Below are 56,099 nucleotides of genomic sequence, written 5' to 3' on the forward strand. Positions count from 1 at the left end.
CTCTCGGCGATGGCAAGCTTAACGGTAAGCCCATCCACCAGGTCTTACATGTCATGCGTCGACACGACGAGAGCCAAGTGCAATCCATTGTCGCCGAGTTCAATGCGTATCTAGACGAGATCACGACCACACCCCAAGCCTCTCAACGCCGTTTGCTGCTCGGCGAGCTCCGCGGCGTGGTGGCCTCGAAGTACGGCTTCGTCGTCGCGCTGCGCCAAACGAAGCGCACATTCTTCGCCTCCACACCCGTTATCGAATCGGCCGCCGCGTCGTTCAGGTCCGCCTGGGCGATGACGGGTAACGCTAGCGCGCGCGTCGTGATTCTCGCCTTGGTCGAGCGGACAAGGGACGGAAATCTTCGGATCATCGACCTTGCGCTGCAACTGTGCAGCAGCAGTTTCGTTCCCTGCGATTCGAGCTATGAGGTGGAGATGGCCAACCGGCTCGTTGCCGAGCGCCGACGTTTCATCAAGCCTATGAGGCTCGAGGCCGGCGACGTCATGCTGCCCGACTTTCAACTGACCGATACCCGACAGCCGACGGCGATCGAAAATTATGGGATGCAAGGCAATGAGCAATACCTCGCCCGCAAGAAAGAGAAACAGGCGCTGTACGCGCGCGACGCAAAGCCGTGCGTTGAGTGGATGCCGCCGGCCGACCTCGCGTCAGTACGGCTTCCTAAGCCGTTGACTTGACGGTCGCTCCTTCTAGGATACTTTGAGCGCATCCGTAACTGCTGAGCAAATGATATGGCCTCGAACTCGTTCTTTCTGAATCGTGCGGTCGCGCGTAACGCCGACTGGCAAGTGAATTACCCCGCGCTCGCGATGGCAAGCACCATCGACGCGGTCGACGAACAACGCAAGCAGATCGTCGTTGCTGCTGCGGACGAAACGTCCCTGCGCGCGGTGTTCTTCAGTTCCCTAGGTGCAATCCTCGACTTCCACGCAACTTGGGACGAACTGGAGCGGTCAGGCAAGGGATGGCTCGCTTTCACCATACGCTGGAACCGGTGGTGGTTGCCCAACGTTGATCACGTTAAATGGCTAGAGCAGCACGCGTTCGCGCCAACCGACCTTCGCTTCGCGAATCGGGACCAGGGAGTCGCCGCCGGTGACACCGCGCCTTTTCGCGAATTCCTCGATGTCGTTGAACTCCACTATCGCCGCGACCCAGCCATCTCCAGCGTCCTGTTCGCGCCCAACGCCATTGCAGCCGTCGAGACTTCGCCAATCAATACGACCATGCGTCATTCATAAGACCGTCGATGCGCAAGGTCATTCCCTTCGGCAGGCGAGCCGTCGCTCCTGACACGCCCCGCGATGTTAAGGCCACGTGTGCACATCGAAATCTTCGGCTCGTCGAACAGAGCGATATCGTCATTTGCGCCGTTTGTCACGTCACGCTCAGTCCTATTTGGGCGCTGTCGATGCTGTGCGAGCAGTATGCATTTGCGATGGCTCACCTCGACCGGCTCAAATCTCGAATTGAGCTCGCCGACGCTCGGATCCTAGAGTAATCGCAGGAACTCGATGCTATGTTGCCGGGCGAAAAGAAGCCTGAATAAGTCGTCTACCGACACTTGACCAACCGTCGAACAGTGGTGCAATAGATCACCAACGACTCAGGAATGCACCATGAAACGAACCTTCGAATGCGGCCACAGCGGCAAGGGCAAATACTGCCACGCGTGCGCGGCTGCCGAGAAGCAGAAGGCCCAGCGTCGTCTCGACCTTGAGGAGAAGCGCATTGCGAAGCGAGTCGCGACTACCGACGATCCGATCGATCTGTCCATGGTGCGACACCTCTCGGCCGTACAACGAGAGGCAAGAGATCTCCTCGCAAAGGTCAGTAGCGGCGTGCATCCATTTTCACTCGACGGAAAGTTCATCAAGTCCTCGGCCGGCAAGCTGGTTTCCGTGCCGGTTGGCCGATCCTATCGCCTGCTCTTTGACGCGCCCTCACTCGCACCGCTACGCCTCGTCAGTCACGAAGACTACAATGGGATTGCGGCGAACCGCGTAGCGGCATGATGTCCCTCGACTCACGCTTCGCGCCGTTACCCTCTCAAGGAGGTGCTCGCGATGAAGGTCGGTCCGAATTTGGCGTTGAGAACCGCGATCAACGCATTACGCGACATCGTCGAATGCGCGCGGATGCCAAACGGCATCCCGCTAAGCGATGATGAACGCGAGCTGCATCGACTGTCTGCCGATGAACTCGAAATGCAACAGGTGGCACTGGAAAAATCTAGTTGGGCGGCTTGAAAGGTGACTTGCGGCGAGCGACCTCGGGCGCCCTCACGCGGGTAGCTATAATTCACGGCGGCTTACAAAACTAGAACCGCCGGCGAGCCGGCGACAGGACAGCGCCATGACTGACGAACTTTTTCCCTGCGATCATTGCGGCGGAAAGTGGTCTTTCGGATTCTCCCAGCGATTAGTCGGCCGTCCGTCGGCTCCTGAGCGTGACTTTGCTCGCCTCGGCAACAGCCTGGCGCCGCCCATGCAAGACGTGGAACCGCGCTCCCCGTATGACGTCCCTTACGAGAAGATCTGCTGCATTTTCTGCGAAGAATGCGGGATGCAGACCCCTTGGATCCCGATCGGCAACGACCGCTACGCGGCACTGGATAAGGCCGGCGAGATTTGGAATGCGCGGATGCAACGCCCGAAGGCCACCGAGGGCGATCTGCTACAGCTCGTTAGAAAAGAAATTAGCGCAGTTGACACCGCTTACCTGATCGATCTCGTCTCGCGGAATGAAGACGACTGGGAGAATCGCGGGCCCATCTTTCAAATGCTCGCCAAGAAAATCGTCGACAGCAAAATCACAATGAGCGAGTTCTGGCCAGTCGACACAGTCCTTCGCGACGCGGCTCGATATCGAAAGCTCCAGCAACTCGCGAAGCGCATATACATCGACGGGATCGCTTCGGTCCAATTTCCCCGGATACCCGCGACAGGCGGTGACGAGGGCAACTTTGAGAACAGCGTCAACGCGGCGGTCGACGACCTCCCCGACCGCAACCGCTGGTGACTTGACTTCATCTGGGGCCGATCATACTGAAGGGACCTACAAACTCGACACGGCAAACAAGGACCCAATATGTCGCCCATCCAGTACATCGTCGCCGCGTACCGGCTCCGCAGCAAACTCGCGCCGCAGCTTTTTACATTGCTCGCCCTCGGCGTGATCCTGACGTATCACGCGATGACCAGTCCGCAGTTGAGCTGGCTCTTGGACTGAAACGCGAAAGTGACGCTCTCCGGAGAGCGTCCCACTGCGTGCGGGCATTTCGTCAGTTCGTTGAATATAAACAAAAAAAGGCTTGTTACATAAGTTGCCGGATATTCACACCCCCCTTAGTCGGCACACTTTTCGCATTGTAAAATGCGGTATAGGGCAGTCCTGGATATCCCGAGCGCGCTCGCCGCTGCTTTCTTATTGCCATCGGTTGCAGCCAGTGCCTCCTGGACTTCTTCAATTGTCACCTTGGGCGCCTTCAGCTGCCTCTGGACGGAATAGCTGGACAGGTAAGCACCCGCCTTTTGCTGTTTGCTATGGCCGGCCGCCTCAACAACGGCTTGCATCGCTTCGCGATGGAGCGCCGGGTCGGCCCTCTCGTCGCTCCCTTTGATCGGCGCTGGAACGCCGGCGTACTTTTCAAACATTTGCTGCAAGAACTGATGCCTCAGGCCGTGGCACGTAACGCCCAAGCCAGACTTTGTCACACCATGACGTTTGAGAACCGTATAAAAGTGGTCCTTCCACTGAGTCTTGGTATAGCCGTCGGGGATAGTCGAGCCAGTAGACCGGTTTGTGTGTTGAGCAGCCTCAAGTAGGACATCCATCTTGAATTCCATCGGCACCACACGAGCGCGACCGCCTTTTGTGCCGTGGACCACGCTGAGCTTTCCGTCTTTACGGACTGCGTCTCTAGGCCTCAACAGAAGACTCTCTTCAACCCGTAGTCCGAAGGCCGCCTGCAGCTTCATTTGCACTGCGACCACGGGCTCCGTCTTCGCAATTTCTTCGATGATGGCTACCGCGTCGATTCCCTTGCCTTCCCATGACTTGTCCTCGGTCGCCACAGATGCGCGCCGGAAGTCGTTTGCGGCTGGATCAATGTACTCCGACATCTTTTTGACCAGGTTCCGCTTGTTGATCCAGTTCGAGAACGCGCGGAAGTACGTCAGCTTGTTCTCGATGGTCCCGGGACTCTGTCCGTCTTTGTGCCATAGGGCCACCAGCCCTTCGATGTGCTTTTCCTTGAGCGCATACGGTGTTTGTATCGCGTAGCCGATCTGGCGCAGCTCAACAAACGAGCGACAAAGCTTTTGTAGTCGGGGCTCCTGTGTCCCCACCGATATCGGCTTATTGCTAACACGGGTACGGCTGTGAACACGATTGACGTTCGGAGTGAAGATCTTCTCAAGTGCATCCCGGAACGCGGGGGGAAGTTCGGGATAGCCGGCAACGATGCCCTTCACATAGACGGTTACTGTCATTCGGATGCTCCTTCCTCGTTTGTTGATTGCCGCTTCTCAGCCACCGAGTACATTGCTCGGCCCCTCTCAAACGCCATTTCCAACTGGCATGACCGCGGAAACCCATGCGGGACTCCGCCACCCGCGCACGTGCCAGAAATCCATCCAGCTATCGCCGCATACCGGAGTGCTCTTCGCTTAGATCGCGTATCGTCGAAACCATATGTGATCGACAGCCGCCATAGAGACCAGGCAACTTGAGCCTCGAAGGCGTGATCTACCAGCGTAAAAACCCGACGTCGTTGGCTTTGCTTCGCGGCAGTTGAGAAATGCGGTGTCTGTGTCCCGTTCGCATCGCATTGGTCTTGGCAGCGCTTCGGTGCCACGGCGGCGACGCTCGATAACACTTCCGTCCTGGGCGTCCACTCACACAGCAATCGCGTCAGCGCGCCAGCGCCTGACGCGTTGACAATCTCAGCGCACATCGGCGCTCGCATTGGTGCGGTACTGGTCCAGCTCATACGACGCAATGGCTATGTATTGAGACGAGTTCTGCTTGAGAAACGTCATTTTTTAGCGGCTCCGGCAAGCGCGTTCTCCTTTATGCAGACGAGTCAGCAACCGTGCTCAGCTATGAGCGGTGGCCTTCCGTGCGACGGAGCCGCATACCTCAGGAGCCTATCCCCGGGTGTTGCCGCACAGCCGCTGCGTATCCCCGCCGGGTCCTGCCTTCCTGTCCTTTAGCGATTCCATTCGATAGCCCCGCACGTGGAAGAAACGTGCATCGACCTCCGTAGTGCTGCGTGCTGCCAGTCGCCACGCTTCGCGTGTTGACCGCCGCTGGTTTGCTGCTGGAGTACTTCCAACGCGGGCCCGCTTCGCGGAATCTCTCGTCGTTGTGTATTTCCTGCTGCTCCAGCAGTCGAACCGCGCACCGCTAACTGTGCGATTCGGCTATGCCACTGCCACGGCTACCGCGCCGGCCCTAGACGCGCTGTTTGCGCGCCGGTGTGCCCCGTCTTTACGACGGCACGACCTCGGCCAAGTGCTCGGTAATCTTTTTGCGCTGCTTTTTTCCGGGTGCGCCGCCCGTTCGTCTTTCGTACAGGGAGCAGCTCGCCGCGTCGGCCTAGCTGGTCCCCCATCCCAAAGCGCGTTCACTCGGTCGCAGTGTGTCGGACCTCATGCAACGTACCCAGCGTCGTGTGCTGTAAGGATGCGTCCATCCTCCTTGAGCTGGAGAAAGAGCAGCCACGAGCAAGTGTCCGCGTCTCCCAATCCGTCTCATCTCGGACACACGGGCAAAACCGCCCGCAAACCCAATGGATATCGCGTGTCCAGCGTCCTCACTTTGGGTCGCTTTGAACTTGATTAGATTAAGAAAAAAGCCGCTTCATTTTGCGGCCGAGACAGAGGGGTTTCGCTAGGCAAAGCGGTCCCCTCGATGGTCCATTTCAGGAGGGTCGATGCGCATGCGCGCGGTTGGTGATTAGAAGAATACCGGCGCCGTGACCATGCGAAGAGTTAAAAGCTGCCTAAATGTTGCGAGCTTTTGCTTCCGTGACATTGCGCGGCGATCTGTAGAGTTGGACAGGCGTAACGGGGACTTTTCCCACCAATTTCGTGTTGGTAACTGACAGATTCGCGCGCTTCACACGGTTAATTCGCCATCTAACCGTTCATGGGGAGCTAACTGACGGTTATCCGGACGTTTCGAGAAAAGCAGCCGGTGCGACCGCCCATCTACCACTTTTCTGTCAGAAATCTGGCAGATGGGTTGAATCTATTGAATTGCTCTGGAGAGAGAATGAACACGATGAAAGTACATGCGCCCGTCCTTGCTGTCGACGTCGGATATGGCAACACTAAGATTGCTTTCCGCAACGGCTCCGACGTTTCGACTTTTATGTTTCCGTCGCTGACACCTCCGTACAAGGCCCACACGATCGCGAAAGAGAGCGCCGGTTTGATCACGACGCCCAAGACTGTCGCGGTGGACATCGACGGTAAGCGCTATCAGGTCGGTCCCGGCGTGCTTTTGAGCTCGCGTAACGGCGACGCGGGAGCGACACTTAACGACGACTATTGCACGACTGCCAGCTATGCCGCGCTGCTCGCCGGTGCGTTTCACTTCGCAAACATCGCATCGGTCGACCGCCTAGTTCTCGGCTTGCCGATGAGGAACTTCCACACCCACGTTGCTCATTTGCGCAGTGCGTTCGCCGGTAACAATGCATACGGCGATGTCGAGTTCGATGTCGGCAGCGTCATCGTGCTTCCACAACCTCTCGGCGCGTTGGTCAACTTCTCGCGATACCACGAGTTCGACAAGGAAGATCCGCACCTCATTATTGACGTCGGCTACTTCACAACCGATTGGGTGGTGGCAACCGGGTTGACTATCGACGAAGAGCGCAGCGGAGGTCACCACAGCGGCGCGTCTCACTATTACGAAGCAATCGCCGCTGTCATCAAGGAGAAACTGCATATCGACACGCAGGGAATTGAGCGGATCGATAAGGCGCGGCGCACGGGATCGACTCTCTTGCTTAACGGGAAGGACTATCACCTGCAGGAGTTTCTGCCAGCGGCGCAGACGGTTATCGACGCCGCGGTTAAAGCTATTCAAGCGGGCGTAAAGAACACAGTGGACATTCGCTCGATCGTTCTCACTGGTGGCGGTGCGGCTCTCTACAGGTCCGAGATTCAGGCGCGGTTTCCCCATTTGAGGATCGACCATATGGCAGAACCATGCTTCACGAATGTCAGGGGGTTTCTCGCTGCTGGCGAAGCAACGCTGCTGCGCGACAAGAAGCGCAAGGAAGCGGTGCCCGCATGACAGGCGCTTTGGAGATCAAAGTAACAATCAGCGAAATCGCGACGCCAACGTTGTTTGATGCTCTAGTTGCGGTCTCCAATCCGAGGCAACGCGCAGCGCTGCTCAAGCGCTTAGCAGAAGATGCTTTGCGGGGCAGTGTCCAGGTTCCTCGTGCGGGAGTGACTAGCACGCCAACGTCAACCAACGCATCCGCAACAACGGAAGCTGCAACCGGTTCCGCGCGCAGCGAGATTCCCGTCGCTCCTAAGCAAATCGCGCCAGTGCGCGATGATCAGCCTGATTTCGACTACGCGTTCCTGGCCGAAAACTTGAACGTGGGGTGAGGCTGAGATAGCTCGAGCAGGCACGTGCCGCTTATCAGCGGCCCTTGCGCTGACAGATGCGCAGCGGCATGTGCACTCGCCTAAAGCTTGACATCGCCTAGTCGATGGCAAGATAGGGACGTATATGGTTCAATCTGCAAACGCAACGGAGCAATAATGAGCTTTATCGAAAACTTGGTGCAGCTTGACTGGACACGCGGCGTGCGCATTTGGATCTTCGTGGCCGCCGCGCTGGCTCTTTGCGAGGCAGCTTATCTATTTGACCGCGCTGTGTCCCGGTCAGCGAACGGAGCCGATGATGTACGCTAAGTTCAAGGCACTGCCCTTTTTTGCGCGACGCCTCATCATCGCCATGGCGTCTCTCTTTGTGATGTGGGTCTGTGCCTACCTGCCAAAGAGCGGGTTGACCCAAGTGCTGATCGGATCGGGCGCGTTCATCATCTTTTGGGCAACCGGCCTCCTCGTGCCGTTTCTCAAGGTCACGTTTTTCGTCCTGAGGTGGCGTTTGTGGTACGTCGTGCGCTACAAGTAGCCGCTGAATTGAGAACCACAAATAGAAAAGCCCCGACCAATGGTCGGGGCTTTTGTCTTCAGGGGGTACTCAATGCAGCAGAGATACACCTTGTGCGCTCGCCTGTCGGCGAATGCAGTAAAACCAGGCGGTGTCCAGTGTGACGCCTTGTTTCTCCAGTCGGGCATGACCGCCTCGCTTCCGGTCGATGACGTCATACGCTTCGGCCTGCGACTTCCCTACTCTGACCGAGCCGTTCTCAACGCCGGAAGTTGCCACGATCTCATACCGGCCGACAATCATGCTGAAGCTCATTTCCTTCTCTCCGTTGGAAAAGCCCGGGCGGATTGCGACCCCGGCGGGGACGAATCCCCACCGGGCAAAAAGTTACTGTTAGCGGCCAGACGGCCGCAACTCAAACAATCAAGCGTGCAGTGCTTCGCGCTCGTCGGGGCGCACCACCATTGCAACGGCAGGGCGATGCGCTGCCTGAGATGCACACCACTCGTCGGCAAAATCGGTTCCCCGCTTTTTAGGACGGTGGACCAGAGCCGTGTACCCTTCAGCTCGCAGCCGCTTCGCCAGCTTCAATGCGGCATCGACGCCCGGCGATTTGCCAGTGCGAGGATCGACCGCATCGAAGTCCGCGAAGATATGGACGATGCGGATGCCGAGGCCGTCCGGCACAACGAAATCAGCGAGAAGGATTCGATTAAGGCAGTACCAAGCCGGCACACCGAAGAGCATGTGCGCGGCATACGCCGTCTCGAGACCTTCAGCGACACCGATTTCGCCATCGACTGGATCCATCAGCCGTACTGCGCCGCCGTTCAGCTTATGAAGCGTCACGTCGTTCAGCTTGGCCGGAAGGATCTCGCCGTCGTTAGTGACGATCGACGCCTTCGCCGGTTTCGAGCGTTCAAGGAACGTGCGGTGCAGCGTTCCGAGACGGCCGTCCGGCAGCGTGAAGCGAGCGAGGATGCCCGGCCACTGACCGATCACTTTCTTCTCGTGGCGGTAATCGAGTATCGCCAAGCGCAGCGCCGCGGACGGCGCCACTGTCAGACCCGGCACCCGCTCTCGCAGGTACCGCGGAACGAGGCCATCGGAACCGACCAGCGTCGCTCGATCCCACATTGAGTCGAGGCGCTTGCGCGCCCACTCAGGATCGACCTTTCGGCCAGGCGCCGGGGCCGCCGGTTGCGCTCGGTTCTGCCGTGCATCGGCCAGACTGCCGCCTTCGAGTTCGATCATGAGTTCGCGGAAGGTCATTCCGGCGGACTTGCAAATGAGCTCGAAGCCGTCGCCGGCTTTTCGGTCGCCGTCGTTGCACTTGCGGCAGACCCAGTCGCCGCGGCCGCGGTTGTTGTCGTAGGTGAAGCGGTCGTTTCCGCCGCAGATGGGACAGGGTGCGCCCTTCCCGGTCAGTGAGCTTGCGGGCACTCCATACTTCTGGAGCAACGCAATCCACTGTTCCGGGGACAGCTTGATGTCCTTTACATTCATTGTCACTCCAGTTGTGGTGTGGTTGAGATCGATGCCTGAACAGGCGGTGAAACCGTGCTCAAAAAAGCCGTCCGCCTCGCGCGGGGCGAGCACGGCGGGCGGCTTTTTTCAGCAGGGGAAGCGAAAGACGGGTGTAGCGACGAACGGCCGTGTCGCGTAAGAAAGAAACGCTTCGCGGCTTCGTCGGCCGTTTCCGGTTCGACGAAGCAACGAAGGTGAGAAGAAACAGGAGGTGAGGTGAGCCGTTACGGGATCAGATCGCAGCCCACTCGCGTCGCGTTAGGTAAGCGTTGAAGGGGATGTCATCCATGTCATCAAACCCACCGCCACCACCATGCGACGTCGATTGCGGTTCGCGATTCGCCGGCGCAGAGTTGCTCGATCGCGGCGACTGCGAACGTTCTTGACGTGCAGGGCGCTGGCTTTCGACACCGTCATTGGATGAACGGTCACCGGTAGAGCGGCCGCCGAGCATTTGCATTTGGTCCGCTACGATTTCCGTCGAGTACCGCTCCTGCCCGGCCTGGTCCGTCCACTTGCGCGTGCGGATTCTGCCTTCGACGTACACCGACGATCCCTTTTTCAGGTACTCGTTGACGATCTCAGCCAGCCGACCGAAGAACGACACTCGATGCCACTCGGTCTGCTCCTTCATTTCGCCCGAGGCCTTGTCTTTATAGCGATCGGTCGTTGCGAGTCGGATATTCGCGACCGCATCGCCGCTCGGCAGGTAGCGCGTCTCAGGGTCCGCCCCGAGGTTGCCGACGAGGATGACCTTGTTTACTGATGCCATAACTAACTCCTTTAAGATTTTTTGGAAATCGACCAAAGCCACTTGTCCCACAGCACTTGCTCGCCGCTGGCATCTAGCTTAGGTCGCCCGCGTCCATCGACTGCTGGCACTTTGGTTTTGCCGATCCGCTTGACTTCAACGCGGTCACCGATGCGACAGGCCGACTCTGCGATTGCGTCACGGAGGCCCTCGCCTTGGAGAACGTGCGTCTCGCCGCGATGCTCGAGCGTCACGCAAAACGATTCGTACGTCTTGCCAGGGCGCTTGCCATCGGGGAATCGCTTCTCCCCCCACTCTCGCAACACCCCGGACCTCGCACGCTCAGTGCGTCGGTGTGACGACTCAGCAGATCGAGGGGGCGTTGACACGACTGCGTCCACAACTTCTGGCCGGAGTCGCGCGTCGCTGACATTGACTGGTCGAACGGGTTTGGCGTCGGGCGAAGGCTTGTCTTGCGCATGAGCGCCCTTAAGAGCAGCCGCAACGGCGTCGGTCAACGTGCCCTTGTACTCGTGCAGCACTTCCCAGTGCGGCGCGAGCGCCGGTATCAGCTTCATGCCGACAGCCGTTGGTCGCAGCTCGTAGTCGAACGCCGGACGAAACTGCACGACGACTCCACCTTCATCGCGGAACAGCATCGGTTGTCCTGCGATGGCGATGTGCCGTTCGTTGGCACCGCCCTTACCGACCTCAACCGGGGATGAATGGCTTGTGGGATTGTCGCTGCGACGCTGCGGCTGCGGCGTCACTCCGAAAAACGTCCCGATCAGCCGGCCGAATGTTGATGTGCTCATCGTCGGCCTCTTACACCAGCGTGCCGAAGCGCTCGCGACGCACTTCTTCCATGTCGCGCTTGAGCAGCGGGTTGCTCAGGATGACGTCTTGCAAGAACTCGGGATCGACGCCGTTGACCTGGCAGACGAACCGATACGGCAGCGCCCCGCTCCAGAACTCCATGACCCAGCCGAGCGTTGCTCGGTAGTCTTCGAGTTCCATCTTCTTTCTGTTTCTGAGTCGCTCACTGAACAGTACAGCGCAGTCCATCAACGACTCGGGCATGTTGTCGCCGCGTCTGCTGTCGGTCGCAAGACTGATCAACGCGTCGACCATTTTGTTTTTTACCGCCTCGCTCCAAAGATGCGGATCGGGCAGAGGATCAGGCTTGGCTCGGGCACGCGTGATCGGCGCTGGAGGAGCGTCGAACATGTCCAGTTGCCATGCTGCTACTTCTGCTTGCATGGGAATCTCCGATAAACGGGAACCCATGCCCGCAACGGGATGGTTTCCCGTTGGGGTGAGGGGTCAAGACCGCCCGCGCGGGCAGTCTTGACATTCAGGCGTAGCGACTAGTCGTCGGTGCCTGTTTTAAGTGGAACGACCACTGCGGACTTGGCGTACTGACGTTTGATGGGCGTGACGTTGGCCTCGGCGGGACCCGGAGCGACAACGGCGTGCGCTGGCGCCTTGGAATCCTCAGCATTCTCCTCTTTCAGCGCCGCCTTGATGGATCTCTTGATCCAAACAGCGACGGTGGCAGAAACAAACAGAAAGGCGAAGAACGAGTGCGCAGCAAGCCACAACGCAAAGCAAACAGCGACGAACCAGCCGGGCGATTTCATCGCCTTCATGACCAACTGCTTCGGCATGTTTCTCTCCAGAAAAAGACGCACTAGGGGATGTCCAGCCGGTACAGCGCTGGATGGTTTTCGATGCTCGGGTGAGCAGGGAAAAACGGGCGCGCGGAGAGACGCTTTCGTCACGGCTCGATGAAGGCGTGGCGGAAGCAGCTCACTGCGGATGGAAGAAGAGATCGCAAGCGCGCGCACTCATGCTCCGCGGCGGCTTGGGTCGATGCGTCGGTGACGCGGGGATAACAGGCAATTTACGCGTGGGCTGCGAGCGCGTGCGCGCGAAAGCTCCCAATTTCACACCGCCTTTCGATTTTCGGCTCGGAACGTGGCAGCGCCGCGGTGCTCCCTTGACTTCCATTTGTCCTTGGCATGCTAGTTACATGCTCAACAGGGAGGCAGCGAATGTTCTTCGAAATGCTTGTCGCAGTCGGCGGCTATCACGTATTCAAAGCCACCAAGCGGAGGAGCCGATCCGGTTCGCGCAGCGCCCATCGCGCAAAACGCTCGCCGGACGATATCGGTGCGGCCGGCGAGGCTCTGGCTCAAGCAAAGCTTCGAACAACCCTCAGGTGGCTGTGTGGCGATAATTTCTACCTACATGAAGGGACGCTAGTCATTGAACATGCTCCCGGGACAGCCTTCCCTACCGCAGAGATCGATCACCTCGCGATCACGCCGTTCGGCGTCTTCCTCTTTGAGACGAAGAATTGGGCCGGCCGCATCGCGCCGTCAAATTGTCCTGGGACCCTGACACGGACTGCGCCCAGCGGTCAGGCTGACGAGCGACGCTCGCCTATCGAACAGAACCGCAGCAAGATCCGTTTCCTCCGAGAGCAGCTTCCTGCGATGTGGCCGGTCGCTGGCGCGAGTCTCTTCGTGTCGCCAGACGTCGTCCTGCATCCGGAATTACCGGCCGATCTGTTGTCACTCGACGATCTTCCCCACTCGTTGCGTTCGAAGCGCGCGGAATACATTGGCAGGTCGGCCGTGGACGTCGCCCGGGCGCGAGCAGCGGTTCTCATGTATGCGGACACCTCCGCCGAAGGTTTCACCGCACACAAGGTTCGCGCAAAGCGCCATACCGGTCATCGCGGAATGTTTCAAGCGCTTCCGCTAGGTAATTACTTCCATACAAACACTCAGGAAACACTTAAGAGTTCCAGAAATTAACCGTTAATCGTTTGCGAAGGTGGACAAAAACTTAGCCTTCGCTTCGAGAAGGGGAAAGAGGGGATTAAAACGGTGTCTTTGACTGCCAGACCTGCCCGAAAGCGCCGTTACGATCGCTCACATCTGCGGGAAAAGAACGACTTCGGCCGGCAAAGATTGCATAGAAGGAGAAATTGCAACACTGGTTATACCCGAAGCGACTGGCTGTGTACTGACACCACTTTCTTATCCGCGAGCGATGCCCTCGCGGGGGTGTGACCGCAGCGCGCGGGGGCGCCTGCAAAATCTGGAGAGAAGTTATGTCCTCAAGTAGTGACGATTCTAAGAAGAACCTGCAATTGCGAAAAACGGAACTTTACGATCCGTTGGACGACATTTTTGACCCAGTTTCGGCCGGCGGTGCCGAACGCTCGAAGATCGAAACGGTTGCCCGGCAGCTTTTCGGAGACGGCCCCGAGTTCACCGATCTCATCGCTCAGCTCGTCGAGAACATGGTAACGATCGCGGAGGCGAGAGCGCGAGTTTCAACCGACCTTAAAACGATAGGCGGCCTGTTGATCAACTCCATGCACCTGATTAAAAACGCGCTGCTCACGACGTCAGGCAACAAGACAACTGCCCTGCGACGGGCTGCGACGTTGGGATATTCATTCTTCGACTTGGCTCTCGGCGTGAAGATGCCGGCGGCCCGCAAGTACATGCGTTGCTATGAGGCGTTCCTCGATAACACCGAGGCTATCCGGGTATTCAACGTCGGCGAACTGGACATCCTCGCTTCCGACCACGTGACCGACGAACAGGTTGCGGCCATTCTCGCGGCAAAGCAGGCCAACGAGCATATGACCCGCGAAGACATTCGCAAAATGCTGGCGACGCTGCAGAAGCAGGAAGAGGCACTGGCTGACCGAAAAGCAGAGCTAGACAACTACGAGGCGCTGCTCGAGGACAGCAAAACCGCTCAGCGGGTCGCGGAGGACGAAGCCAACCGGCTTCAGCAACAGCTCGACGCCACTGCGAAACTGATCGCCGAAAAAGAGGCCCAGCTACAGCGCATGGACAGCTATTACACCGGTCGGCAGGCGGGCCTAGCCAACCTTGAAAAGGACCTTGCGGACAAGGACAAGGAAATTGCAAGGCTGAACGAGGAAAGAAACGCGCTGCTCGACCGGAAGCCGGAAGTTCAGATCAAGGAAGTTGAGACGACCCCCGCTGGTTATAAAAGCATTTCCGAATCACTGGAAAAGCGCAACGCTGAACTCAAACAGCTAGAAGAGCAGCTGGTCGAGAGGCGCGCCGAGTTGGAACGACTTGAGGCCGACAGGAAGAAAGAGGCCGGCGCCATTGAGGCTGCTAACCGCGTTCAAGCAGCGATGCAAGAAGCGCTATCTGCATTTGAGCAATTCGCGGGCAAGCTCACGCTGGCTCAGGTGGCGGTTCAGGCTTCCGATGAACTTGGGCAGCACGAACCGTTGGTCCAAACGCTGGCCGCAATGATGCGCAAGCACCTCAGCGAGATTGAGACGGGTTTGCGAAAGCTGTAAGACGTACCTGCCATAACGATAAGGCGGACGCGATGGTGTCGCATCCGCCAGCAACAATATAAATAATATGTCGACCACCACGCTTGATGCCGTTGAGACCAACATTGCCCTTCGCCAGTATCTCGCTGAGAAGATACAAAGGACCAACTTCTCGCTGACCGCGGTTATCCATAAGGTACTCGCGCGGTACAGCGGCGCCGAAGCATTCTTTGGCGTCTCGTTCGACAATATGGAAACGTTCAAGGCGCACGCCGTACCGATGGCCAAGCTTATGAACATGCCGTTCCTGGCGCTGTCGCCGGCGCTGCAGGACCCTCGCGATTGGGCGACGTTTGTCGACGGGATCATGTTTTCGACTGCAGTGTCGAAGCTGTCCTCAGCGATGCCCTTCGTCGACGACGTGACGGCGCGCGATATTTTTCACTACAACTGCGCCTATGTCTCGCTGCTGAAAGACGTGCTGCACCAGAGCGTGCTCGCAGCGCCCCTCCTCGGTATCTCGTTCGAGTTAGCCGAGTACCTGATGGGCTTGCCGATTGGACGGCTGGAAGCAGCAATCGGTGGGATTCGCTTCCCACTGTATAGATGGCGGTTTGACGACGATCGCTTCTGGCGACAATACGGCGCAGATTCTCTTACCGAAGAGGCCGTCGCTCACTATGTCATGCGCACCTCGAACCTCAAGCCGAGCGGGCTGCCTTTCAAGAATGTGTGCTCCGACCTGCGGCTCGACCGCGCTAGACGTGAGATCTACGCAAGATTGTTGATGACCCAGGGTTGTCGCGCTTCCACCGCCACAAACCTGTTTGGCGTGACTTCGGCGATCACTCGGAATACTTATCGAGAGATCCACGGCGTAAGCTCGCCATGCGGAAATAGTGCAAGCTCGTTGACGTGGTACGTCGAGCGTCCCGTGCACCGACTCCAAGCGACCATGCTCGTATGGCTCTATCGGTGTGCTCTCAAAAGCGGAGCGAACATTCCGGAAGCGCTGATTGCATCCAACGACGTTCTCGACAAGATGTTCGGTAGTCGGCTCGCCGTTTCGGCTGACCGCGCGAACCATCTCACCCGCTCCATGGCGATCGATTCGAGGTTGAATGTCGCACCGTGCAGAACCTGCGCGACGGAGTACATCTTGGCCAACGACGAAGGGAAGATTGAATTGGCGAAGGACTTCGTATGTCCCGGGTGCACTGGCGACCTGAAGCCGCGCCTGACCGAGCCTAAGAGCAAAGGCCGCAAGACCAAAAAGTAGTCACAGACAAAGGAGTTGTTGATGCCGCATGAATTCAACGTCGAGGCCGGTCTGGTGGTCTTCTCCCGCGACGGCCGCTCTCAGTTCGGCTGGCTCGACTTAGTGACCGGCGATTACCACGCCGAGTCCGACGGACACTGCATCACCGATGCAATAGGTGCGATCGAGTTCCAATCAGACGTGATGCACTGACCCATGCAGGACTTCGCTTACCTCTTTCCAGACAGCGTCGCCGCGTGGCTCGAAGGCCGCGGCGACGCGCGATTCCAACGGTACGAGAGGCACTACCGCGCCGATCGGGCGACGGCACAACGAAACGAAGCATTCGACCTTGAGCGAAGCAATGTTCGTTTCGCCCAGCAGTTCGGTTCAGGCCGGCGGCAGTTCGCGGCTGTGTCGAAAAGCAAAGCATTCGGCGCGCTGGCTACCTTCCTTATTCTCCTTTGGGGCGGCACCCTGCTTCTCTCTTCAGTCGGCGCGACGCAGCCCGTCGTTGTCGCCGTGGTGCTCAGCGTCGTTTTCATCGCCTTGCGGGTGAAGCACTTCCGCGCCCGCGCGAACGACCGGTAGCAAACGGTTGCGCCCAAACAACGGTGCCGAATTTCGAACCCGCACCGGGTACCAAAATGCGTGCGCCGCCATTGGTCAACGGCGATTTAACAACGAGGAAAGCGGGTTCGAGGCGGACTTCCAAGTCGCCTTGACTTCGGACACCGCTCGATAAGATGAAAGTAAGCAGATCGCGGGGGCGACTGCAATAACTAGATCGGAAACAACAAATGACGATTCAGAAGAACCTCAAACTCTCGATGGCCGCGATCGCTGCATCGCTGCTGGTGGCTGCTTGCGGCGGTGGCGGCGGTAGCTCAAGCTCATCGGCTGCGCCCGCTACCGGCGCGAGCAGCCCTGCGAACACGGACACGACAAGCGGTGTTGCGCCGCAAACGTCGGCCAACACGCCCACCTACGTTGCCAACTCATTCCAGCTTGCAGCCTTCAATCAGGTGAACGCCTATCGCAATGCGATGGGTGTCGGCATGCTCAACCAAGATCCGATTCTGGACACCTCGGCGCAGGCTCACTCGCTGTACCTCTTTAGCAATCTCGCCGACGGCGTGCTCACGTCCTTGAGTCACGACGAAGTGGCAGGCAACGCCAACTATTATGGCGACACGCCACTGCTTCGCGCGCAGAAGGCCGGGGCACCGGCGATGGAGTGGATTGCGGAGAATATAGCAGCGGGCGTGCCGGGCGGGACGCCCGCTGCGGACGCCGCTGATTGCATCGGACAAGCACTTGCATCGGTCTACCACCTGGTCGGCCTCACAAACACGCAGCAGACGATCGGCATCGGCTACACGCCGGGAACCTCCACGTATCCGCTCTATGCATGTACGACCGACTTCGGCACGTCCACCGGTGTTTCGGGTCCGCCCCCCGGCTCGAACACTGCTTCGTCGGTCGGCGGCCAGCAAATCTCCGAGACAGCGGTCGTTCACTCGCCTTACAGCAATGAAACGGGCGTTGCCCTGGCGATGCGCGCCGAGGCTACTAATCCGGCCGCTGACCTGCCGGCGCCGGGACGCCCGATCTTGGTTCGTGTAAAGGCTGCAAATGGGATCGACACTTTGACGGTGAGCCAGTACACGCTGACCGATAACACCGGTGCGGCGGTTGCAGCCCGTGTGCTCGTCCGGTCGACGGCCGTGGCCGGATCAACGGCACCGACCGTGGCAGATCCGAACAATCTGCTGCCGAGCGGGACTGCAGTTCTCCTTCCGCTGACCGCTCTCAAGGCGAGCACCACCTATACGGTGACGTTCGCGGGCGCCCGCAACGGAACGCAGGTTTCGGCATCGTGGAGCTTCACGACGGCCGCCGCGCAACAACATCAACAATGAAACTAGGCTAGGGTCTGCTCTTGCCGATCTTAGCTGAGGTGAAGCAAACGCCCCGCTGAAACACGGGGCGTTTTTCACTGGCGAGTGCTGCATCCTTCTAAGACTTTACCCTCCGCAAGCTCCACCGCCGATCATGCAGTCCTGATTCATGAAAACAGCGTAGGGACCGGCGCCGCCGACAGACGCCCAGGCCCCTGTGTCATCCATCGTTGTGCACACGACCTCATAAACGTTACTCTGGGTACCGTCCGTCTTGGTCCAATACTTGGTCCCGATGGACGTGTTGTAATACCACTGCGAATATCCCCTCGATTGGTACTGGACCCGGCTCGTCAGCGGCCCCAGCGTGATGCCGTCCTGCAATGCGCGCGCAGCACAGTTGGCTTTCGCAGTCTCAACGGGGTTATCAATGCCCCCCTGCGGAGGCTGGATCACCGGCGGCGGCGGAGGCGGCGCATTGCATGAATAAATCCATCCGCTTCCATTCCATGCCGGGCCCGAAGCGAATCCATACTGGCACGATGGTGGCGGCGTGGCGCACTGATACCGAACGCCAAGCTTCTGCCACGAATACCCGGCGTTACAACCAGGGGCAACTGGCACGCCGATCGGCTGATAGACGTCAGCGGCGTCAGCCCCGTTCCCAACACTGACAGCGCACGCAACGGCAAGCATGACGCCTGCAATCCCGATTACTTTCATTTTTTTCCTTATTGATTGGGATACGAACAGCCGACGTCGATCTCAGCCTGAAGTCCCAACTGATCGGCTATCAGGCTGTTAGCGCCATCCGCAAGCACGTTGTAAATCTGGAGCACCCACTGGCTGCCATTCCAGCCCATCATGAAGCGAGCACCAGCAAGCGGGGGATTGTGGTTCGCGTAGTCGGTCGTGAGAGTCTGTGGAGTTATCCGATACCACGCGGTTCCCCCTGCTCCGCACGCGGGGGGATTGACACCCCACCCGTTGTAGTAGCCGCTGTAGTGCGCATCGCTGCTGTGATTGGTGACCAAGCTGCTCACCCCCACCCAATTGCCCCACTTGTTGCACACGTACATGAGGTTGTTGCGGATCGTCACGCCGTTCCATCCGCAATTGCTCGCGCTGTAATTAATATTTGCAACGTTACCGTTCACGGTGTTGCCGGAAACCGTCCCCGACGAACTGACGTCTCCAACGTTAAGACCAGCGGGCCCACTGCCTTGATAGTTCTGCACGTAGAGGTTGCCCTTGGTACGCACCGCGGCATTGACGCTATCGCCGTAGTACATCGCGCCGTTGTCAATCTGCAGGCTGTTACCTGCCTGCAACCTCAGGACTTTGTTTGCGCCGAGGGTCACGTTGCCGACGTTCTGCATGTCCTGATTATTCGCGTTCATCGTGCCTGTCAGCGGGAGCGCGCCATCACGGCGGTAATACGGCGAATTGCCGTCCGCACCGAATCCATTGATCGCGAGGACCATCCCAGCCTTGCTGCCTACTGGATTAGGCAATGTCCACCCGCCGTGGATCCCGGTGACCGTCGCAGGCGCCCGGTTTGTCGAGTAGCCGAACTGCGCTCCCCCGGCCGCAGCGAGGACACCGGCGCCGGCGATGTCGGCCGTCTTGTCTGTCATGCTGATAAGCGGCAGGCTTGGATAGATTTGCGACGCGATATGGCAATTGCCCGCTGCTGTCGAACAGTTGTCGGGCACAACGGACAGCGCGATCTGGTAAGTGCCGCCCCAGAACGGCCCGTTCTTAAACGCGACCTTGTTGTTCGACTGCGCGCTCAGCTGCACAAGGGTCGGCGCAGCGATGGGCGTGGACGTCGTCTGCGAAAACCCCGCTGGAATGAGCGACGCGTAGTTGTTGGTGATGTAGCTGCCGAGCGCCGAATTGATCGACGCAATGTTCTGCCCTTCGATCTGCAGCAGATTCTGGCGTTTGGCAGCGATGTCTTCCTTGATACCCTGTACCGTCAGCAAGGCCGCGCCGACCAGGACGATCAACATCTCGAGAATGCTTCCCATGTCGGCGGTCCGCGATCAGGTACGGGTGGTCCACAGTCCCATCGACGCCATCGCGCCGTTCGACGCGCATGCAGTGGCGACCGTCTGCGGGTTGAACGTGACCGTCGGCGAAAAAATGGTTGTGCCGTTGACAGTCACCTGCGTATAGACGGTGATCAGCGCAGCGGCACTCAGGGAGCAAACCGTCGATGTGACTGGATACGTCAGAATCAAAGAATCATTCGAGGTAACGAGCGTGCCGACGGCAGCCGTCACCGTGCCGTTGAACATGCCCTTGACCGCTGACTTGTCCGATGCGACGCGCGATCCCGCGGAATCAAAGGCGTGATTCTGCGCCAGCACCGTAAGCGTTTCAGAGGAGAAATCGGCGTCGTTCTGCGTCGCGTTCAGGATCCCGGTGTGGAACATCTGGGCTTCGCTTTTGAACTGAGACGAATGAATCAGATCGAGCACGTACTTGCCGCCCGCATAGACAGCCAGCGCGAGTAGCGCAGCGCCAGCCATCACCGCGCCTGCCTCGATCATCGACAGCTCGCCCGACTGCTTCTTGGCACGGGCAATTTTAAGAATGCGCGCCCGGCGCTCTTTGATCGGGTCGATTTGGACTGGTTGCATGTGGTCGTTGGTCATTTTGGTTTTCCTTAATAGCTTGAAGCGGCGGGATTCCCCGATGTGAGGTTGACGGCACCCGTCACGACGTATGAGCCAATGCCGAGGGTCAGAAACAGTGCGGCAGCAAAGCCGAGCAGGATGAAGTGCGTCGTTCGAGCGTTGCGCTTAACTGCTTCGACGACGCGATCGAGCGACTCGCGGCCTAGACTCTTGATAGCGGCTTCGAACAGATCGCGGCCCGCAGCGTCGGTGATCGTGTCGACGATCGTGACCGAAAAGATGCCGGTGTCGAGCGCGCGCATCGGCTCATCGGATCGGGCCGTCAAGCGTCGATCCATGATCTTCAAATGCCAGCGCAGCCACGGATCGGCCGTCTTGAGAAGCCGGTCGAGCGCCGCGCGCAGCGTGAGATTGGAGTCGAACAGGCCTGCGAGCGAGACGATGAGCAGCGCCGCGCGGAGATCGCGGCGATTGCGCCAAAGTAGCGGCATGCGGTCGAACCTGTCGCGCAGAGGCCCAGACCAACGCTTCAGGCTCGAAAAATAAGCGAGCACAAGGCCGATCATCGCCGTGAGCGTGAGCCACCAGTACTCGTAGCAGAACGTGTCGACGTGATAGAGGAACCGGCCAAGATCGGGCCATTGGTCGAGCGGCCGGACGTCAAGCACCTGCGGGAATATGACGCCGCCAAACAACATGCAGTACGCGTACATGTATATCAGCAGCAACGCCGGGTATGCCATCTGCACCGAGGTGGTCGACGACAGCACGCGCTTAGCCTTCGCTGCCATTTCCGCGAGCTCGAAGCCGCGAACGACCGCATCTTCGCGCGAAGACTCATCCGCGATGTCCAGCAGCGCGTATTCGTCCCCAGGGACGAATGGCTTGATTGCGAGCGCGAAGCTTTCCCCGCGCTGCATCGTCTCGCGGATGCGCGCGAACACACGCCACTCGAGCTTGCCTCGCGAACGGCTGCGCTTCTCGTACGTTTCAAGCCGGTCGAACAACGTCTCGGTGTTGCGCAGGCCCTTCGCTGCGATATCGAGACGCGTCTCGCGGTAGAAGTCCTCGCGCACTTTCTGAAACTGCCAGCGCGCGACGAGCAACTGCTGCCGCACGGGCAGCATCTTTGCGAACGTGGTGATCATGGAGGACCAGGTTTAGACCATCAAGCCATCGACGCCGGGCATCACGCGGTACTGCGCGAACGACTGCATCGAGCGATTGATGAATTGTGGGTCAATCAAACCGCGCGAAGCCTTGAAAAGAGCATGTTCATATAGCGTCTTTCCAGTCATATCAGCGTTATCGAACCCGGTATGACGCTCGCCGCGCCAAACTGCGCGCGCACCGGCCCAGTCGCGCTCGGCAACCCGCTCCAAAAATTCCGGGGTCGGGCGATACAACTCGGCAGCTAGCGACGGGCGCTTCGTGCCACCTGCCACCTTGCCGTTGCGCGTGAAAAGCCCTTTAAGCCGGCAGTGTTCGCAGCCGTCGTAGTTGCGGCACGCCATCCGCGAGGTGTCGAGGCCGAACTTCGTGCGCAGCAGTTCGAGGTCAGCTTTGGGCATGACGTCCTCCGCCGGCAGCTTGCAGTGCTCGCAAAGCGTCGGGATCAGCTTCTGATTGCCGACTGCATTGATGAATCCCTCGGAAGCCAGTTCGTCGATCGGCAGTTGCAGTCGCCCTCCCGCCATACGCATCACGGCAGCGATGATGTCGCCCGCGTGCAACGAAAAGCGCACCGGGTGGCCGGTCAGCGCAAGTTCCGCGACCAATCCCATCACGACGCGGTCACGGACTTCCCCGATCGTCAGATCGTCTGGGTCCTGCCGCATCAGCGTTCGGATGACTTCCGCGTACTTTCGGTTCGCTTCACCGTCAGTCTCATCCGGGCGGCGGATGATCGAGTAGTCCGACAGCCACGGCATCGGATATTCGGACGGCTCGTTCACTGCGAACTGCTTCTTGAGTTCCCGATCCGGCAGCATGTATGAGAGCGCGCGCAGCGTCGTCGTCTTGCCGGAACCGGTCTCGCCGGTGAGCGCCGTGATGCCGCCGCTCACATAGTTGAGCGTTTCGATCAGCTCAAGCTGGCTCTTCTCAAGGCCCATGTCTTTGGGCAGCAGCACCGAATAGTTCTTGAAGTTGCCGTCGAGCAGACGCAGCGTGACGTCATAGCCGCCAACGAGCGGGGATGACTGCCAGCGCAAGTTGACCGTGTCCGTCTTGACGACCAGCGGAATCATCGCCGACTGCGGCGCGCTCGGCTGGAAGCTGTTGCCCGAGTTCGTGTTGCGCTGAACGAGATCGCTGTACGCCGCGAACAAGGCGCGACGCACGATGGCCTTCGGCATGCGGCTAAACGTGTACATGTCGCCGTTCACGCGAAAACGAACTTCGACCTCGTTGTGGAATTCCCGTGGCTCGAAATGGATGTCGCTTGCGCCATATGCGTGTGCGGCCTCAACGATGTCCCGGAAATTGCCGATCGCGCGGCTCGCTTCGCGAACTGTGGAGTTCGCGGACGCCGCGGCCTTACCCGAGTAGATTGCGACGATTACGGCATCGGTCGCGATCATCTCCTCGCGCACGAGTATGTCGTTAGCGCCCAGATCCTTAATGAAGGTTGCGTACTGTGCCTTCTCTGCGAATCTTGCGGTGGCCACTGTGATCGCCACACCCGGTTGCAGTTCAACGGCGACGAACTCTTTGCGGGCGGCTGCGGGAATGCGCAACGCGGCGTCGTCATCCGCTACGGTCAGAATGCGCTTGAAGTCAGGAAGTGAATCGGGCGACACGAGTTCCGGCCGCCCGGAAGACAATCCACCGCCTTCGGGCTGATCTTCGTCTTCCGCTGGCTGCTCCTGCTCTGCCTTCGTGAGCGCAGACATCGACTTTTTCTCGGCCGAGGCGATGGGCCGCTGAGGCGCGACATCCGCTTGCTTCTCGAACGCAAGCGGGCTCGCATTTGCACCAGACGTGCCGTGCGTGTCGGAAGGCGCATCGTCTGCGGCGACAGCATCGTGCGCAAGGCTTGCCGACGGCGCGGCCATCGGCTGCGGCTCAGGCTGCACTTTGTAGCTCGGTCGGGCAGCGGCCGCCACCGATTCGACTGTCGAGGCTGCACCATTGACTTGCACGCCGTGCTCCCTGGCCGCCATCGCCGCAGACATACTAGCGAAGGTGGGTCGTTCGAAGCTAGGCGGGACAAACGGGCGAAACGCCACGTCATCGTCGGCCGCATGCACCGGAGTTTCGGCTCTCTCAGGCACCGCCTGCGCCGGCGAGTGCCAATCATCGCCAACCTCTGTGCTCTCGACGTCCTCAATGTCGCCCCCCGACAGCGCTCGACCGAGAAACGTGACTTGGGGATTCACTGCGCGCGTGCGCTCCGGCGACGCTTGCTCGGTTGCCGTTTCAGCCGATATTTCCCGCCGTTTCCGTTTTCCCGCAACCGGCTCACCGGCCGCGAACTTCGGTTCCGCGCCCGCGCCAGGCTCGATGAAGCTCGAGCGCGGTGCGCGGAACCGCTTCAGGAAGCCACCACGCGGAGCATCTGGTGTGCCCTGCTCTTCTTGTGCGAAAAGACCCATTTCTTATTTCCCGAACGGTACGAAGGTGGAAGCCGTCGACGCGATACCGCCCGGAGGAAGCGGCGATGACAGATCAGTGATCGCCCTGACGGCTGGCAAGTCCGGAATCGCGGCGGGCGCGTCGGAGGGCGCAGCGATGGTCTCTGTCCAGTGGCGCTTGCCGTCGACAAGATTGACGGTGAAGCCGTCGATGGAGGCGACGGTCCAACCGTTGAGCAAGCGGCTGCCGCTGCGCGCGGTATAAGTCGTGCCTTGATAGTCATACAGGACGTAGGAGCCCGACATGTCGGAATACGCGCCAACGAAGGTTGCTGTAATGACGCGCTTTACCGGGACACTGGGCTTGTGCTCAAACTTGGGCGCGGCCGGTGTGGCCGCCGTCACCGCCGCAGGCGTCGCGCCGAGCGGCGAAGCAAGGCCAACGCCGTTGCCCGGCGCCGCTGCCCCGCCTTGGCCACCTTGCGGACCCCGCATCGAGTCGACGAGCTTTGCGCGCGCGAGCTTGTCAATGTCGTCCAGCGTGAGGTGACTTTCCTGCGAAACCGCCGCGCCGGCGACGAACATGAGCGCACCGAAGCAGGCGGCCCGTGCTGGCCACTTAGTTGAGAACATAGTATTTACCCTTCGCAGTGAAATGCACCCCGGTACCGTCTTCCTTCAACTCGACGTCGAGGGTGTCCAGTGCCATGTTGTCCGGCAGGCGCGCGAGGAGCGCGCTCTGCCATTTGTATCCGTCGATTTGCCATGTGCCGCGCTGCACGAGCGGCCCCTGCACTTCGCCAGCCAGCGGCTGTCGCGGAATGAGTCGCTCGGCCGGCTTGATGTCAACGACATAACCGTGGCTATCGAGCGTGTCTAGCTTGGTAGAGAGCTTCTGCGGGTCGGTCTGCAGGGTCTTAATGAGCGCCTGCTGCGTGGGCCACGTTTTTTGTTCACCAAGCGCTACCCGTTCGGCCACCGTTACTTCGGGCCCCTGCGCGGCCAAATGCCAGCCGTCAGCGTTGAAGACGACCGGCCGCAGCGACTCCGCCGCGCGCGCGTCGAATTCCTTGAATGTGCCGCCTTGTCGCTTGTACGTGACCACGCACGGACCGGCGATCGTGCAGGATGCTTTTTGAAACTGCCATCCCGCGACGTTCGTTTCCTGCGCGCCAAAACTCGCGAGCAGCTTGGGTGCAAGCTGATTGGCAAGCGGAGCAGGCGCGGCCAGCGTGCGCATGACAGCCGACTGGTACTCCTGCATGAATGTCGGCGGCGGTGCCGGCGGCGGAGGCGGTGGGTTGAGCACATCAATCAACTGCTTGCCGCCGAAGAACACGGCAGCGAGGATGACGAGCAACGGCACCGTCGTGGGCACGGCGACCGGGATTTTCTTGATGAGGCCGACCGTGCGCGCGACGATCAGCTCGCGCAGATCGAACACCTCATCGATCGCATGGAGTTGCGCACCGTGGCCGAGCGTCGATAGTTCGAGTCCCGCCTTCGCACAGGTGTCCTCGATCGCCTCGCGCTTGTCGGCGAGCGCGTTAAGCGCCACTGCCTCGTCAAGCGCGACGGCGCCGCGTTGCACCAGCACTAGATGCACGAGTTCATCGTTCTGAATGAGGACAAGCACGGCGGGCCGGCGCCAGACGCGCTCGAGCGACGCAATGCGTGCGGCAGCCGAATACAGCTTGCCGCCCTTACGGTGCACTGGCTCGAGCTCGCAGAAGCCGACGATCGTCTCGCCCTTCGACTTGAACTCGGCGTAGTGGGTCGCGCCGGACTCCTCGATATAGTGCCGGCGTTCGGCGCGGGCACCCTTAGCGGAGTAGGCGCGCCAGTCCAGCCCGAAGACGAGCTTGGCGCCCTTTTCTCCCGGTATGGATTCGAAGTGCAAAGGCATTTTTACCCCGCGCTCACATCGACGGGACGACGGTTGCCGTCAGCATGATCACCTGGAACGTACGACCCTTATTCCACGCGCCCGAAAGACCACCGATACCGTTGTTGCTGCTGCCGTCATAGCGATTGCCCACCGCGCCGTACAGAACAACCGTCTGTCCATCCGACAGTGCAATGGTCTGGTCGTCCTTGTTGCCGATGATGTCGGGCAACTGGATCTGCTGCAGCGTGTCGCCCGAACCGGTGCTGATGGTTGTGAACGGACCATTCAGCTTCGAGCTATCGCTCCAGTACGACAGGATGATCTGGTTGTGGTCATTGACCGACGGCAGGATGTTCACGAAGTCACCGACCGTCACCGACCCAGGTTGCAGACCCGGCACGCCAGCAGTACCGCCCGAGATGGAACCGAGGCTAGGCGTTGTTGCAGCGAGGTAGCCCTTTGTCTCGAAGGATCCGATCGAAACCGGCAAGCCATTGAGCGTCATCTTCGTTTGGGTGTTGTCCTGAACCGTTTTGCCGAAGGCGTTTAGGCCGCTGATGACTGCGTTGGTGCCTTCCATGGGCGAACCCGGCTTCAAGACGGACAAGCCCACGGTGCCGCCAATTGCAGTTGCCAACGACGCGGGCGAAGCAACCGAGATTGAGTAGCGCTTCAGGCCGTCCGAGATGCGGTTGAAGACGATGTCGGCGCTCACGCCGGCTTGCGACGAATTGCTCAGATCGACCTGCAGGGTACGGACTCGCAGAGCGACTTGACGGGTCGAGATCGCGTTCTCGCGCGCGAGCAACGCGCCCATGCGATCGACGGCTTCCTTGGTGTCGTGAACCATCACCAGGCGGCTTTGTGGATTGACCACGACTTCGCCGAGCGGCGACTTCAGCTTTTCCAGCTCCGACTGGATGATCGCAATCTGGTCAAACGTGCCATCGCGCCCGGTCGACGTGATAGACGAGAAAGACCCGGTATTGCCCGACGTGCCGCCCGTGGTGCCACCGGATGCCTGGTTGCCGGTCGACGTATCCGTGCCCTTCGACATGGTGGACTTGATGGACACCTTGCCCGGGATCGCCGCGATCGTGAACGTCTTGGTGACGAACCGGCTGATGGAAATGGTGCTGCCATCGAACGTCCAGTCGAGGCCAAGGTTTTCCGTCACGCCACGCAGATATGCGCCTACCTTGCAGTTACACGCCTGCGCGTACACCGGCTCAACGTTGGACTTTGCCATCGCTTGCGGCTGCATCGGGGCGCTCTGCCCGTTCCCGGCGTTGGTCTTCGGAATCAGCGCGTCGCGCGGAATGAACACATCCGGGCTCAGATGCACCGGATAGCCGGTAGCCGTCGAAACGAGCGTGGCGATTTTGGACAGCGGCAGGTTGCCCGGAAAGACGACCGACTTTTCGCGGAAGATCGCGGGAAGTGTCGCTTCATAGGCGACCGGCACCAACCGGTCGCCGAGGAACGCGGTCGGCACTTCCTCAACGAGCGACATCGACTCTGGGCCATTGCCCATCGCGCGCGTGGCTTCAGCATTGGTCGCGTCATAGGCATGGTTCACGTCCGATTGCGAGACAGCGCAGCCGGTAAGCGATGCAGCCACGAGAATGGCAACGGCAGATTTGATTTTCGTGAGACGCATGGCGGTTACTCTTGGCAGTTGGCTGCGCGTGCGACGACGCGGATAACGTTATTGGTGTGCTTGCAGACGCGCGTGGGCGTGCGCATGTGATTGGTCGCCTGCATCACTTGCGTGAGCACCGACTTGAAGTCCCCGGTGAACGTCGCGTTGAACTCGAGCGGCAGGTCGTCATCGATCTTCCAAGCGAGTTGCCAGCCCTGCTGCTGCAGCCAGCGATCGAGCGCGTTGCGCATGTTGATGTCCTGCGGCGTGATGGAAAAGGTCAAAAGTCCACCGGGGGCCGTTGCACCGCCTTGGGACGGCACAACGACCGGAGCGACGTCCAACGAGCCCACAGGTGACGGCGCGGCAACACCCGGAAGCGCCGAAGGCGCAGCGCCACCGATCGCTGCCTTGAGCGCGGCAGGAGAAGCGGGAGCAGCGGGAACAACAGGGACCGCAGCCGCAACGTGCGCAGAAGGCGCCACCATCGCGAGCTGTACGACCGGCGCCTTTGCGACCGGCGCGGACAGCAGTTGCCAACCGTCACCGGGCGGCGGCGCAAGGCGAGACTGATCAGGTTCCGCAGCGGCAAGACCCGATACGGTCGTCAGTGCAAGACACGCGAACAAGTGGGCCACCATGCGCGCGGTGCGATGCGTTTGAAGAGAAAAAGTAGGCGTCATGTTGGTCAGTTCGCGCGTTGCAGGCGGCGGTAAATGTTGTTGGCGTAGATAAGCTGCTTGTTCGAGGAAACGGCGTTATAGGCACCGACCGCTTTCCATGTCGGACCGAACTGCTTGATGTTCGAAGCGAGGATCCAGGTCCCCACATAGGCGTTCACGCAGGCATCGAACAGGTGTTGCCGGGTGATGCCGAAGCGCCCCAGTTTTGGAAGCCAGGACGAGTTAATCTGCATCAACCCGATGTCCTCGCTTCCATCGCTATTGCGGTTCGTCACATACGGGCGCATACCCGACTCCTGCTGCGCGATCGCGCGTACCACTTGAACGCTGACGCGGTGATAGCGCGCGGCATCGTCAAGACAGTCGGCACGCGCATGCACGGAGACGGCCGCGCAAAGCAGCGTCGAGATGTGAATCAAAGTCCGGTTCATGACGCGGGCCGATCGAAGAACCGCACATCATGTTTGCGCAGCACGTTGACAACGTTGCCGTCGGCGTTGACGATGAACTGGTCGGCGGTGCCGTTGAATTTGTAAAAGCGGCCCTTCTGCTCGCCCGAGCCCATGTGCGCCACGTCGGCGACCGTCACCTTGCCGACGCTGTCAGCGAACTTGAAGAACGTCGAACCGTTTTCATCAAACACGCTTTGCAGAGCAGCCTTGTTGGCCGTGTCGAACTCATAGACGGTTCCGGCGACACGGGCGACTTCGACCTTGTCGGTGCCGTTGGAGATCGTGAAACGCTCAGCGCGGTTGAACGTCACCACGTCGGTCGCGTCATCCCACTTCGGACGCAGCGACTTGCCGTCTTGTCCGGTCACCTTCAGCTCAGTAGCGGGCTTGGCGGAAAACTTGATTTGAATGTGGCTGTCGTCACCGTCCCGGATCGCCAGCGCGCCGAGCTTCGCTGCCAGGATGGACCCCGATGCGGCGGGCGCGTCCGCGTCGGCTTTTTTCGCGATATCTGTGATCGGGTCCGCACCGGCAGTCACGCTCGACGACGCGGCAACAGGACTTGCCGCGACCTGCGACACCGGCGCGACGTAGTTGACGGCCACCGACTGCGGAGCCGAGCGGCGAAGTGTTACATGGTGAGAGTTGAAATCGACGTCCGCGTACAGGTCAGAATTGGCCACCAGCCGATCGAGCGACTGCATCCAGTTTTCGCCATCACGCGTTCCGAAGCTCGTCGAGGTCGTCAGATCGATGTCTTTCTGTGCCGATCCGGTCCAACCTTGCGGCACCAGCGCTTTGACCAGTTGCGCGAGCGGCAGCGTGGCGTTCAAAGGCCGGGTGCTTTCGAGGCTGCTGCGCGGTCCGATCAGCGCAAGGCGACCCGAGAATCCGGAAAAACCTGAAGGCGTGTCGCTGCGCGCCTTGTCGCCAATGAAGCGATTGGCCTTTTTCCAATAAGCAGTGGCGCTCGAGCCGCCCGCCGAGTAGCGGATCACCTCGGGCGTGCCCGGCACAACGATGTACGGTCCTTGGCTATGTCCACCGTCGACGCGCAGGGACTGCCCGGCACGCGGCTGGAAGTAGGTGTCGCTGCCATCGTTGAAGACGAGCGCCGGCCGCTCAAGCACGTTGCCCGCGATCTCATAGTCAAAGTCGAGCGGGTCGGTGCCAGCGGCCGCTGCATTGAGCGTGACTGCGGCGAGCGCGATAGTGAGAAGAGAGAGCGTGTTCTTCATAGACCGCGTTCGATTTGAGAGAGGTGCTTCACGAAGCGCGCGAGGTATTCGCGGCCCGGGGCGGGATTGGCGCTGTGGTAGTACGCGACGGCCTTTACGGCGGAGTGCGTGAGGCGGTAGTTCTCGTTGAGGATGTCTTCGGCGACGCGGATGTTTGTCGCCGGTCCAAGGGCATCCCAAGCGTTCGTGAAACGCTTACTGTGGTAGCCCCAGTTGATCTGCATGATGCCGACGTCAAAGTTCGACCGGCCGTTGCTGATCAGATAGCGGACCGCGCGATACGCATCTTCGCGAGTGCGAAAGAAAAAGCCGCGACCCGCGACATTCAGCGTCCAAGGCCATGCACGACCGTTGTATGCCGACTCATTAAGCGCGATGCCAGCGAGGATTTTGGGATCGACGGACGTGTGCATCGCGTCGAACGGCGCCTGCGCAGATGCGCATGCCCATCCGCCACGCCGCTCAGTAATGCTCGCTTGCGCGTCATCGGTCAGGGTCGCGGGGCGCAACCAGCCCGCCTTCACGAACAGGCTTTCGAGGCTGACGGGTGATCCGTCGACGTTGACCGCAATCCCACCAGCCGCGGCCTCCACCGTTTGGCCCTCAAATCGGTTAGCCCACGCCAGAAACGGCTCGAGTCCGCATGCGTAGACCGGTTCGCCGGGCAGTTCAACGATCGCGCGTTTCATGCCGTCATCGACTACGATGCGCGTCGGGCTGATGATCGAATCGATGGTCGCCGCGTGTGCGCCGAACGCAATCATCGACAGGCACGCAGCCGCCCACGTCTTAGTCATGGTACGGCTCCATGACGATGTCCTGCGTCACCTGCACCAGGAACTTCTGGCCCGGTTCAACCGTGATGGTCGGTGGGATATTCTGATTGCGCTGCATGGTGGTCTGGGCCGTCGCTGCCGCGACCTGCCCTGCCGTGTCGCCATACGTAGTGACACCGTTCGGCGTCGCGGTCGTCGCCGTCTGCGAGCTGCTGTCAAACGCCTTCAGCAAAATCGCCGTAATGAAGCCCGCGCCGAAGATTTTTAGGAAGTGGTTGTTCACGTCGCCTGAGAACCCGGCATAGCCGTTTTGGTCGGCACCCTGCATGCCGTTGAGCGGCACGCTCTTACCATTAGGCAGACGCAGACTCGTCGATGCGACGAGCAGACGCTCCTGACCGACTTTGACGTCCGCGCTGTACATGCCATTGATGAACGCGCCCTTCGGGATCATCAAGCAGTCGCCGCGCAGGCTGTCGTAGATGTCCTCGTCCACCATTAACGAAACGCGACCCGGCTTGTCCGAGTTCAGCCCCTCCACCGTCTTGACGTGTATGACGTGCGGCGGCGTCAATGTGCAACCGGTCGACCGGCCATTGAAGGTTGTCCGTCCGATACCTCCCTGCGAAGCCGCGTCGCGCAGGAAGGCGCGGTCGCGATCTTCCGGTGCTTGGCCCTGCTTTGCCAAGGCTATCGCCATCGCATCGGGGGTGTTGGCTCCCGCAGCGTTACGGGCAGCTCGTACCTCGTCCAACGAAGGGACACCAGCGGGCAGTACGCCGGTCCCCGGGTTGGCCGAACGCGACGCGCCTGCCTGTTTGAAGATGGAGGACGTATAGATCGCGTCTTGCGCCGCCTGCCGCGAAAGCTCGCGCGTGTCCGTGCCCGAGCCTTTGACTTCTTCCTGGAAGTCCGCGCCAGTCAGCATCGGTTTGACAGCGGGTTTCGGAGCCGCTGCTTCAGACGCTGCGCGAGCGGCAGCCTCCGACGCTGCTGCGTCGCGCTGCTGACGGATCATCTGATCGATGTCGTTGTTGTTCGCGGCAGTGGGCGCTTCCGTACTCGACCTAAGCGCGGTCGCCTTCTTAATGCGGGCCTCTTCGTCTGCCTTGTTCGTCGCCTGAAGCTGATAGTAAAAGCCAAGGCCGCCGATCACGACCGCAGCCAGAATGCCGATGCTCATGATCGCATTGCGCGGCGTCTTGCCCTTAACGAGCGTTTCTTGCTCCGCAGTAGGCGTGGCCGCCTCCGGTTTCTTTGCCACGGTTAGAACACTCCGAACATGCGCCGACGGCCGCGCGTCACGGTAACCTCGTCCTTGCCGGAACGCAGCACGATCTCGTCGGCCAAACGCTGAAGCACGAGGAAGTCGCCGCGCCGAATGAAGTTCGCAACGACGCGGTCGCCGTGGTCGAGGATGAATGGAACCGGCCACTCCTGAGCTTTCGCGGGCATACGCATCCAGACAGCATGGCCATCATCGAAAACCGTTTCCGGCGTGAATTCAGCGCGGCCGTCGACGCTGTAGTCCCAGTTCAGCTTGTCGGGCGCGACGCTGATGCTTCCCGAATCAGCACCACCACGGTCGCCGTTTCCAGACGCATTTTCGCGAGCGCTGACGCGGGCGATCGGCGCGCGCGGGTATTGAAAGCGCACCGTCTGATAGAACATGCCGCCAGCCGGCGACGCAATGAGCGTGAAGTCGTACTCGCGCAGGTTCGTCGTCAGGTGAAGCGTGTTGACGAGGTCGGCCTTGTGCGGCTTGATGAACACGTGATTCATCTTGTCGTCGTCAATCTCCCACTGAACGCTGTCCCCCATCGCGGGGTCGGCAATCAGCTTCTCGCCCTTCTCCAGCTCGATCGTTGTCAGCTTCAACGGCGCGGTCAGCACGCGGTAGATCTGGTCGCGGCTGTACGGGAAGACGCCGATGCGCGCATCGCCCGGCATCGTCAAAGGATCAGCGCCGCCATTGAACGTGTTGGTCGGGCTCATCGGGTCGCCTGCGACCATCGCGGCATTAAAAGCCGAGTCGCTTGCGGCTTTCTTAGCTACAGCCGGTTGGGCAAGGAGCGCTGCGCACGCAGCGAGAACGCAGATGCCGATGACCGGCCGTTTATGGAGAATGGTTGCGGTCATGCTTATGCGGTCCGCTCAAGGCGGAAGAACGGAATGAAGATGCCGAAGGGGTTCGTGGTGAGCGCCTGCTCAGCAGTGGGTGCGACGATCTGATAGCGCAGCGTGAGCGCGTACGACTTCACGTCCGGCTTGCCCGTGGCGCCGGCTTGCGACGTCGTCGTCGTAAATTCGACGAGCACCGTCGAGTCTTCAAGCAACGCGATGTTGCGCACGTCGACTTCGCGGATCAGTTTCGGGTTTGCCGTGATTTGCTGGAACGGTGTGTCAGTCTTCAGCCAGTCGCGGAACTGACCGGCTGCCGCGCCGATCATCTGCGCCTTCACCGCGTTGATGTTAGCGGTCATGCGCGAAGTCTCGAGCCGGTCCGTCAGCACGGGCTCGATCGTGAACCAACGAACTGCCATATCTTTGACGGTCGTCCGCACAGCTTGCGAGTCTGGCTTGTAGGCGACGAGCTCGGTCACGATCGGGTGCCCGCCGGTATCGGCAGACACGCCCACAACGCGAGTAACGGAAGGCGGAGGTTGCCGCGTCCATACCGCGCCGACGGCAATCAGGGCAAGACCGAACGAGATCAACATCCACCGGTTAGCTTCGAGCTTTAGCTTCGTGCTTGTCTCGAAGATGACTTGGCTTGGATCTTCCTCCGCGTACCTGCCAGGAGCCGTAGACAGCGCGGCCCGACGCTTGTTTTTGAAAAGACGCATGGCAACCCTTTATTAATGGTCACCATTGAAACAGCACGAGCGTCCTCCGTTTTTTCGAAAGAAGGCTAATTTGGTGCGCCATTCCATGGCCTTCCGCTCAATCGCCATCTGAAGCGGCAGGCGCCAAGCAGCAAATTGCGTGGAGACGGCGTTTCATAATACGGAAAGTGTGCCGAATAAGATGGAGGTGAATATTCGGCACGTTTTGTAACAAAGGTTTTTTCTTTTAAATTCAATGATTTGACCTTGTGCACCGCGAAGGTGGGACGCTCTCCGGAGAGCGTCTCTGGCTGTGCAGGGGCGCTTCTGAGCGCCCCGCGGAGCGAGCCAAGACCCTCGTGCTAGCGTTTTCAAGCAGACCGACGCTATGAATGGTCTTTCTGCTTGTCATCCGGTCCATGGGCAGTGCTCGTCCTAGGCGTTGCCAGGGTAATCCTCAGATCTCTTGACCGACTCTAGGCAAAGGCTCGAACTCGACGCCTGGCGCATCGGCCCTGGCAAAGGGCGATGCTCCTCGAGAATCCGGATGTCGCCATTCAGCGCCCGGAAAGTCACCGCCGTGGCGAGTATCCACGCAAGATGCTGAATTCAGTCCGCACCGTACTGTGCTGCTAACGCAAAAGAAGTTGGACAATGGCGGATTAGATGAAGACGCGGCGGCCGTCGAAGTAGTGACGGTCACCGGCGAACAAGACTGCGAGGGGGATCTGCGCAGTTAGTGCATGACCTCAAAAAGGCTGAAAAGAGCATGAGACCAGCCTAACCGCCGAGCTTGATGAAGAAGATCAACGTTTGCGCAAGTCAACATCGACGAGCGCATTAGAAGTCGAAGACAAGTCCGAATGGAATGGGCCTCGCAAAACTGTATGGCCGGCCGAGCGTCGGGTCGGTGTTTGGAATGACCTGTGAGTAAGCAGATGTCATCGGGTGCCGCAGCACATCAGGTTGCAACGCGCCCGGATGTCCGATCCAAACCATCGTGCCAACGAAGGGTCGCTCAACAAGCGGGCACAACGGGACGCATCCACATGCGGTCCGCCTACTCTTGGTATTTGATCGCGATCGACCCTTTGCTGCGCGGCGGCTTGCTCCGTCAGCATCGCCTCGCGCAGCAAGGGCCGGATAATCTCGTCTGGCTTCAGTAGTGGTTACAGTTGGGGAAATGCGGTCTTCAAAGGCCGCGGTTGCGCGCTCGCAGAAACGAATTCCGCATCTCGATTCACACGTGATGCCGGCTAACGTTGTCTTCGAAAGGAAACAGCACCAACATTGCGTTTGAACCGAACGTTCATGACCGCCACCTGAACCAGCGCTGCGATCTCGTTGGCGCCCATCATTAGCTCTTCGGCCTCGTCTAGCTTTACCTTAAATTCAAAGACCATTGCACCCTGTTCTCGGCGCACTGCCAGGTCCACTCCTTGTTCAGGCCGTACCTGTAGCAGATTCGCTACTATCTCGTTAGTTGTCCTTCTGCGAGGTGTGCTCAACAATTTGTTTGCCCGCACCGCCATCTCGCGTTCGCCGATTGCCTTTCGGATCTTAAGAAGCGTAGCGCCAAGATCGTACGTTAAGCGCTTCAGTTCAAAAAGCTGCAGCACGTCGGAAGGCAGCTCTGAGATTGCTATCGCCTTCGCAAGACGGGTCCGCTCCCACGTTGGACACGCGGCCACAGCAGTGACCATCGACGTCCATCGTCCCTCTTCGATTCCTCGCTTGTACTGAGTAGCCATTGCCAAAGGCGAAATCTGGGAGACGATTCTTTGGGGTCGGCGCGCGTCCCTACCGTCGAGACGATCGATGATTTCGGACCAAGCCAGTCCTAGAGGGTCAATCTCCATCGCACGCTGACAAAGCACGTCAAGCCCATGCTTCCGCGCAACTTGGACCAAGTGCCGAGCCGTCTCGGGCCATACGCCCGCCGTTTCGAAAAGCGCCAATACCGGCTGCGGCAGTTTCGAAACAGTGATGGCACGACTCAAAGCTCCCGCGGTCACTTTTGGCGTAAACCGCGCGAAAGCAGCGACCGCTTGTCGGCGCGTTTTCCATGAAGTCCCAAGACCCGAATGATAGAGCTCGGCCAAGGCGAGCGGGTCGCGAGATATCGGCGTTCCAGCTAATGCAGTCATCGTTCCTTGTCCTGTTACACCGGTGATTATCTGATTATCTGATGCAGCCGCCTGTGCAAAGGGACGAAAGAAGGCGAATTTAGGCTTCGTTTCAGACGTTTGACTACGCGTCTTCAGGTTATCTTCCACCCCCGACGTATGCTGGGCGACGGGATGGCAGCGAAGACCCGTCGCTCGATACTCGAGATTACGATCGCGTTCTCACGAACGAATATAAGCTTCCGCAGGTCCCTGTTGACCCGGGAAGGCGCCGGGGCGGCTTCGAAAGCCTGTCTGCAGGAGGCCGACGGGATTGCCTTCAGCAGCATGGTCCCTTGCGCCCTTCGCGGCTCAGTAGCCGTCCGTGGCGGTTGCAAGCGTCCTGCAACGGTATGCCACAACGTTCGTCGAGATCCGAAGAGGCTTTGCGTCCGAGATGTGACAACACTGAAGCGTTCGCACTCTCAAATCCGCCGACATGACATCGTCTCGAAACCGGTTCGGTTATCTGAATGAATGCGAGGGGAGCAATCCCGCAGGGGTCGGTGAAGTCGTGGCGATGCCACAGCGTATTGGCATTTTGCAAGCGAAGACCCGGCCGATCGGCTAATCGAACAGCAGCTCGCGCACATCCGCTGTGCGGAGGATATCGATCAAGCTGCAAACGTTTACGCGCGTTTGACTGAAGAGTGCGATTTTGGGGGAAACGAGCTTTCGATCAGGCGCGGCAGCAAAAGTCGAGCGCGCCATGATCGAGCGTACGAGAAGGGCAGGGACACGAGCTTCCGCTGCCGGCAGGATTGCACTCTTAAGAGTTTACTTGAAGTAAACCCGGTTAGCGAATATGCTCCGTCTGATGCAAATCACCCTCATTTTGGATGTCTCCATCTAGTTTGAGGGTGATAACCCAAAACTCGGGGGAAATTAATGTCCGAAAGCGACGTGCTCATATCGAAATCGTTGGCGGTCGACGCGCCGACATCAATCGCCGATCTGCTCTCTATTAAGGAGCGCAGTCAGCGCGCGTTCAGCCATCGGCGCGGGCTGCTGCTTGAGCCGTACCCGCGAAAAAGAGCACCCGTGTTTACGTCCAGTGACATTATTTCACTGTGCGAACTGTCGCGCGACCAGTTTAAATACTTGGCGAAAAAGGGCGAACTGCCCAGCGGCCACCAGCCGCAGAACAAACGGGCCAAAGAGTACTCGCTGGCCGACGCTATCACTTGGGTGCGCGCAACGTCCAAGCGCGCCGTGCGCCCTGTGGGGGCTCGGGGCAGAATCATCGCCGTCGCCAATTTCAAGGGCGGCGTTGCCAAGACATCCACTGCGGTAGCTCTTGCCCAGTCGCTGTCGCTTAGCGGTCGCCGGGTGTTGGTGATCGACTGTGATCCACAAGGCTCAGCAACCCAGCTCTGTGGCTACGCACCGGATGCCGAGATCGAAGATAAGGACACGATCTTGCCGCTCATCTATCGCGATCATCCCACGCTTGACTACGCGATCAAGGAAACGTATTGGCACAATCTGGATCTGGTGCCGGCCTCCACGATGCTGTTCGATGCGGAGTTCGAGATCCCCAAGCAGATTGCTGATGCGTTAGAAAAGCGCGTGCAGTTCAAATGGTGGGACATTCTGCGCGCCGGCCTTGAGCCGGTGGCGGCGAACTACGACGTGGTGATCATCGACACCCCGCCCTCACTCAGCTATATCACACTGAATTCCCTGATTGCTGCCGATGCGATCCTGATGCCCTGTCCGCCCGAGGGGTTGGATTTCGCGAGCTCGACGCAGTTCTGGGACCTGGCTGCAGAAACGCTGTCAGGCGTTCCGGGTTTTGAAGAGTCGAAGCAATACGACTTCGTCAACATCTTGCTCACCAAAGCGCGGAACACGGACCTCTCACGGAAGGTTCGACAGTGGCTCGCCGACGCCTATGGGGAGCGCCTGCTGCCCTTCGTGATTCCCGAGTCGTCCGTCCAAACGACCGTGGCCGCCGGCCTGTGCACCATCTACGACACTACGAAATCAGATTGGAGTAGCGGGACGTACGCGCGGATCCGTGAGCCACTCGATCAGCTGACCGACTTCGTGAACTCACATCTGGAACTAGCTTGGAAGCGGGAGGTTCAGCATGAGTCGGTTTAAGGATCGGCTGTTCGACAAGATGACGATCCCGGACACGTCGCCAGCTGCAAGTAATCTGACACCCGCACCGTCAGTCAAGGATGGCGGGCGGACCTCTCCGGGACGACTGCTCAACGCCCAGAATCGGATTCTCGAATCAGATGAACGTCGAGCGGAAGCAGAAAATAAGCTCGCCGACGCCCTCGCTCGCATTCAGGATCTGGAGTCAGCCCAAGCAACGGGAGAACCCTTGGAGCTGCCGGTCGGCAAGCTACACGAAGTCCCTGGGCGCCGTCGGTACATGGCGCCAGAGAAATACGTCGAATTGCGCGAAAACCTTCGTCATAACAAGCTCGTGCACCCGGTGGTGGTCCTACCGCGCGCCGATGGCGAGTGGGAAATTTGGTCCGGCCATCATCGCTGGGATGCCCATAAGGACCTCGGCAAAACCACGATTCGGTGTGTGCTCGGCACGGTCGATGATGAGCTCGAAGCAACCGATGGAGCGTTCTTCGCCAACCTGATGCAATCGGATCTGACGGACTATGAGAAGTATGTCGGGATCAAGCGGTTTCAGACAGGACGCAACAACCTCTCGCAATCCGAGGTCGCAGAACGCACTGGGTTGAGCAAACAGTTCGTCAGTGAGCTCTTCGCGTTTGACCGTCTGCCCGCCGAAGCACTCGCGATCATCGAGAGCAACAAGGCCATAATCGGCTGTACGGCGGTCGCAGAACTCGCCTCGCTGACTGAGTCCGGCAAGGCTCAGCGCGTGACCGAGGCGATCAAGTTGCTGTCGGAAAAGAAGCTCGACCAAGGTCAAACCGTGAAATTTGCACGAGCCGCCGAGATCTCTCAACGCCCCGCGCCCGCGGCCGAGACGTTCAAGGTGAAGTTCGGGAAAGCCACATGGTGCGCCGTGCGCCGCGTGAAAAACGTGATGCGACTGGAATTCAAGGACGAAACGGAAGCGGCGGAGGTGCAGGAGGCGATTCGCCTGCATTTGGAGAGTCTTGTGCAGGCGCGGGGACAACATAAAAGGTAAGTCGTTGATTTTAAATGCGTCGGGAAACCGGACAGCACATAGGAGCACGTCGATGTAGACGGCACAAAAGACAAAAGCCTTCGGCGGCAACCGAAGGCTTTTGAATGAGGGCTTGACTGGAATCTCGCCCCGCACACTCACCGACTGGAAATCGGTAAAGAGAGTCAACACCTCCGAGTGTAGCGGATCGCAGAAGTCAGTCAAGTGAATCCAATCCATTTTCTTCAAATGGACGACTGACATGTGCATCGCACCTACGCTTCGCGTGGTCGGCGAGGGTGAGTCACATCCTTTCGAGACCGAATCGCTTGCGACCGACACCACCAACCTCCCTTGGGTGATTTTGCGTGCGGTTCATCGTGCTGCTCAACTCGATGGCGTCTCGACGCGCGCCCGTTCCGTGCTCGCAGCGCTGGCCCGTACGGTGGACGCCAATAATCCGTTCGGCGAGATTTTCGCCCGACGTACGCTGCTGAGCGAACGTGCAATGCAATCCGAGCGCACCTTCTACCGCAGCCTTGCCGACTTGGAAGCAGCCGGACTCGTCGAACGCCCGCCTCAGCGCCGCTACGTCGAGGCCGGTCTCTTCGGCCGTGCATACCTGCACCTCACGCAAAAGGCCGCGGAACTCTTGGGGCTCATCGAAGCTCAACTGGCGCCGTCGGATGAACGGGCGCAGAGCACCGCAACGTCCTACGTTCAAGGTTTTGAGGCACCGTATGTCAATGTGGCAGACGGTGCTAATACTAAGGATCTTGACCCTAAAGCTTTTCAAAAGAGACAACCGGGCCAAATCCCTCAGGACCTACAGCGCCTCCGGACCCTGGGCTTTTTGGATTTCTTCATTTTCAAACTTATGCGCGAAGCGCGTGAGGCAGGTAAGCGCCTTTCCGATGTCGTGGAGGTCTGCTGGCAGCATCTGAGCCAAGCGAAACACCCGATCAGCTACCTCCGAGCTCTTCTGGCGAGCACCACAGACTTCGGTCATCAAATGCGGGCCAAGGCCGCGGCCCGCAGCGCCGCACAAGCCGCAGTTCGTGAACGTGAGGAAACTCGTGCCACGATGAAAACCCTGGACGGCCAGACCTTCATCGACCGTCGAGGCGAGACCCGCTACACGGTGACTGACGCCGGCATGACACTCACGGTCTACAACGTCGCTGAGGGTGTGGCGAGGCGTGCGGTAGGGCAGTGGACGCAAAGCTTCGTTAAAGCCGTTAAACAGGGTCAGATTACAGTGCAAAAAGATACGGGGCGCACACGCCATGATGCGGATGCCGTTGTTGAACATGCTACCAAGGTCCGTCAACCCGTCGCCTCCGCCCGGAAAATTACGCCAACCGTGTCCGACCATCTGCGCCAGCTGCGTCGACTTTGCCTCCGGGCGTGAAACAGTCAACCATCAATCTCCAGATCGCTCAAACCCGCATGCAACAGGGCTCACCGGGCAAAACCTCGAAAGTGTTTCACGCTTTTCTGAAAACAGTTTCTAAAAAGCGCCGCACCCCTGGCCGCGTGCGAGCTTAAAGTGCCCGTTTTCCTCGTCCTACCGGCGATTTGTATGGCGCGTTACGAAAACCGTAGCAATCATTACCCTTCAGGAGCCAGTACTACCCAGCAGTTTTAAAGCATAGTCACACCTAGAAGACATGGATCCGCCAACCATCGATCGTGAAGCGATTCTCGCATCGGTACGAGCGGACTTTGAAGACACCCGGCGCAAACACTATCGTCCAGTCGATGATCTCATGCGGTGGGCGATCAACCTGTCACCAACCACTGATTCCACCCGTGCGTCGAGTCGAGATCGCTGAGGCTCGTGACGAACCCCGGTATCGTGTGCAAGGTGGTCCGGTTACGCGAGGAGATTGTTCATTGCGCACATGCCGTGTTGCCATCCACGGTTGGCACCTGCGTCGGCGTCGCCCGGTTTCGAACGGTTTCATCGATCACCCATCCGGCCCTCACATTCGCGGGCATAGGAAACATCTCGGCAAGCGTGTGGACTGAACCGTCGTAGACGAGAGTGAACCAAACCGTGGGAGGCAATTTCGGTTGACTTGACCAACGTCATCGACGGCGTGACGGCGTAGCAACCCATCGGATATGGCGCTTTGTATCTGAAGTTCCGGCGAAAAGAGCTCAGCGAGCCCCCCGGCGCGCTGGCCGTTTCAACTACGCTGGCGACGTTGCCAACCGATCGGAGGTGCTATGCGACTGATCATCGAGGACCGCGTAGAGGGCGGGGAAGCGCGGGCGACTGATGCGAGGGTTGTTGCTGTGGTGGAACGAAAAGACCGCAGCCTCGCCGACCTGGGGCTCACACTTGCCGAAGGTCGTGCCTTGCTCGCCGAAGTTCAATCGTTTCTTGTGCCGGAGCAGACTGCCGGATGGATGAAGAGCCAAATGGCTTGTCACCGGTGCGGCTCGATGCTGGCCCACAAGGACGCCCGATCGATCGTGCTGCGAACCGTGTTTGGCAAGGTCGACGTGCCGAGTCCGAGTCCGAGGCTGTGGGCGTGCAGCTGTGCGGCAGAGCAAGGGCAACCGCGCCGCTCTTTGAGCCCGCTGTGCAATGCGGTTCATCAGCGTGTGACGCCGGAATTGGAGTACCTGCAGGCTAAGTGGGCTGCTCATCTACCGTACCGTCAGGCCACTGAGCTGCTTCGAGAGGTCCTTCCACTGGACAAAGGGATTTCTTTTGGTAGTACTCGCCGTCGAATCCTCGCCGTCGGCAGCGCGCTGGACGCGCAGATCAACCGCGATATCGTGTCTGGACCAAAACCGGTCAGCGGAGAGCAGGTTCGCGAATCGACCACCGTCGGCTGCGTGAGCGTCGACTCGGCGTGGCTGAGCTTCAGCAGCAGCCCCAAGAGCCGCAAGGCCATGCGCGACCTTGCGGAGCTGAAATCGCCTTGGTCGCAGAACTTGCCGCGGGATCGACATGTCAACATCGTTGCGGGGCGTGCAACACTCGCTGATCGCCCCCCCGGCGTCTCTACGCGTACGTGCATAAGCTGGTGCCATCGGCGCCCGCACGGCTGGACCAATTTCTCCTCGCAAGCGGCGTGGCTCCGGAAGAGCGAGTCACCGTTATCAGCGATGACGCTGGCGAATTCGGCAAGGCTGTGGACGGCAGCCAGCTCGCCAGGGGAAGGATCCTGGACTGGTTTCATATCGCGATGAAGTTCAAGACCGCCAAGAAATCAGTGGTTAGAAGCCAGACGGTGGAGCCTCACGAGCGAATCGCTATCGAGACAGAGATCGATCACGCCAAGTGGCTGGTTTGGCATGGAAAGGGCCGGCAATCGGTCTCCCGTATCAAGGCCCTGGACGCCACGCTGTTGGCAAAGGAAGGCTACGAGTACTCGACGTTGTACTGGAACCTGCGCCGCCTGTACTTCTACACCGAGAACAACGCAGGTACGCTCGTGAACTATGGTATGCGTTATTACAAGGGGCTACCGATCAGTAGCAGCATTGCCGAGTCCGCGGTGAACCTGGTGGTCAGCCATCGCATGGCGAAGAAGCAGCAAATGCGATGGACGGGCGAGGGTGCGCATTGCCTGGCACAGGTCAGAGTCGCTGTCCTCAACGACGAATTTTCGGTTGAGAAAACTCGCCGTGTTGACCATGACCTCTGCAGCTGCAAATTCGACGAGCGCGCGCCGAGCGGCGTGAATTGGCCTCCCACGGTCTGGCTCACTCTCTTGAGAGTGCGACTAAAGTGGTCAACTTGGTGCACGGGATCGTTATCCTATAAGGATTCCAAATTGACAACTTTGCTTGGTTCTACGGATGTCGAAGATGTCGGCGAGCGATGCGCAGAAGACGCGTCGGCGGCGGCCGTCCTTCGCGAAGAAATCAGCGTGCGCATTGTTCCATTGGAGCGGCTTGCTCCGGTTGGCGAGCGACATGCGGCGCCGCGGCGCGCCAGGTCCCCAGTTGATTGCCGTTCCGCCCGCGAGCACGCGTCGCCCGTCTCGGCGTAGCAGTGATCGCAGCCCGGCCCGACCTTCTGGCGGCCTTCTCACCGAGAGAACGTGTGGTCAGTCCACTCGATTTTGCTGTTTTCGCTCATGCTTATCTCGTGTATTTGTTATCCGACGCCGAGCTGCGTAGGCGTGCATCGGCGTTCGTTGGGCGCGTGCTACGATCAGTCACCACAACTGGAGATCGCCATGTCGCGCCTGTTGAAGGTGAGAAACTACGAATTCCATGTAGTTGTGCAGCCCCTGAGCGACGGCGGCTTCACTTACACATGTGTAGAAGTGGACTTAAGTCGTACAAAAATCAGTGAAATCCGTTACGACAGCCACCTTCGCTTTGAAACCGAGGACGAAGCGTATGAAGGCGGTACGGCTCACGCGCGCTGGCGGGCAAAAAGAGTCGAGCAGTAGCCGTCATCGGATCGTCCGGCAAGCACTACCCACCCTCACGGGTTCATGTCCCAGGCAAAACGGTGCGCTGCGTTGAGGCTGTCCCACGGACACCGGAAAGACTCGCGGGCGGGCGGCGAGTCCCATAACAATGAGGATTCGACATGGCTACCTTCGAAACCATGCGAGCGGTTGTGAATAGCGGAAGCGACCTGATCATCTTCCGCAAGACGACGCGCGAGAACGTTCGTGAGCTTGCGGAGATCGCCCGCCGGACCGGCGCAACCTTGACGGTTCCGCTCTCGTATCCATCGGACTTTGTGATGGAACTTGCCGCTGAATACGGCAAAGCCATCCGATTCATGCACGGGCTCCCAGACTATCAAACGACGTGACTTCGCTCTTGTTTGGATCTGAGTTGATGGCGCCGCTCCTGTCGCCTTTCGGCATGCCCACCGGTGCTCGTGCCGGAGCCGACGGTTGAGCAGACCATCGTCATCTTGCGCGGCTTGCGCGATAAACTCGAAGCACACCATCAGGTAACTTTCGCCGATGATGCGTTTGTCGCGGGTCGCGGGTCGCGGGTCGCGGGCAAGACAGGGATCGTCGCGCGTCCGATGGTCGAGGAGTTGGCCTTTTGTGGCATTCGCAATGCACGGGACGTGGCAACATGCCTGAACGGCTACGATCAGATTGCCTACCCTGAAGGCAGCGAATGGAGTCTTACATGTTTCTACGTTCCGCAGGCGTTTGATGCGGGATATCGACTGGTCAGTGACGCCGATACCCTGTGGAACGCATTCGAGACGACGGACCACAAGGCCAATCTGCCGGGGAAGCTTGGGATTCCGATGGAGTTTTTCGCACGCGCGCTCGAGATAGTGCTCAAGGACAAGCACAAAAATGGACAAGAACACCGTACGCGAAGCGCTGCTGGATCACGCCCAGACCTTGTTGATGACGCGCGGCTACAACGGGTTCAGTTACCGCGACTAGTCCGGACTAGTCGGCGTGAAAACGTCCAGCATCCACTACTACTTTCCGACCAAGGAAGATCTCGCGCTCGAAGCCGTGAACGCGTATAGCGCCGACGTGATGTCGTCGATCCACGCGATCGACAGTCCGCGCCAGCCGACAAAAACTCGGTATGCACCGTCCCTGCTTGCGAATGCACCGAGATCGCCCAACGAGGTGGCGTGGCCGTCGCGTTCCAGGATAGAGGCGCGGGCGACGTAGGTGCGTCCGACGCGTGTGACCGACGGTTGAATCGCTGCACCGTGGTGATAGAAGATCATTTTTGTGTGTCTCCATTATCTCGTGCGCGAGAACCCAGCATAGCGCGGAAAGAAAGTTGGCCACAAAGGGATTTACCTTTCTTGATTAGCCGCTTAAATTCGCCACGCGCGGGAGCACGCGTACAGGCAAATCGCAATACGGACTGACCGTCAATTAGCGATCCCGTCGCATAAAGCACACACGACGAGCGGGAACGCCTTGCTGGCTGTCGGGAGCGCGCGCAGAACTCCCTATAATTCCTGCTCCCATGCTCACGAGGAGGATGCGCGATGTGGCAGGCCCAGTTGCAGCAATGGCAGCAATGGCAGCAGATTCCAGCTTCTCTGACTCAGCTCAACTGGCCGCAGTGGCTGGCCATTGCCGGCATGTCGAGTGCCATCAGTTCCATCGTGGTGCTATTGGTGCAAGGGTTGAAAGATCGGGTCACTTACCGACGTGAGCGGCGCGACGCGGCCCTCGAAGTGGCGATCTCGCTCGAGGGTTACGCCCGCGTCTGCCGCGCCATGATGCATCGCGCTGACTGGGCGCGTGACGAGTTGGACCGAACGGGCAACCGGGAGGCCGTGAAAAGCGCCATGCTGCCAGCGTTTCTGTTTCCTGAAAAAATCCAGTGGCGACGACTCGGCCATCGCGTCGTATCTGATTTGCGTGACTTCCCGGCCAGAATACATGCGGGTCGTGAAGATCTCGGGTCATTCGCCGACTATGGCGACCCTGTCGCGCTTTGCGAGGAAGTGAGCGTCGAGTGCGCAAAGGCCGCGCGAGATGCGCTGGCGCTGGCGCGGGAGACACGAAAAAAACACGGATGTGTGCCGTGGCGGCCGGGCGCGAAGGATGCCGACCTGAACCGCGACCTCCTGACCTTCATTTCGGCCGCGGAGGAGAAACGCGACGCACGCCGGAATCGCCAGACGATGAGCGTCGGACCTGCGATCATCTCCGAAGCGGCTGGGGCGGATTCCCGCATCGCGCTGCAGTGAACGCACGATCCGAATGGTAGACCTGACGAGATGCCTGTCTCCAAAAAGCGCAGATCGCCCAAGACACCGACGCGTGCACAATCGAAGCGGTTTCTGCTTCCCATGCCGCGGCAGGAGGCCGACGCGCTGTGTCTCCAGTCACGGATTGCGCTCGAATCGGTGCGAGGAGGCCGCGCCGGAAGTCACGAGACGACCATCCTCGCGCACACGGTCCTGCTGACAAGTTTCCTTACCGAAGCAGGACACGGTGTGCTCGACCTGTCATTCGTTCGTCAAGTCGAAGAAGCTGTGCTCGCGATCCTCGATGCAGGCAAGGCAACCGGCGAATGGAACTTCGACGAGACATTTGTCCAGTCGCTGACCACCGTCATCAATGAGTACGACCGCCAGATGAGAGAGGTGCGATTCGGTCAAGTCTTGGCAGCCACCAAGCGTCTGGATCGGATGATCGCCTCGGTACGCACGGCCCGTTAAGCAGGAAGTCGGCTAATCCAGCTCTCCCTTGTATGAGAGGAGCACTGGAGCGACGCTGAACCGGCAACCGTACTGATCGATTTGCAGCGGCTCTTCACGCGATTCGTCGGTATTGCATCCACTCTTCTCGCGAGTTTCGCATGGCCAAGTCCACGCTTCAAGCGCCCAAGCAGGGATGTCGCTCCTAAGCTCGAATTGATACTCGGCGGGTGACCACCAGATGTCATCAAAGGTTTCGTCGAGCAGTTGTTGCACATAAGCGAGATCTGCGAGGCTCATTGGCGTGCGCCGCCTCCTGTACCGGTCCTGGCCCGCGATAACGCACCTAGATTGGAGATCGAGCACGAGGCGATGAATCAGAAAGGGTTCACCTGCCCAAACCGACGTCCAGTCTCCCATGGCGTATCGATCTGTCATGCTCGGTCATCGGATATGTGATCGTCTTGCGACTGCTTCAGAAGTTCCTCCTCGGCTTGTTTCAATAAGGCCCGCGCGTATTCCGAGATGAAGGCGCTATCGTGATGGGTGGCCTTTCCGAACACAGTGGCAAGAATGCGCCGTGCTTCAATCGCAAATGCGGCACGGTCTTCCTCCGTGCTGAACGTCACGTCAGTGACGATGCGTTCGGCGTGGTCGTGGATGGTGCCGACCTTCTTCCCATCGAACAGAATTCGGGCCGTCGCGTTGACGCCATGCCGTGTCTCGGTGAACTGGATGCTCAGGGGATCGATGGTATAGGGCATGTAGGCTCGGAAGAAAGGATTGGAGGGTTGAACACCTGCGCCATTGTTTTGGCACATCTCCGATCCTATTCATCTAATCGAGAAGTCAAGGAAGCCCTGCAAAATCCACAGTCAGCGGACTCGATCCGCAGAGACGAGCGCACCCCTTTCCCCAGTGCAGTCGCCCGCCAGCTAGCTACCGGACTTCGAATATGCGTGCCATCCTCAGAACAAGACACGAACTGTCCTGATGATCATTAAGATGTTGCCCAGATGAGATTCGGCGCAGAGCTCGCGATACGAGATGATTGATGCCGCTCGCCGGCAGAGCGCGCACGCAGTGCACCGCATCGCGACATTCGCGCTGGATCTCTTGAGCGCGCGTTCAATTAAACGTTGTGCAGACGTTCACTCAGGCGCCCATGAAGACACGCACGCTTCCCCGCTTCGAACCCGTCGGCGTCGACGAGGGGCGGATGCTATGGAAGAAGTACCGTGGGAACGCAGACGTTGAGCGCATGCTGCTCGAACTTGCGCAGGCGCGCCAGACCATAGGAGAGATCGAAACTTTCTTTGCCTCGGTCCGGCGGGCATGGGAAGAGGAGAACCTCGGACAGTTGGTCGCCATGGAAAAAATCCGCCTGTTACTCATGGAGCATCATCTGAGATACCGTGCGCTCGCTGGATTGAAGCCGCCACCTCGAGATGAGAATCCCGACGAGCCAGAACCGGCGCTAGTCGATTAAAACGCGTTGTATCGTATCGATTTACTTCGATCGGTTGAGGATTTCGATACCGAAGCCCTCGGGCCAACCGTGATTCATGACGCGCAGTGCATCCTCTGCAATCCGTTCGGGCGCAACGTCTTCATAGTCGCCTTGCGGCATGACGAGCAACAGTGCGTATTCGTGCCCTTCGTGCCCTTCGTCCCCTTTGCCACCGCGATCTTCCCGGCCAGGTCGTTCATTTCGGTCGTTTCGTCATGTTTTCGTTTCGTTCGTTGTTTAGCCTTCGACACAAGCTGCAGCGTCAAGCGTGAACCGAAGGCGCGTCACGGTTCGGTGGCTCGACAGGCCGAGTAGGTTGCTGACCTGCTCATTGGTTTTCCCCGCGACGAGGTGGCGCCTTCCGTAGGTATTGCGTAAGAGGCGAGGGCTTTCATCGGCGGCCGATAGTCCCGCGGCCTCGAGCGCCGTGCGAACGCACTTGACCAAGGTGTCGGGTTTCATAGGCTTGCCTGCGGCCGTTGCCACGAAAAGCCAGTCCGTCGTGCAAACAATCGCTTTCCGGGCCTCATAGTACGCGCGCAGCACATCAGTGGCGAAACTGTCGATCGGTACGCGTCTGGCGAGCCGCGGACCATGTTTCTCAACGAGCACGCTAGGCCGCTTGCCCTCCATGTCAAGGTCCGCGACCCGGAGCAGACTCAGCTCAGCCGCCGTGACGCCGCACCCGAGAAAGAGCGCGACGATCGCCGTATTGCGTAACGCTTTCGCGGATGCACAAGTCGTCGTCCGACACACCGCCTGCAGGCGCTTGTCGTCCTCTTCAGATAGATAGATTGGCGTCGGTTCATCCTCGGGCCAGTTCTCTCGCGCAAGCAAGTCGGCGGCGGGATTCTCTTTGCGCAATTCAAGCGCAACGAGATGTCGGGCAAGTCGATCGATGAGCTTCAGATATCGGTAGCGAGTCGTGGTCCCCGGCTGACAGTCGCGCGCGAGTTCTCCAAAAAATGCATCGATGTGATCGGCACCGAACGTGGCTACGCATTGCCCACGGGTCGCCAGATAGTCATTGAATCGCGAAAACATCGAGCAATGCTGGACGATCGACTGATCCGCAAAGGCACGGCGATCGGCACAGGTGGCTTCCGCTCGCTGCCATTGCGAATAGGCGGTTTCAGGATCAGAGAGCCACTCGTCGGTGCACATAAAGTCGATATACTGAATTTGCCAATCGTTAATCTAACGCGAAGCTGGCGCTTCGCCAACATCTGCAAGCAGAAAAGCCGTCTTGAAGCGCGCCTTCTCCGTTCTTTTAGATGCTGATTAGACGCTCGCTGCTAGCCCATTGCCGCGGGCCCGTGGCATAGTGCGAGTATTTTCGGAATAGGAGAGTGCAATGGCGACGCTAGAAGCGATTCAAGCGCGGATCAAAAAACTCGAAGCTCAGGCGCAAGCTTTAAAAGCCAAGGCTGCGAGCGGCGTGATTAAGCAGATTCATGACTTGATGGCGCGTCATGAGATTTCGATCGATGACGTCGCCGGATTCGTTGGCAAGGCATTGGGTAAGACCAAAGCAAACGCAGTGGGAAAAGCGGATTCAACGAAGTATGTTGATCCGCAGACCGGTGCGAGCTGGAGCGGCCGGGGCAGGGCGCCGGCGTGGATTGCGAATGCAAGCGATCGCACCGCGTTCCTCGCGGCGGGTGCTGGCGAGGCTGCTGTTCGCGCGAAGGTGTCGGTAAAGCGCAGGATCGCCGCACGCAAAGGACCTCAGCCCGCTCTGTATCGCGATCCGGTCTCGGGATTGACATGGAGCGGGTTCGGTCGCGCACCTGGTTGGATTGCGAGGGCAAAGGATCGTAGTGCATTCCTGATTGAGAAAGACAGTGCAGCGGGCGCGAGCAACGCGGGCGCACTGGTCGCCGCGAAAAAGGGTGCAGCTCAGAAGCAGTCAGCATCGAAAAAAGCCATAAAAGTGGTCGCGGTAAAGCCGGTCGGGAAGAAAGCGGCGTCGAAAAGGTCGACAGCGAAGAAGGGAGCGGCTACGAAGACGGGACCTGCAGCGAAGAAACGAGTTGCTGCCAAGAAAGGGGCAGCGGCGAGCAAAAGTGTAGTCGCCCAGAAGGGAGCAACTGCGAAAAAAGCAACGGCGGCGGCGAAGGTCGCTCAGAGCGCGGCGACAAAACGTGCTCGCTCTATGGGCACGGGTCCGGCCCGCAAGTCACGAGCAGCGGTTGAGAGTGTTGCACCCGTTGAAAGCCCTGCTCAAAGCGTTGCGGCGGAAGCCGAGATTCCGAGCCAATAAGGCATTCTGCAATCGCCGCGGAGAATCTGCGCGGCGATTACCTTCAGATGGCTTTCTCGGTGAATTAAGCGAAAACCTATCGAAGCTCATAACGTAAGCAAAGCACCTTATTCGGCCTATGCGGACATCGAGGCTGCTTCCGTTTAACGGCAGCAGCCTGGCGGATTGCTGACCTTGGCGGCGTCGCGCGGCATAACTGCAACCGCCGGCATCACTCAACTCATATTCTCGGTAGAGTCGAGATGTGGCGCGGTAGCTGTAGGCTCGGTGTGTTTGTTGCTTCCTCTTTCGTCTGGCGGTGCCCCAATAACCTCGCCGTAACCCCGTTTCCACATCCCGCTCATCGAACCCAGCGTGCAGATCTCCCGCACTGGGCTCTCGGGAAAGACATCACGCCTTCACACACGCCGGGCTACGCCCCCAAGTGCACTCATACGTACGAGACCGAAGTACCCGTAGAGATGCGGGGATGGATAAGTCCCGCCCCTGCGACGTCTGAGCTTGTACTTGTTGCATAGCCATCGGCGCAACCGCGTCGCGGTGTAGCTGTCGATTGCTCGTATGCTCGGCTAACGCGTCCTACCTGGACATAATTCGCCCAGCCGCGCAACATGCGGTCCAACTTGCCCACCAACTCCGTGGTCTCTTGCCATACCGTCCCGAGGGCGGTCATTGCATAAATCTTTTCGACCATGCGCCGGATACTTTTCTTCGATGGCTTCAGACTCTTGCGGGCCTGACCGGTCGTTGCTGATTACATCCGCCCAAACGTAAAACCCAAGAAGTCGAACTCACTCTCTGGCACCTTGGAGATTCGTGTCTTCTCCTCGTTGACCTCGGCTTCAGTATGCCGAAGATCTGACGGAAGTTCAGCAGCGCCTCTTCAGCGTTGCCTCGCTTGCACAGGATCACGGGATTGTCCGAGCAGGTCACGACGCGACTGCCAAGACTGCGCTGAAGCCCGAGCTTCTTCCACGCCAGCACGAACCGGAGCATGTAAACATTCGCAAGAAGTGGTGAAATGAGGGAGCCTTGGGAATCCCGCGCCGACTATCTCGAGCCTCCGTCGTCCGTTTCTGCCGGCGTCGGTAATCGGTCTCTTCAACGGGGCATTCCAGCCACATCCTGATCAGATGCGGCACACGCCGATCAACGATGCGTCGGCGAGCGACAGCGTCAGTTCGGCATGCGGAATGCTGCCGAAGTAGTCCGCCAGGTCCGCGTCAACGACATCCGTTTGCCCTCGGCGCAGCCGTTCCCCCACCTCGATCGCCGCTTGCTGGACATTTTGCCCCGGGCGGTAGGCGTACTGCTCTGGTGGAAGGTCCGCTTCGAAGATCGGTTCGAGCACCAGCATCGCTGCTGTAATGCGCAATCCCCCAGGACGCCTGCTTCGTAGGCATCAACAGGGTTGTACCGAGACAAGAGGCTTTATGCGGCGGCTCTGCCACGGATCAAATCCATCACCGTGATCAACTGGTCGACCTGATCCGCGCGACAGATCGTCTCGGGCCCGGAAAGACACATATCTACAAACGGACTTTTATATAGACGCGATGCATCCATGAGCCCATCTGCATCAGTTCTTCAACAATAAGGTTGATGAATTCGATCTGATCCGCGCGGCGATGGTCCCACTGATGGACTCCCTGACCGCCTGCATCGCGGCTTCGCGTTCCAGGCCCACCAGCGACCGGATGACGGTGCCCAAGCCCTCACTCTGCTCGGTCGCGGCTCTGATGAGTTCGGGAGAACCTTCTGCTTCGAACAGCATCTCCTCGAGATCGGGGGCGGTCACCGGTCGGTTACTCCAGCCTGCGTAATTCACCCAGCCGTGGCCAAATTCGACCGTCTTAGATTAGAAAGACGTCGATGGGTTTTGCCGTGGAGTTACCGTGGCCAGGGTGTAGCCATATGAAATGGCGTCCTTAACATTCAGCGGCTGATGGATTACTCATCTTATAAAGTGAGCAAAGGCGTTGCTTCCGGAAACAATCCGAACCAGTTCCGGGAAGAGCCGACGATCTCCGAGAGAGCGTCGCTTTTCGAAAACAATTTGAACAAGGCTGACGCCGATTGCAAGACGTGGCGTGGAGCAAGAAAAACAAACTCGCCAAGCATTCGACGCTCGGCGACAAACCACAGCCGGGCCTCGCAAAAGCAATTCCGACTCGCAAGTATGAAGCCGATTAATAGATCGCACGGACGTATCGGGGCGGCTTGCTTATCTGGATTTCTCTTCAAGCAACGTGCTTTCGAAAAAGTCGCTGGTCATGTGTGATTTCGCGCACTGGTGATCGTCTTTCCTTGGGTATCCGAATTTCATCGACTAAAGTTACATGCCGAAATCAGTGCGTCCGATAAGCTGCGCGGCGATGTCCGGAGAAGGAGGGTGAAATGGCAAACCATCGCACGAGTAGCGGTGAAATCACGTTTCCCGACGGCATCGATTTCAGGCGGCTAGCGTCTACGCTCGACGGTCACCCACTCGCTCGAGATCTTCTCGCGGCAGGTTTTACCTGCAACGACGCGTTTCGGCTCGAACTCGAACACGGTGGCGCGCCGATCGTTGTGGATCTCGTGAAACTGACGGTGCCCGCGCTGGACGGGCACGTCGTCGTACTCGTGGAGCGGGAAGGCGCGTTCACCTGGCGCTACCCGAAAGGGCAGGAAACGGCGAACGGTTCGGATGCCGGAACGCTCGAGTTCGAGCTCTTGCCCATACGGCGTCCCGGTGCCGACGATGCAGGGACGCTTCGCATCGCTCAGGAGGTCATCGCCGAATGGCTCGGCAAGCCCGTGTGCGTGTATGTGCTGCGCTTTCCCGACCGGGCATCACGCATGCATGGCGCGCTCGCGTTCGAGGGGGATCGTCACGAAGGTCTCGTGCCGCTCACGGCGCTCGAGCCGGCCGAATGGGGCCCCGGAGATTTGCCGGCTCGCGCCCGGCCGCCCGGCAAAATACTGCTGCTCGTGCACGACCTGTTCTCCAGCACGAAGGACAGCTTCGGCGGGCTCGCGAGCACGGAAGGCGGACGCGGACTCCTTGCCGCGGCCCGCGCGCGTTACGACCTCGTGCTGGGCTTCGACCATCACACGCTGACGCAAAATCCGCTGCAAAACGCCGAGCGTCTCGTGAGGGAACTCGCAGCGCTCGGCTGCGCGCCGGGCGCGGTATTCGACGCGATCGTCCTTGGCCGCGGGGGTCTCGTGGCGCGATCGCTCATCGAGCGCGTGCTGCCGCTGAAGTTGCCCGGACTTCGCGCGGGCAAGATCGTTTTCGTCGGCTGCGCGAACGGTGGGACCGAACTCGCGCGCCCGGAAAACCGGAAGCGCATGCTCAACCTGTACACGAACCTGACGCTCGCTGGCGCGCGCCTGGTGGCACCGGTTGACGCCTCGACGTCCGGCGCGACGCTGGGCGCCGAAACGTTCGACGGCATCTTTGCGCTGGTGCAGCAGATCGCCGTGACGGGCATCGATGAATCACGCGTCCCGGGACTCGCCGCCATGAGTACACAAGGCGACTTCGTGCGCGCGCTCAACGAGGCGAAAATCTCCGACTCCAACGCAGAAGCGCCGCGCTACCTCTGGACCGGCGCCACGTTCGATGTCGCGCAGGGCGCGGCGCCGGGGATCTCACCGGGATTCCAGGATCTCCTGCAGTACTACGCGGCCGACCCCGTGTTCGCCCAGCCGAACGATCTGGTGGTCGACTGCGTGTCGATGGGCGCGTTCGGTTTGCACGACGCGTGGCTTGGCAAGCCCTTGTTGCTGTCTTCGATGGACCGGCTCTATCACACCATCTACTTCACGTCGGCGAACCTGCACGATCGTCTCGGCGACTGGCTGCTCGACATGCGCGGCGTGTTCGCGCAGTTCCAGAGCACAGTCAGGCGGATCGACGGGGAGACGCCCATCGCCGATGTCCCCGCGCTGATCGGCGACGATCCGCTCGCGGCCACCGTTGTGGTCCAGCGGAACAAGACCCGGGTCTACTATCACCTGCTGCGCGCGGACGAGTTGCGCCGGGCCGTGGGCGCGCTCGGCGCCGAAACCGATCCCAGGCTAAACGTCAATGCGGCGCTCAGGCGCGACGAGGCCGCGAAAACGAAGGTGGCCTCGCAATCGAAGAGCGTGACCGAGCTCGATGACGTCTGGGAAATCGGCAATCCTATCGTGGACGGCAACGGGTTTCGAGGCCAGATCAGCGGACGCACGGTGGTGCTGGAGAACGGCGAAATCATCGGCTTTGTCCCCGATGCGGAGTGGTCGAAAGCGTTCAGACGACCAATGGCCGAAGGCGCGGGCAGCGAGTCAGCACACGAAGGCCAGCCGATGCCGCAGGACGACGCCGATCAGGAACTGGACGAGCAGGACGAGTCGGAGGCAAGCGCGGCGGCATCGGCCGCGCAGTCCGCCGATGGGACCAGGCCAGGCGAGAACCTCGCGTCCCGTCAGGCGTCGGCGCAAGCGCCGGGGCAGGGGGCGGAGTCGTTTCCGTGTCACTTCGAGTCGGAGATGCCTTCTCGGCCCCGGATCGGAGAACTGGTGACGGTGTCCTTCCGGATTTCGCGCGAGGAATTGCACTTCGAGACCGGCGCGACGCACGCCGGTGGAGAGGCGGCCGTCAAGGATTCGGTTCCCATCATCGTCACGGCGTCCACCAGCCAGAATTGTCGGATTGAGGGCGACGTGCGGCTGTCCGTGCCGCCGCCCGAGCCGGGTGTCCCGCGCATGGTTGAATTCAAGGTGCGCGGGTTGAGCGAGGGGCCGGCCGAGGTTTCGATCATCGCGAGCCAGGAGCAGCGCAAGCTCATCACCATCGTGCTCAGCCCGAGCTTCGTGGCGGAGATGATGCAGATGTCGGTGCAGGGTACCGCCAATCTGAGCGACGACGAAGGCGGCCTGATCGACCTACGGATCCGCGATACATCCCGAAACACCGATCAGACCGTGCGGCTGGAGTACGACCTCAGCTCCGACGACCTGCAGGTCATGCTGTTCGGCCAGTCGACCGATATGAATACGCAGGTACGCTCCGCTTATATCAAGAGCATCTACGACGATATCGAAGCGTTCTGGGCGGAGGCGAACCACGCGAGCATGCAGAATCCGGGCGCGATCGGAGAATTCATGGAGACCTTTCAGCAGAATCTATGTCTGAGAGGCGCAGCCTTATGCGATCAGCTCGTGCCCATAGAAGTGCGCCGGGAATTGTGGTCAGCATGGTCCGAGAAGCGCATCGGCGCCGTGAGGGTCTATACACGGGAGCCGTCGATTCCCTGGGAGATGCTTTATCTGCGGGATCCGTCGAAGGGCGGCAACACCGAGGGCGGATGTTTCCTCGCCGAACTGGGGCTGTTGCGCTGGGACTCCGACTACGGTTATCCGCCGGCGGTCGTCACGATCGACTGTGAACAGACCTATTACCTGATACCCGACTATCCGCCGCCTTACACGCTCTCGGGAACGAGCGAAGACCGGCAGCTACTCAAGGAATTGTTTGACGCGAGGCCGCTCGAGGCCACCGCTTCCAGCATGCACAAGCTGTTCGGCAAGGGGCGCTTCGACCTTTTTCACGCAGGGTGCCACGGCGAAGCGAATCAGAACCAGCCGTGGGATGGCGGGCTGCTGCTTCAACCGGTCGGTCCAGGCGGCAAGCCCGAGTATCTGCGCGACTTCTTCCTTCAGGGACACGCGGGAAACCGTCCGCTGGTGTTTCTGAATGCGTGCCAGGTAGGCGTGCCGGCGGCGGGTATGACCGGCGCGGCCGGCCTTGGCATCACCTTTCTCAAGTCCTGCAATGCAGCGATTCTGGTCGCGCCGATGTGGTCGGTCGGTGATATGACGGCATCGCTGTTCGCGCGCGTCTTTTATCAAAGGCTTGCCGAAGGCGCGCCGCTCGTCACCGCGGTTCGTCAGGCGCGCAATGCGGCCAAGGAGGCGGGCGATCCCAGCTGGCTCGCCTATTCCGTGTGGGGACATCCGTATGCGCGCCTCAACGTGCAGCGCCCGGCGCGGACGCGTTCGCCGTCCGCGAAGGAAGCCGTTTCGATGACCGGTTGAACGCGGTCCAGGCGCCAACCCTTCATCGGCCCATTTCGAGGCGAGCGGACGCGCCCTTCGTCCGACCCGTCCGGCGGGTTTATCCGGACGTCGATTCGGCTCCATGCGGAGAACATCATGTCGACAATCGCTCACGAAGTTCCTGACGCGCTGCGCGAGTTGCGCACTTGCGACGCCGCCACGGCGAA

Annotated in this window: 55 protein-coding genes and 4 pseudogenes (1 of these 59 running past the window's edge); 31 read left to right on the forward strand and 28 right to left on the reverse strand. The window is 59.6% G+C overall.

The window, feature by feature from the left end; genetic code table 11:
* The 6 genes from PQR08_RS30660 to PQR08_RS30685 form a co-directional block, all read left to right on the forward strand.
* On the forward strand, positions 1-695 hold a 695-nt coding region (locus tag PQR08_RS30660), incomplete at its 5' end, for a DUF1173 family protein (RefSeq protein ID WP_408163394.1).
* Between the two features lie 54 nt (positions 696-749).
* A complete protein-coding gene (locus tag PQR08_RS30665) occupies positions 750-1,259 on the forward strand; it encodes a hypothetical protein (protein WP_408163396.1) in 510 nt (169 codons plus the stop codon).
* 378 nt (positions 1,260-1,637) lie between these two features.
* Positions 1,638-2,033 (forward strand): DUF7682 family zinc-binding protein, encoded by a 396-nt coding sequence (locus PQR08_RS30670; protein ID WP_408163398.1) that lies wholly within the window; start codon positions 1,638-1,640, stop codon positions 2,031-2,033.
* Positions 2,034-2,084: 51 nt separating this feature from the next.
* Positions 2,085-2,267 carry a hypothetical protein gene (locus PQR08_RS30675; RefSeq protein WP_408163399.1) on the forward strand — a complete coding sequence of 61 codons (183 nt, stop codon included), beginning with the start codon at positions 2,085-2,087 and terminating at the stop codon, positions 2,265-2,267.
* A gap of 106 nt (positions 2,268-2,373) precedes the next feature.
* Positions 2,374-3,039, forward strand: coding sequence for a Lar family restriction alleviation protein (locus PQR08_RS30680; protein ID WP_408163401.1), 666 nt, complete (start codon positions 2,374-2,376; stop codon positions 3,037-3,039).
* Positions 3,040-3,108: 69 nt separating this feature from the next.
* Positions 3,109-3,249, forward strand: coding sequence for a hypothetical protein (locus PQR08_RS30685; protein WP_408163403.1), 141 nt, complete (start codon positions 3,109-3,111; stop codon positions 3,247-3,249).
* Positions 3,250-3,365: 116 nt separating this feature from the next.
* Here PQR08_RS30685 and PQR08_RS30690 read toward each other — a convergent pair whose 3' ends face one another.
* Positions 3,366-4,511 (reverse strand): integrase domain-containing protein, encoded by a 1,146-nt coding sequence (locus PQR08_RS30690; protein ID WP_408163405.1) that lies wholly within the window; start codon positions 4,509-4,511, stop codon positions 3,366-3,368.
* A gap of 1,786 nt (positions 4,512-6,297) precedes the next feature.
* On the opposite strand from PQR08_RS30690, the gene PQR08_RS30695 reads away from it, so the two are divergent.
* From PQR08_RS30695 to PQR08_RS30710, 4 genes are all read left to right on the forward strand, one after another.
* Positions 6,298-7,329 carry a PRTRC system protein D gene (locus PQR08_RS30695; protein ID WP_408163407.1) on the forward strand — a complete coding sequence of 344 codons (1,032 nt, stop codon included), beginning with the start codon at positions 6,298-6,300 and terminating at the stop codon, positions 7,327-7,329.
* On the forward strand, positions 7,326-7,652 hold the full coding sequence (locus tag PQR08_RS30700) for a hypothetical protein (RefSeq protein ID WP_408163409.1): 327 nt from the start codon (positions 7,326-7,328) through the stop codon (positions 7,650-7,652). Before PQR08_RS30695 ends, PQR08_RS30700 begins: the two co-directional genes overlap by 4 nt.
* 156 nt (positions 7,653-7,808) lie before the next feature.
* Positions 7,809-7,961: a hypothetical protein gene (locus PQR08_RS30705; RefSeq protein WP_408163411.1), complete on the forward strand. Its 153-nt coding sequence runs from the start codon at positions 7,809-7,811 to the stop codon at positions 7,959-7,961.
* The gene (locus PQR08_RS30710) at positions 7,951-8,184 is read left to right on the forward strand and encodes a hypothetical protein (protein WP_408163413.1); all 234 of its coding nucleotides are present in this window, start codon (positions 7,951-7,953) and stop codon (positions 8,182-8,184) included. Before PQR08_RS30705 ends, PQR08_RS30710 begins: the two co-directional genes overlap by 11 nt.
* Before the next feature lie 69 nt (positions 8,185-8,253).
* Here the strand turns inward: PQR08_RS30710 and PQR08_RS30715 are convergent, their stop codons facing one another.
* The 6 genes from PQR08_RS30715 to PQR08_RS30740 form a co-directional block, all read right to left on the reverse strand.
* Positions 8,254-8,478, reverse strand: coding sequence for a hypothetical protein (locus tag PQR08_RS30715; protein ID WP_008343128.1), 225 nt, complete (start codon positions 8,476-8,478; stop codon positions 8,254-8,256).
* 108 nt (positions 8,479-8,586) lie between these two features.
* The gene (locus PQR08_RS30720) at positions 8,587-9,669 is read right to left on the reverse strand and encodes a primase-helicase zinc-binding domain-containing protein (protein WP_408163496.1); all 1,083 of its coding nucleotides are present in this window, start codon (positions 9,667-9,669) and stop codon (positions 8,587-8,589) included.
* A gap of 253 nt (positions 9,670-9,922) precedes the next feature.
* Entirely contained in the window at positions 9,923-10,462 is a 540-nt protein-coding gene (locus PQR08_RS30725) for a single-stranded DNA-binding protein (RefSeq protein WP_408163415.1), read from the reverse strand.
* An 11-nt stretch (positions 10,463-10,473) separates the two neighbouring features.
* Positions 10,474-11,256: a hypothetical protein gene (locus tag PQR08_RS30730; protein ID WP_408163417.1), complete on the reverse strand. Its 783-nt coding sequence runs from the start codon at positions 11,254-11,256 to the stop codon at positions 10,474-10,476.
* Positions 11,257-11,266: 10 nt separating this feature from the next.
* The gene (locus tag PQR08_RS30735) at positions 11,267-11,701 is read right to left on the reverse strand and encodes a hypothetical protein (RefSeq protein ID WP_408163419.1); all 435 of its coding nucleotides are present in this window, start codon (positions 11,699-11,701) and stop codon (positions 11,267-11,269) included.
* A gap of 107 nt (positions 11,702-11,808) precedes the next feature.
* Positions 11,809-12,108 (reverse strand): hypothetical protein, encoded by a 300-nt coding sequence (locus PQR08_RS30740; RefSeq protein WP_408163420.1) that lies wholly within the window; start codon positions 12,106-12,108, stop codon positions 11,809-11,811.
* A gap of 387 nt (positions 12,109-12,495) precedes the next feature.
* On the opposite strand from PQR08_RS30740, the gene PQR08_RS30745 reads away from it, so the two are divergent.
* The 6 genes from PQR08_RS30745 to PQR08_RS30770 all read left to right on the forward strand — a co-directional run bounded on the left by PQR08_RS30745 (position 12,496) and on the right by PQR08_RS30770 (position 17,963).
* Positions 12,496-13,263 (forward strand): nuclease-related domain-containing protein, encoded by a 768-nt coding sequence (locus PQR08_RS30745; protein WP_408163422.1) that lies wholly within the window; start codon positions 12,496-12,498, stop codon positions 13,261-13,263.
* Between the two features lie 299 nt (positions 13,264-13,562).
* Positions 13,563-14,804: a hypothetical protein gene (locus tag PQR08_RS30750; RefSeq protein ID WP_408163423.1), complete on the forward strand. Its 1,242-nt coding sequence runs from the start codon at positions 13,563-13,565 to the stop codon at positions 14,802-14,804.
* Between the two features lie 67 nt (positions 14,805-14,871).
* On the forward strand, positions 14,872-16,062 hold the full coding sequence (locus PQR08_RS30755) for a hypothetical protein (RefSeq protein WP_408163425.1): 1,191 nt from the start codon (positions 14,872-14,874) through the stop codon (positions 16,060-16,062).
* 21 nt (positions 16,063-16,083) lie between these two features.
* Complete coding sequence (locus tag PQR08_RS30760) at positions 16,084-16,254, forward strand: hypothetical protein (RefSeq protein ID WP_408163427.1); 171 nt, start codon at positions 16,084-16,086, stop codon at positions 16,252-16,254.
* Between the two features lie 3 nt (positions 16,255-16,257).
* Complete coding sequence (locus PQR08_RS30765; protein WP_408163429.1) at positions 16,258-16,632, forward strand: hypothetical protein; 375 nt, start codon at positions 16,258-16,260, stop codon at positions 16,630-16,632.
* Between the two features lie 209 nt (positions 16,633-16,841).
* On the forward strand, positions 16,842-17,963 hold the full coding sequence (locus PQR08_RS30770; RefSeq protein ID WP_408163431.1) for a CAP domain-containing protein: 1,122 nt from the start codon (positions 16,842-16,844) through the stop codon (positions 17,961-17,963).
* 710 nt (positions 17,964-18,673) lie between these two features.
* Here the strand turns inward: PQR08_RS30770 and PQR08_RS30775 are convergent.
* The 15 genes from PQR08_RS30775 to PQR08_RS30845 form a co-directional block, all read right to left on the reverse strand.
* The gene (locus tag PQR08_RS30775) at positions 18,674-19,975 is read right to left on the reverse strand and encodes a hypothetical protein (RefSeq protein ID WP_408163433.1); all 1,302 of its coding nucleotides are present in this window, start codon (positions 19,973-19,975) and stop codon (positions 18,674-18,676) included.
* 15 nt (positions 19,976-19,990) lie between these two features.
* Positions 19,991-20,605 carry a hypothetical protein gene (locus tag PQR08_RS30780; RefSeq protein WP_408163435.1) on the reverse strand — a complete coding sequence of 205 codons (615 nt, stop codon included), beginning with the start codon at positions 20,603-20,605 and terminating at the stop codon, positions 19,991-19,993.
* An 11-nt stretch (positions 20,606-20,616) separates the two neighbouring features.
* Positions 20,617-21,735 (reverse strand): type II secretion system protein, encoded by a 1,119-nt coding sequence (locus tag PQR08_RS30785; RefSeq protein ID WP_408163436.1) that lies wholly within the window; start codon positions 21,733-21,735, stop codon positions 20,617-20,619.
* 12 nt (positions 21,736-21,747) lie between these two features.
* Positions 21,748-24,183, reverse strand: a complete 2,436-nt coding sequence (locus PQR08_RS30790; RefSeq protein ID WP_408163438.1) for a GspE/PulE family protein — start codon at positions 24,181-24,183, stop codon at positions 21,748-21,750.
* Between the two features lie 3 nt (positions 24,184-24,186).
* Entirely contained in the window at positions 24,187-24,747 is a 561-nt protein-coding gene (locus PQR08_RS30795; RefSeq protein WP_408163440.1) for a hypothetical protein, read from the reverse strand.
* Positions 24,748-24,781: 34 nt separating this feature from the next.
* Entirely contained in the window at positions 24,782-26,068 is a 1,287-nt protein-coding gene (locus PQR08_RS30800; protein ID WP_408163442.1) for a type IV pilus inner membrane component PilO, read from the reverse strand.
* Between the two features lie 13 nt (positions 26,069-26,081).
* Positions 26,082-27,710: a type II secretory pathway protein gene (locus PQR08_RS30805; RefSeq protein ID WP_408163444.1), complete on the reverse strand. Its 1,629-nt coding sequence runs from the start codon at positions 27,708-27,710 to the stop codon at positions 26,082-26,084.
* 5 nt (positions 27,711-27,715) lie between these two features.
* Positions 27,716-28,375, reverse strand: a complete 660-nt coding sequence (locus PQR08_RS30810) for a toxin co-regulated pilus biosynthesis Q family protein (protein WP_408163446.1) — start codon at positions 28,373-28,375, stop codon at positions 27,716-27,718.
* 5 nt (positions 28,376-28,380) lie between these two features.
* A complete protein-coding gene (locus PQR08_RS30815) occupies positions 28,381-28,806 on the reverse strand; it encodes a lytic transglycosylase domain-containing protein (RefSeq protein ID WP_083747108.1) in 426 nt (141 codons plus the stop codon).
* A complete protein-coding gene (locus PQR08_RS30820; protein ID WP_408163448.1) occupies positions 28,803-30,065 on the reverse strand; it encodes a TrbG/VirB9 family P-type conjugative transfer protein in 1,263 nt (420 codons plus the stop codon). Before PQR08_RS30820 ends, PQR08_RS30815 begins: the two co-directional genes overlap by 4 nt.
* Positions 30,062-30,862 carry a transglycosylase SLT domain-containing protein gene (locus tag PQR08_RS30825; protein ID WP_408163450.1) on the reverse strand — a complete coding sequence of 267 codons (801 nt, stop codon included), beginning with the start codon at positions 30,860-30,862 and terminating at the stop codon, positions 30,062-30,064. Before PQR08_RS30825 ends, PQR08_RS30820 begins: the two co-directional genes overlap by 4 nt.
* Positions 30,855-32,105: a TraB/TrbI/VirB10 family type IV secretion system protein gene (locus PQR08_RS30830; RefSeq protein WP_408163452.1), complete on the reverse strand. Its 1,251-nt coding sequence runs from the start codon at positions 32,103-32,105 to the stop codon at positions 30,855-30,857. The genes PQR08_RS30825 and PQR08_RS30830 overlap by 8 nt, the downstream gene beginning before the upstream one ends.
* A gap of 2 nt (positions 32,106-32,107) precedes the next feature.
* On the reverse strand, positions 32,108-32,980 hold the full coding sequence (locus tag PQR08_RS30835; RefSeq protein ID WP_408163454.1) for a TrbG/VirB9 family P-type conjugative transfer protein: 873 nt from the start codon (positions 32,978-32,980) through the stop codon (positions 32,108-32,110).
* 2 nt (positions 32,981-32,982) lie between these two features.
* A complete protein-coding gene (locus PQR08_RS30840; RefSeq protein WP_408163456.1) occupies positions 32,983-33,687 on the reverse strand; it encodes a VirB8 family type IV secretion system protein in 705 nt (234 codons plus the stop codon).
* 1,235 nt (positions 33,688-34,922) lie between these two features.
* Positions 34,923-35,942, reverse strand: a complete 1,020-nt coding sequence (locus PQR08_RS30845; protein ID WP_408163458.1) for a hypothetical protein — start codon at positions 35,940-35,942, stop codon at positions 34,923-34,925.
* A 777-nt stretch (positions 35,943-36,719) separates the two neighbouring features.
* On the opposite strand from PQR08_RS30845, the gene PQR08_RS30850 reads away from it, so the two are divergent.
* The 4 genes from PQR08_RS30850 (at position 36,720) to PQR08_RS30865 (ending at position 42,147) form a co-directional block, all read left to right on the forward strand.
* Positions 36,720-37,937, forward strand: coding sequence for a ParA family protein (locus tag PQR08_RS30850; protein ID WP_408163459.1), 1,218 nt, complete (start codon positions 36,720-36,722; stop codon positions 37,935-37,937).
* Positions 37,924-38,961 (forward strand): ParB/RepB/Spo0J family partition protein, encoded by a 1,038-nt coding sequence (locus PQR08_RS30855; protein ID WP_408163461.1) that lies wholly within the window; start codon positions 37,924-37,926, stop codon positions 38,959-38,961. The genes PQR08_RS30850 and PQR08_RS30855 overlap by 14 nt, the downstream gene beginning before the upstream one ends.
* Positions 38,962-39,202: 241 nt before the next feature.
* The gene (locus PQR08_RS30860; RefSeq protein WP_408163462.1) at positions 39,203-40,351 is read left to right on the forward strand and encodes a hypothetical protein; all 1,149 of its coding nucleotides are present in this window, start codon (positions 39,203-39,205) and stop codon (positions 40,349-40,351) included.
* 821 nt (positions 40,352-41,172) lie between these two features.
* Entirely contained in the window at positions 41,173-42,147 is a 975-nt protein-coding gene (locus PQR08_RS30865; protein WP_408163464.1) for a hypothetical protein, read from the forward strand.
* A 614-nt stretch (positions 42,148-42,761) separates the two neighbouring features.
* Here the strand turns inward: PQR08_RS30865 and PQR08_RS30870 are convergent.
* A pseudogene (locus tag PQR08_RS30870) lies at positions 42,762-43,042 on the reverse strand (DUF5131 family protein); the annotation flags it as partial.
* A gap of 100 nt (positions 43,043-43,142) precedes the next feature.
* Here PQR08_RS30870 and PQR08_RS30875 point away from each other — a divergent pair.
* The 7 genes and pseudogenes from PQR08_RS30875 (at position 43,143) to PQR08_RS30905 (ending at position 46,090) form a co-directional block, all read left to right on the forward strand.
* Positions 43,143-43,361: a hypothetical protein gene (locus tag PQR08_RS30875; protein ID WP_408163465.1), complete on the forward strand. Its 219-nt coding sequence runs from the start codon at positions 43,143-43,145 to the stop codon at positions 43,359-43,361.
* Positions 43,362-43,504: 143 nt separating this feature from the next.
* Positions 43,505-43,735, forward strand: a complete 231-nt coding sequence (locus PQR08_RS30880; protein WP_408163467.1) for a hypothetical protein — start codon at positions 43,505-43,507, stop codon at positions 43,733-43,735.
* A 60-nt stretch (positions 43,736-43,795) separates the two neighbouring features.
* A pseudogene (locus PQR08_RS30885) lies at positions 43,796-43,909 on the forward strand (hypothetical protein); the annotation flags it as partial.
* A 12-nt stretch (positions 43,910-43,921) separates the two neighbouring features.
* Positions 43,922-44,233: pseudogene (locus tag PQR08_RS30890) on the forward strand (hypothetical protein); the annotation flags it as partial.
* A gap of 10 nt (positions 44,234-44,243) precedes the next feature.
* Positions 44,244-44,459 (forward strand): annotated as a pseudogene (locus PQR08_RS30895) (TetR/AcrR family transcriptional regulator); the annotation flags it as partial.
* 446 nt (positions 44,460-44,905) lie between these two features.
* Positions 44,906-45,616 carry a hypothetical protein gene (locus tag PQR08_RS30900; protein WP_408163468.1) on the forward strand — a complete coding sequence of 237 codons (711 nt, stop codon included), beginning with the start codon at positions 44,906-44,908 and terminating at the stop codon, positions 45,614-45,616.
* A 30-nt stretch (positions 45,617-45,646) separates the two neighbouring features.
* Positions 45,647-46,090, forward strand: a complete 444-nt coding sequence (locus PQR08_RS30905) for a Fis family transcriptional regulator (protein ID WP_408163470.1) — start codon at positions 45,647-45,649, stop codon at positions 46,088-46,090.
* Positions 46,091-46,102: 12 nt separating this feature from the next.
* Here the strand turns inward: PQR08_RS30905 and PQR08_RS30910 are convergent, their stop codons facing one another.
* Both PQR08_RS30910 and PQR08_RS30915 read right to left on the reverse strand, forming a co-directional pair.
* A complete protein-coding gene (locus tag PQR08_RS30910; protein ID WP_408163471.1) occupies positions 46,103-46,369 on the reverse strand; it encodes a hypothetical protein in 267 nt (88 codons plus the stop codon).
* 134 nt (positions 46,370-46,503) lie between these two features.
* Positions 46,504-46,833, reverse strand: a complete 330-nt coding sequence (locus PQR08_RS30915) for a hypothetical protein (RefSeq protein WP_250487895.1) — start codon at positions 46,831-46,833, stop codon at positions 46,504-46,506.
* Positions 46,834-47,234: 401 nt separating this feature from the next.
* Here PQR08_RS30915 and PQR08_RS30920 point away from each other — a divergent pair, with 401 nt between their 5' ends.
* Positions 47,235-47,558, forward strand: a complete 324-nt coding sequence (locus PQR08_RS30920; RefSeq protein ID WP_408163473.1) for a hypothetical protein — start codon at positions 47,235-47,237, stop codon at positions 47,556-47,558.
* 258 nt (positions 47,559-47,816) lie between these two features.
* On the opposite strand, the gene PQR08_RS30925 is transcribed toward PQR08_RS30920, so the two are convergent.
* Positions 47,817-48,743, reverse strand: coding sequence for a tyrosine-type recombinase/integrase (locus PQR08_RS30925; RefSeq protein ID WP_408163475.1), 927 nt, complete (start codon positions 48,741-48,743; stop codon positions 47,817-47,819).
* A 190-nt stretch (positions 48,744-48,933) separates the two neighbouring features.
* Here PQR08_RS30925 and PQR08_RS30930 point away from each other — a divergent pair, with 190 nt between their 5' ends.
* On the forward strand, positions 48,934-49,842 hold the full coding sequence (locus tag PQR08_RS30930) for an H-NS histone family protein (protein WP_408163476.1): 909 nt from the start codon (positions 48,934-48,936) through the stop codon (positions 49,840-49,842).
* A 1,129-nt stretch (positions 49,843-50,971) separates the two neighbouring features.
* Here PQR08_RS30930 and PQR08_RS30935 read toward each other — a convergent pair.
* A complete protein-coding gene (locus PQR08_RS30935) occupies positions 50,972-51,199 on the reverse strand; it encodes a hypothetical protein (protein ID WP_408163478.1) in 228 nt (75 codons plus the stop codon).
* A 222-nt stretch (positions 51,200-51,421) separates the two neighbouring features.
* Positions 51,422-51,640 carry a hypothetical protein gene (locus PQR08_RS30940; protein WP_408163480.1) on the reverse strand — a complete coding sequence of 73 codons (219 nt, stop codon included), beginning with the start codon at positions 51,638-51,640 and terminating at the stop codon, positions 51,422-51,424.
* 599 nt (positions 51,641-52,239) lie between these two features.
* Between PQR08_RS30940 and PQR08_RS30945 the strand changes: the two genes are divergently transcribed.
* Both PQR08_RS30945 and PQR08_RS30950 read left to right on the forward strand, forming a co-directional pair.
* Positions 52,240-55,911 carry a DUF7379 domain-containing protein gene (locus PQR08_RS30945; RefSeq protein WP_408163482.1) on the forward strand — a complete coding sequence of 1,224 codons (3,672 nt, stop codon included), beginning with the start codon at positions 52,240-52,242 and terminating at the stop codon, positions 55,909-55,911.
* Between the two features lie 117 nt (positions 55,912-56,028).
* On the forward strand, positions 56,029-56,099 hold the start of the coding sequence (locus PQR08_RS30950) for a PAS domain-containing protein (RefSeq protein ID WP_408163483.1). The gene runs 2,737 nt beyond the window's last position; only the first 71 of its 2,808 coding nucleotides appear in the window; it begins with the start codon at positions 56,029-56,031; its stop codon lies off the right edge, out of view.

Origin of the sequence: Caballeronia jiangsuensis (assembly GCF_046030135.1) — a bacterium.
Classification (GTDB): domain Bacteria; phylum Pseudomonadota; class Gammaproteobacteria; order Burkholderiales; family Burkholderiaceae; genus Caballeronia; species Caballeronia jiangsuensis.

What these genes read in the sequence shown, in the direction of transcription:
- PQR08_RS30745 (WP_408163422.1), top strand. Translation starts at nt 12,496, where the DNA reads ATGTTCTTCGAAATGCTTGTCGCAGTCGGCGGCTATCACGTATTCAAA.
- PQR08_RS30875 (WP_408163465.1), top strand. Translation starts at nt 43,143, where the DNA reads ATGTCGCGCCTGTTGAAGGTGAGAAACTACGAATTCCATGTAGTTGTG.
- PQR08_RS30685 (WP_408163403.1), top strand. Translation starts at nt 3,109, where the DNA reads ATGTCGCCCATCCAGTACATCGTCGCCGCGTACCGGCTCCGCAGCAAA.
- PQR08_RS30810 (WP_408163446.1), bottom strand. Translation starts at nt 28,375, where the DNA reads ATGACGCCTACTTTTTCTCTTCAAACGCATCGCACCGCGCGCATGGTG.
- PQR08_RS30765 (WP_408163429.1), top strand. Translation starts at nt 16,258, where the DNA reads ATGCAGGACTTCGCTTACCTCTTTCCAGACAGCGTCGCCGCGTGGCTC.
- PQR08_RS30715 (WP_008343128.1), bottom strand. Translation starts at nt 8,478, where the DNA reads ATGAGCTTCAGCATGATTGTCGGCCGGTATGAGATCGTGGCAACTTCC.
- PQR08_RS30900 (WP_408163468.1), top strand. Translation starts at nt 44,906, where the DNA reads ATGTGGCAGGCCCAGTTGCAGCAATGGCAGCAATGGCAGCAGATTCCA.
- PQR08_RS30755 (WP_408163425.1), top strand. Translation starts at nt 14,872, where the DNA reads ATGTCGACCACCACGCTTGATGCCGTTGAGACCAACATTGCCCTTCGC.
- PQR08_RS30815 (WP_083747108.1), bottom strand. Translation starts at nt 28,806, where the DNA reads ATGAACCGGACTTTGATTCACATCTCGACGCTGCTTTGCGCGGCCGTC.
- PQR08_RS30690 (WP_408163405.1), bottom strand. Translation starts at nt 4,511, where the DNA reads ATGACAGTAACCGTCTATGTGAAGGGCATCGTTGCCGGCTATCCCGAA.
- PQR08_RS30800 (WP_408163442.1), bottom strand. Translation starts at nt 26,068, where the DNA reads ATGCCTTTGCACTTCGAATCCATACCGGGAGAAAAGGGCGCCAAGCTC.
- PQR08_RS30855 (WP_408163461.1), top strand. Translation starts at nt 37,924, where the DNA reads ATGAGTCGGTTTAAGGATCGGCTGTTCGACAAGATGACGATCCCGGAC.
- PQR08_RS30935 (WP_408163478.1), bottom strand. Translation starts at nt 51,199, where the DNA reads ATGCTGGTGCTCGAACCGATCTTCGAAGCGGACCTTCCACCAGAGCAG.
- PQR08_RS30880 (WP_408163467.1), top strand. Translation starts at nt 43,505, where the DNA reads ATGGCTACCTTCGAAACCATGCGAGCGGTTGTGAATAGCGGAAGCGAC.
- PQR08_RS30930 (WP_408163476.1), top strand. Translation starts at nt 48,934, where the DNA reads ATGGCGACGCTAGAAGCGATTCAAGCGCGGATCAAAAAACTCGAAGCT.
- PQR08_RS30750 (WP_408163423.1), top strand. Translation starts at nt 13,563, where the DNA reads ATGTCCTCAAGTAGTGACGATTCTAAGAAGAACCTGCAATTGCGAAAA.
- PQR08_RS30915 (WP_250487895.1), bottom strand. Translation starts at nt 46,833, where the DNA reads ATGCCCTATACCATCGATCCCCTGAGCATCCAGTTCACCGAGACACGG.
- PQR08_RS30925 (WP_408163475.1), bottom strand. Translation starts at nt 48,743, where the DNA reads ATGTGCACCGACGAGTGGCTCTCTGATCCTGAAACCGCCTATTCGCAA.
- PQR08_RS30675 (WP_408163399.1), top strand. Translation starts at nt 2,085, where the DNA reads ATGAAGGTCGGTCCGAATTTGGCGTTGAGAACCGCGATCAACGCATTA.
- PQR08_RS30840 (WP_408163456.1), bottom strand. Translation starts at nt 33,687, where the DNA reads ATGCGTCTTTTCAAAAACAAGCGTCGGGCCGCGCTGTCTACGGCTCCT.
- PQR08_RS30720 (WP_408163496.1), bottom strand. Translation starts at nt 9,669, where the DNA reads ATGAATGTAAAGGACATCAAGCTGTCCCCGGAACAGTGGATTGCGTTG.
- PQR08_RS30705 (WP_408163411.1), top strand. Translation starts at nt 7,809, where the DNA reads ATGAGCTTTATCGAAAACTTGGTGCAGCTTGACTGGACACGCGGCGTG.
- PQR08_RS30775 (WP_408163433.1), bottom strand. Translation starts at nt 19,975, where the DNA reads ATGGGAAGCATTCTCGAGATGTTGATCGTCCTGGTCGGCGCGGCCTTG.
- PQR08_RS30740 (WP_408163420.1), bottom strand. Translation starts at nt 12,108, where the DNA reads ATGCCGAAGCAGTTGGTCATGAAGGCGATGAAATCGCCCGGCTGGTTC.
- PQR08_RS30785 (WP_408163436.1), bottom strand. Translation starts at nt 21,735, where the DNA reads ATGATCACCACGTTCGCAAAGATGCTGCCCGTGCGGCAGCAGTTGCTC.
- PQR08_RS30730 (WP_408163417.1), bottom strand. Translation starts at nt 11,256, where the DNA reads ATGAGCACATCAACATTCGGCCGGCTGATCGGGACGTTTTTCGGAGTG.
- PQR08_RS30665 (WP_408163396.1), top strand. Translation starts at nt 750, where the DNA reads ATGGCCTCGAACTCGTTCTTTCTGAATCGTGCGGTCGCGCGTAACGCC.
- PQR08_RS30910 (WP_408163471.1), bottom strand. Translation starts at nt 46,369, where the DNA reads ATGAGCCTCGCAGATCTCGCTTATGTGCAACAACTGCTCGACGAAACC.
- PQR08_RS30710 (WP_408163413.1), top strand. Translation starts at nt 7,951, where the DNA reads ATGTACGCTAAGTTCAAGGCACTGCCCTTTTTTGCGCGACGCCTCATC.
- PQR08_RS30825 (WP_408163450.1), bottom strand. Translation starts at nt 30,862, where the DNA reads ATGACTAAGACGTGGGCGGCTGCGTGCCTGTCGATGATTGCGTTCGGC.
- PQR08_RS30770 (WP_408163431.1), top strand. Translation starts at nt 16,842, where the DNA reads ATGACGATTCAGAAGAACCTCAAACTCTCGATGGCCGCGATCGCTGCA.
- PQR08_RS30670 (WP_408163398.1), top strand. Translation starts at nt 1,638, where the DNA reads ATGAAACGAACCTTCGAATGCGGCCACAGCGGCAAGGGCAAATACTGC.
- PQR08_RS30945 (WP_408163482.1), top strand. Translation starts at nt 52,240, where the DNA reads ATGGCAAACCATCGCACGAGTAGCGGTGAAATCACGTTTCCCGACGGC.
- PQR08_RS30795 (WP_408163440.1), bottom strand. Translation starts at nt 24,747, where the DNA reads ATGTTCGTCGCCGGCGCGGCGGTTTCGCAGGAAAGTCACCTCACGCTG.
- PQR08_RS30735 (WP_408163419.1), bottom strand. Translation starts at nt 11,701, where the DNA reads ATGCAAGCAGAAGTAGCAGCATGGCAACTGGACATGTTCGACGCTCCT.
- PQR08_RS30820 (WP_408163448.1), bottom strand. Translation starts at nt 30,065, where the DNA reads ATGAAGAACACGCTCTCTCTTCTCACTATCGCGCTCGCCGCAGTCACG.
- PQR08_RS30805 (WP_408163444.1), bottom strand. Translation starts at nt 27,710, where the DNA reads ATGCGTCTCACGAAAATCAAATCTGCCGTTGCCATTCTCGTGGCTGCA.
- PQR08_RS30790 (WP_408163438.1), bottom strand. Translation starts at nt 24,183, where the DNA reads ATGGGTCTTTTCGCACAAGAAGAGCAGGGCACACCAGATGCTCCGCGT.
- PQR08_RS30835 (WP_408163454.1), bottom strand. Translation starts at nt 32,980, where the DNA reads ATGACCGCAACCATTCTCCATAAACGGCCGGTCATCGGCATCTGCGTT.
- PQR08_RS30695 (WP_408163407.1), top strand. Translation starts at nt 6,298, where the DNA reads ATGAACACGATGAAAGTACATGCGCCCGTCCTTGCTGTCGACGTCGGA.
- PQR08_RS30760 (WP_408163427.1), top strand. Translation starts at nt 16,084, where the DNA reads ATGCCGCATGAATTCAACGTCGAGGCCGGTCTGGTGGTCTTCTCCCGC.
- PQR08_RS30780 (WP_408163435.1), bottom strand. Translation starts at nt 20,605, where the DNA reads ATGACCAACGACCACATGCAACCAGTCCAAATCGACCCGATCAAAGAG.
- PQR08_RS30860 (WP_408163462.1), top strand. Translation starts at nt 39,203, where the DNA reads ATGTGCATCGCACCTACGCTTCGCGTGGTCGGCGAGGGTGAGTCACAT.
- PQR08_RS30680 (WP_408163401.1), top strand. Translation starts at nt 2,374, where the DNA reads ATGACTGACGAACTTTTTCCCTGCGATCATTGCGGCGGAAAGTGGTCT.
- PQR08_RS30700 (WP_408163409.1), top strand. Translation starts at nt 7,326, where the DNA reads ATGACAGGCGCTTTGGAGATCAAAGTAACAATCAGCGAAATCGCGACG.
- PQR08_RS30850 (WP_408163459.1), top strand. Translation starts at nt 36,720, where the DNA reads ATGTCCGAAAGCGACGTGCTCATATCGAAATCGTTGGCGGTCGACGCG.
- PQR08_RS30725 (WP_408163415.1), bottom strand. Translation starts at nt 10,462, where the DNA reads ATGGCATCAGTAAACAAGGTCATCCTCGTCGGCAACCTCGGGGCGGAC.
- PQR08_RS30865 (WP_408163464.1), top strand. Translation starts at nt 41,173, where the DNA reads ATGCGACTGATCATCGAGGACCGCGTAGAGGGCGGGGAAGCGCGGGCG.
- PQR08_RS30905 (WP_408163470.1), top strand. Translation starts at nt 45,647, where the DNA reads ATGCCTGTCTCCAAAAAGCGCAGATCGCCCAAGACACCGACGCGTGCA.
- PQR08_RS30920 (WP_408163473.1), top strand. Translation starts at nt 47,235, where the DNA reads ATGAAGACACGCACGCTTCCCCGCTTCGAACCCGTCGGCGTCGACGAG.